This is a genomic window from Dinghuibacter sp. (assembly GCF_035492835.1).
Lineage (GTDB): Bacteria > Bacteroidota > Bacteroidia > Chitinophagales > Chitinophagaceae > Dinghuibacter.
The window spans coordinates 1-57671 of record NZ_DATJIY010000066.1 but is presented as its reverse complement, the minus strand read 5'-3'; the positions used below and the strand labels follow the sequence as shown (position 1 = coordinate 57671).

General features: G+C 57.6%; 46 protein-coding genes (1 of these 46 running past the window's edge). 20 read left to right on the top strand and 26 right to left on the bottom strand.

Annotated elements, in window-relative coordinates:
* The 5 genes from VL547_RS06515 to VL547_RS06495 all read left to right on the top strand — a co-directional run.
* Positions 1-182 carry the 3' end of a gliding motility-associated C-terminal domain-containing protein gene (locus VL547_RS06515; RefSeq protein ID WP_325576471.1) on the top strand. Its footprint begins 2248 nt before the window's first position, so only the last 182 of its 2430 coding nucleotides appear in the window; its start codon lies beyond the left edge, outside the window; the stop codon is at positions 180-182.
* Between the two features lie 54 nt (positions 183-236).
* A complete protein-coding gene (locus tag VL547_RS06510) occupies positions 237-800 on the top strand; it encodes an RNA polymerase sigma factor (protein ID WP_325576470.1) in 564 nt (187 codons plus the stop codon).
* A 68-nt stretch (positions 801-868) separates the two neighbouring features.
* A complete protein-coding gene (locus tag VL547_RS06505) occupies positions 869-2020 on the top strand; it encodes a FecR family protein (RefSeq protein ID WP_325576469.1) in 1152 nt (383 codons plus the stop codon).
* A gap of 32 nt (positions 2021-2052) precedes the next feature.
* Positions 2053-5304 (top strand): TonB-dependent receptor, encoded by a 3252-nt coding sequence (locus VL547_RS06500; RefSeq protein WP_325576467.1) that lies wholly within the window; start codon positions 2053-2055, stop codon positions 5302-5304.
* A gap of 8 nt (positions 5305-5312) precedes the next feature.
* Positions 5313-6878 (top strand): RagB/SusD family nutrient uptake outer membrane protein, encoded by a 1566-nt coding sequence (locus VL547_RS06495; RefSeq protein WP_325576465.1) that lies wholly within the window; start codon positions 5313-5315, stop codon positions 6876-6878.
* On the opposite strand, the gene VL547_RS06490 is transcribed toward VL547_RS06495, so the two are convergent.
* Both VL547_RS06490 and VL547_RS06485 read right to left on the bottom strand, forming a co-directional pair.
* A complete protein-coding gene (locus VL547_RS06490; RefSeq protein WP_325576463.1) occupies positions 6875-8863 on the bottom strand; it encodes an ATP-binding protein in 1989 nt (662 codons plus the stop codon). The genes VL547_RS06495 and VL547_RS06490 overlap by 4 nt on opposite strands.
* Positions 8860-9567 carry a LytTR family DNA-binding domain-containing protein gene (locus VL547_RS06485; RefSeq protein WP_325576461.1) on the bottom strand — a complete coding sequence of 236 codons (708 nt, stop codon included), beginning with the start codon at positions 9565-9567 and terminating at the stop codon, positions 8860-8862. Before VL547_RS06485 ends, VL547_RS06490 begins: the two co-directional genes overlap by 4 nt.
* Positions 9568-9606: 39 nt before the next feature.
* On the opposite strand from VL547_RS06485, the gene VL547_RS06480 reads away from it, so the two are divergent.
* Genes VL547_RS06480 through VL547_RS06470 form a run of 3 tightly spaced genes read left to right on the top strand, consistent with a single transcriptional unit; the run spans position 9607 to position 11890 of the window.
* Positions 9607-10359: a metallophosphoesterase gene (locus VL547_RS06480; RefSeq protein WP_325576459.1), complete on the top strand. Its 753-nt coding sequence runs from the start codon at positions 9607-9609 to the stop codon at positions 10357-10359.
* Complete coding sequence (locus VL547_RS06475; protein ID WP_325576455.1) at positions 10356-11078, top strand: type 1 glutamine amidotransferase; 723 nt, start codon at positions 10356-10358, stop codon at positions 11076-11078. Before VL547_RS06480 ends, VL547_RS06475 begins: the two co-directional genes overlap by 4 nt.
* Positions 11075-11890 carry a glutamate--tRNA ligase family protein gene (locus VL547_RS06470; RefSeq protein WP_325576453.1) on the top strand — a complete coding sequence of 272 codons (816 nt, stop codon included), beginning with the start codon at positions 11075-11077 and terminating at the stop codon, positions 11888-11890. Before VL547_RS06475 ends, VL547_RS06470 begins: the two co-directional genes overlap by 4 nt.
* Here VL547_RS06470 and VL547_RS06465 read toward each other — a convergent pair.
* Genes VL547_RS06465 through VL547_RS06435 form a run of 7 tightly spaced genes read right to left on the bottom strand, consistent with a single transcriptional unit; the run spans position 11874 to position 15809 of the window.
* Positions 11874-12437: a hypothetical protein gene (locus tag VL547_RS06465; protein WP_325576451.1), complete on the bottom strand. Its 564-nt coding sequence runs from the start codon at positions 12435-12437 to the stop codon at positions 11874-11876. The genes VL547_RS06470 and VL547_RS06465 overlap by 17 nt on opposite strands.
* A 33-nt stretch (positions 12438-12470) precedes the next feature.
* Positions 12471-12941, bottom strand: coding sequence for a DUF4252 domain-containing protein (locus VL547_RS06460; protein ID WP_325576449.1), 471 nt, complete (start codon positions 12939-12941; stop codon positions 12471-12473).
* Positions 12938-13453 carry a DUF4252 domain-containing protein gene (locus tag VL547_RS06455; RefSeq protein ID WP_325576447.1) on the bottom strand — a complete coding sequence of 172 codons (516 nt, stop codon included), beginning with the start codon at positions 13451-13453 and terminating at the stop codon, positions 12938-12940. The genes VL547_RS06460 and VL547_RS06455 overlap by 4 nt, the downstream gene beginning before the upstream one ends.
* A 7-nt stretch (positions 13454-13460) precedes the next feature.
* Entirely contained in the window at positions 13461-13919 is a 459-nt protein-coding gene (locus tag VL547_RS06450) for a hypothetical protein (RefSeq protein ID WP_325576445.1), read from the bottom strand.
* A complete protein-coding gene (locus VL547_RS06445) occupies positions 13907-14401 on the bottom strand; it encodes an RNA polymerase sigma factor (protein WP_325576443.1) in 495 nt (164 codons plus the stop codon). The genes VL547_RS06450 and VL547_RS06445 overlap by 13 nt, the downstream gene beginning before the upstream one ends.
* A gap of 32 nt (positions 14402-14433) precedes the next feature.
* Entirely contained in the window at positions 14434-15207 is a 774-nt protein-coding gene (locus VL547_RS06440) for a hypothetical protein (protein WP_325576441.1), read from the bottom strand.
* Between the two features lie 8 nt (positions 15208-15215).
* Complete coding sequence (locus VL547_RS06435) at positions 15216-15809, bottom strand: hypothetical protein (RefSeq protein WP_325576439.1); 594 nt, start codon at positions 15807-15809, stop codon at positions 15216-15218.
* A gap of 124 nt (positions 15810-15933) precedes the next feature.
* Between VL547_RS06435 and VL547_RS06430 the strand changes: the two genes are divergently transcribed.
* Together VL547_RS06430 and VL547_RS06425 are read left to right on the top strand one after the other, a co-directional pair.
* Positions 15934-18726, top strand: a complete 2793-nt coding sequence (locus tag VL547_RS06430) for a CHAT domain-containing tetratricopeptide repeat protein (protein ID WP_325576437.1) — start codon at positions 15934-15936, stop codon at positions 18724-18726.
* 83 nt (positions 18727-18809) lie between these two features.
* On the top strand, positions 18810-19652 hold the full coding sequence (locus VL547_RS06425) for a hypothetical protein (protein ID WP_325576435.1): 843 nt from the start codon (positions 18810-18812) through the stop codon (positions 19650-19652).
* An 8-nt stretch (positions 19653-19660) separates the two neighbouring features.
* On the opposite strand, the gene VL547_RS06420 is transcribed toward VL547_RS06425, so the two are convergent.
* Together VL547_RS06420 and VL547_RS06415 are read right to left on the bottom strand one after the other, a co-directional pair.
* Positions 19661-20278, bottom strand: a complete 618-nt coding sequence (locus VL547_RS06420; protein WP_325576433.1) for a hypothetical protein — start codon at positions 20276-20278, stop codon at positions 19661-19663.
* Positions 20268-21575 (bottom strand): cytochrome P450, encoded by a 1308-nt coding sequence (locus tag VL547_RS06415; protein ID WP_325576431.1) that lies wholly within the window; start codon positions 21573-21575, stop codon positions 20268-20270. Before VL547_RS06415 ends, VL547_RS06420 begins: the two co-directional genes overlap by 11 nt.
* A gap of 29 nt (positions 21576-21604) precedes the next feature.
* Between VL547_RS06415 and VL547_RS06410 the strand changes: the two genes are divergently transcribed.
* Both VL547_RS06410 and VL547_RS06405 read left to right on the top strand, forming a co-directional pair.
* Positions 21605-22012, top strand: a complete 408-nt coding sequence (locus VL547_RS06410) for a helix-turn-helix transcriptional regulator (protein WP_325576429.1) — start codon at positions 21605-21607, stop codon at positions 22010-22012.
* A 66-nt stretch (positions 22013-22078) separates the two neighbouring features.
* On the top strand, positions 22079-22840 hold the full coding sequence (locus VL547_RS06405; RefSeq protein ID WP_325576427.1) for an SDR family NAD(P)-dependent oxidoreductase: 762 nt from the start codon (positions 22079-22081) through the stop codon (positions 22838-22840).
* Here VL547_RS06405 and VL547_RS06400 read toward each other — a convergent pair.
* Complete coding sequence (locus tag VL547_RS06400) at positions 22835-23119, bottom strand: hypothetical protein (RefSeq protein WP_325576425.1); 285 nt, start codon at positions 23117-23119, stop codon at positions 22835-22837. The genes VL547_RS06405 and VL547_RS06400 overlap by 6 nt on opposite strands.
* A gap of 82 nt (positions 23120-23201) precedes the next feature.
* On the opposite strand from VL547_RS06400, the gene VL547_RS06395 reads away from it, so the two are divergent.
* Positions 23202-23351 carry a hypothetical protein gene (locus tag VL547_RS06395; protein WP_325576423.1) on the top strand — a complete coding sequence of 50 codons (150 nt, stop codon included), beginning with the start codon at positions 23202-23204 and terminating at the stop codon, positions 23349-23351.
* A 169-nt stretch (positions 23352-23520) separates the two neighbouring features.
* Positions 23521-23829 (top strand): hypothetical protein, encoded by a 309-nt coding sequence (locus VL547_RS06390; RefSeq protein ID WP_325576421.1) that lies wholly within the window; start codon positions 23521-23523, stop codon positions 23827-23829.
* Here VL547_RS06390 and VL547_RS06385 read toward each other — a convergent pair.
* Both VL547_RS06385 and VL547_RS06380 read right to left on the bottom strand, forming a co-directional pair.
* The gene (locus tag VL547_RS06385) at positions 23780-24517 is read right to left on the bottom strand and encodes a hypothetical protein (protein WP_325576419.1); all 738 of its coding nucleotides are present in this window, start codon (positions 24515-24517) and stop codon (positions 23780-23782) included. The genes VL547_RS06390 and VL547_RS06385 overlap by 50 nt on opposite strands.
* Before the next feature lie 64 nt (positions 24518-24581).
* Positions 24582-25133, bottom strand: coding sequence for a Crp/Fnr family transcriptional regulator (locus tag VL547_RS06380; RefSeq protein ID WP_325576417.1), 552 nt, complete (start codon positions 25131-25133; stop codon positions 24582-24584).
* A 136-nt stretch (positions 25134-25269) separates the two neighbouring features.
* Here VL547_RS06380 and VL547_RS06375 point away from each other — a divergent pair, with 136 nt between their 5' ends.
* Together VL547_RS06375 and VL547_RS06370 are read left to right on the top strand one after the other, a co-directional pair.
* Entirely contained in the window at positions 25270-26373 is a 1104-nt protein-coding gene (locus tag VL547_RS06375) for a serine hydrolase (RefSeq protein WP_325576415.1), read from the top strand.
* A gap of 1 nt (position 26374) precedes the next feature.
* Complete coding sequence (locus VL547_RS06370; protein ID WP_325576413.1) at positions 26375-27586, top strand: site-specific DNA-methyltransferase; 1212 nt, start codon at positions 26375-26377, stop codon at positions 27584-27586.
* Positions 27587-27888: 302 nt separating this feature from the next.
* Here VL547_RS06370 and VL547_RS06365 read toward each other — a convergent pair whose 3' ends face one another.
* Together VL547_RS06365 and VL547_RS06360 are read right to left on the bottom strand one after the other, a co-directional pair.
* The gene (locus tag VL547_RS06365; protein ID WP_325576411.1) at positions 27889-28278 is read right to left on the bottom strand and encodes a hypothetical protein; all 390 of its coding nucleotides are present in this window, start codon (positions 28276-28278) and stop codon (positions 27889-27891) included.
* Positions 28279-28333: 55 nt separating this feature from the next.
* Entirely contained in the window at positions 28334-30556 is a 2223-nt protein-coding gene (locus VL547_RS06360; protein WP_325576409.1) for a hypothetical protein, read from the bottom strand.
* Between the two features lie 143 nt (positions 30557-30699).
* Here VL547_RS06360 and VL547_RS06355 point away from each other — a divergent pair, with 143 nt between their 5' ends.
* Positions 30700-31557, top strand: a complete 858-nt coding sequence (locus VL547_RS06355; RefSeq protein WP_325576407.1) for an AraC family transcriptional regulator — start codon at positions 30700-30702, stop codon at positions 31555-31557.
* Here VL547_RS06355 and VL547_RS06350 read toward each other — a convergent pair.
* From VL547_RS06350 to VL547_RS06325, 6 genes are read right to left on the bottom strand one after another with little or no spacing between them, the layout of a single operon-like run.
* Positions 31514-31969, bottom strand: coding sequence for an L-rhamnose mutarotase (locus VL547_RS06350; RefSeq protein ID WP_325576405.1), 456 nt, complete (start codon positions 31967-31969; stop codon positions 31514-31516). The genes VL547_RS06355 and VL547_RS06350 overlap by 44 nt on opposite strands.
* Positions 31953-33512, bottom strand: coding sequence for a sodium:solute symporter family transporter (locus VL547_RS06345; RefSeq protein WP_325576403.1), 1560 nt, complete (start codon positions 33510-33512; stop codon positions 31953-31955). The genes VL547_RS06350 and VL547_RS06345 overlap by 17 nt, the downstream gene beginning before the upstream one ends.
* 2 nt (positions 33513-33514) lie before the next feature.
* Positions 33515-34708, bottom strand: coding sequence for a mandelate racemase/muconate lactonizing enzyme family protein (locus tag VL547_RS06340; protein ID WP_325576401.1), 1194 nt, complete (start codon positions 34706-34708; stop codon positions 33515-33517).
* Positions 34705-35589 (bottom strand): aldo/keto reductase, encoded by an 885-nt coding sequence (locus tag VL547_RS06335; RefSeq protein WP_325576397.1) that lies wholly within the window; start codon positions 35587-35589, stop codon positions 34705-34707. The genes VL547_RS06340 and VL547_RS06335 overlap by 4 nt, the downstream gene beginning before the upstream one ends.
* A gap of 8 nt (positions 35590-35597) precedes the next feature.
* Positions 35598-37421, bottom strand: coding sequence for a RagB/SusD family nutrient uptake outer membrane protein (locus VL547_RS06330; protein ID WP_325576395.1), 1824 nt, complete (start codon positions 37419-37421; stop codon positions 35598-35600).
* Between the two features lie 11 nt (positions 37422-37432).
* Entirely contained in the window at positions 37433-40543 is a 3111-nt protein-coding gene (locus tag VL547_RS06325) for a SusC/RagA family TonB-linked outer membrane protein (RefSeq protein WP_325576393.1), read from the bottom strand.
* Between the two features lie 352 nt (positions 40544-40895).
* Between VL547_RS06325 and VL547_RS06320 the strand changes: the two genes are divergently transcribed.
* Entirely contained in the window at positions 40896-43178 is a 2283-nt protein-coding gene (locus VL547_RS06320; RefSeq protein ID WP_325576391.1) for a hypothetical protein, read from the top strand.
* On the opposite strand, the gene VL547_RS06315 is transcribed toward VL547_RS06320, so the two are convergent.
* Genes VL547_RS06315 through VL547_RS06300 form a run of 4 tightly spaced genes read right to left on the bottom strand, consistent with a single transcriptional unit; the run spans position 43165 to position 52613 of the window.
* Positions 43165-46503, bottom strand: coding sequence for a family 20 glycosylhydrolase (locus tag VL547_RS06315; RefSeq protein ID WP_325576389.1), 3339 nt, complete (start codon positions 46501-46503; stop codon positions 43165-43167). The genes VL547_RS06320 and VL547_RS06315 overlap by 14 nt on opposite strands.
* 10 nt (positions 46504-46513) lie before the next feature.
* Positions 46514-49513: a glycoside hydrolase domain-containing protein gene (locus tag VL547_RS06310; protein ID WP_325576385.1), complete on the bottom strand. Its 3000-nt coding sequence runs from the start codon at positions 49511-49513 to the stop codon at positions 46514-46516.
* A gap of 6 nt (positions 49514-49519) precedes the next feature.
* Entirely contained in the window at positions 49520-50467 is a 948-nt protein-coding gene (locus tag VL547_RS06305) for a phytanoyl-CoA dioxygenase family protein (protein WP_325576383.1), read from the bottom strand.
* 10 nt (positions 50468-50477) lie between these two features.
* Complete coding sequence (locus tag VL547_RS06300) at positions 50478-52613, bottom strand: hypothetical protein (protein ID WP_325576381.1); 2136 nt, start codon at positions 52611-52613, stop codon at positions 50478-50480.
* Between the two features lie 422 nt (positions 52614-53035).
* On the opposite strand from VL547_RS06300, the gene VL547_RS06295 reads away from it, so the two are divergent.
* Complete coding sequence (locus VL547_RS06295; RefSeq protein WP_325576379.1) at positions 53036-56092, top strand: SusC/RagA family TonB-linked outer membrane protein; 3057 nt, start codon at positions 53036-53038, stop codon at positions 56090-56092.
* 18 nt (positions 56093-56110) lie between these two features.
* Positions 56111-57664, top strand: coding sequence for a RagB/SusD family nutrient uptake outer membrane protein (locus tag VL547_RS06290; RefSeq protein WP_325576377.1), 1554 nt, complete (start codon positions 56111-56113; stop codon positions 57662-57664).
* Positions 57665-57671 lie beyond the last annotated feature (7 nt).

Sequence of the window (57671 nt, the reverse complement as noted above, 5' to 3'; positions counted from 1 at the left end):
TCTTCCGCGTCTATAACCGCTATGGCCAGCTCGTCTACAGCACCTCCTCCACCGAAGAAGGCTGGGACGGCACCGTCAACGGCAAACCCCAGCCCACCGCGGCCTACGTCTGGATGGTGCAGGGCAGGTCCTATATGGGGCAGACCATTTTCAAGAAGGGTACCGTCGTCCTGATGCGCTAAACTTGTATAATTGGCGCATTTTGGATATGTTTGGGCCATCTATTTGATGGCCGGATGAACGATTGCGCGTCATTGAACGATTCGGAACTGCTGCAACGACTACTGCGAGACGATGCTTCTGCCTTCCAGGAGCTATATGATCGCTATTGGCATAAACTGTACTTCATCGCCCACAAACGGCTCAAATCGGCCATGGCGGCGGAGGAAATCGTCCAAAACGTTTTCTTTACCCTTTGGCAGAAGCGCAAGACCCTCCGGATACAAGACCTTCCCCCCTATTTGGCGGCCGCCACCCGGTACGCGGTGTATCGTTACCTGGCCAATGAAAAAAGGAGGGCGGCGGGAGAAGAAGCCGCGGGGACGCGTGCCGTGGGTTTGACGCCCGTAGAGCTGGTGATCGATGACAAACAACTGCTGGAGATGGTAAAACGGCTGACCAACGAGCTCCCCGAGAAGTGCCGCATGGTCTTTATTTACAATAAGATCGAAGACCAGGCCCTGCCTGAAGTGGCGCAACGGCTCAATATTTCACTCAAAACCGCGGAAGCCCATTTGACAAAAGCGCTGCACCTGATCCGCACCAGGATGCGCGATAGCGCGCTGTCGATATTTCTATAGATCAGACTAAGGGTAATTGCACATCCCATGACTCACCCCATAAGGACTCACCCATAAAAAGGACGATTTTGGATAGAGCGCAATTGGTTGAACTGGCCCACCGTTTCCTGTCCGGCGCCGCCACGGAGAAGGAAATAGCCTTGTTGCACGAATGGTACGACACCGCCGACCAGGAGGAGATCGAGCTCGTCTTTACCCGGGAACCGGAAACGGAGGAGGACGTCAGACGGCGCATACTCGCCGGGGTGCAGTCCAGGATAGAACAGGAGCCCGTTGTCCAGGTCCGCCGGATCGGACGCTATGCCCGGTGGGTAGCCGCGGCGTCGGTCGTCGTCGCCCTGGGGCTGGCGGGGGAATACTTCTGGCCCAGGCACGCCGCCCACCAACCGGCTCCGGTCGCCGCGGCTGCCAAACCCCGGAACGACCTCCCGCCCGGAAGCAACAAGGCCCAGCTATTGCTGGGAGACGGTTCCGTGGTGGACCTCGCGGACGCCACGAACGGCGTCATCAAGGACAAGGGCGGCGTCCGGATAAACAAACAGGACGGGAGGCTGATATACGACGCGTCAAAACAAGACGCGGTATCCGAGACGAATACTATCCAAACCCCGCGCGGGGGACAATACCAGGTAGTCCTGCCGGACGGTACGAAAGTCTGGCTGAATGCGGCCTCGTCGCTGAGCTATCCGACCGCCTTTTCGGGCAAAGACCGGCAGGTCCGTCTGAAAGGAGAGGCCTATTTCGAAGTGGCTGGGGACAAAAACAAACCCTTTTCGGTATCTGTCGACGGTCTGCAGGTGGATGTGCTCGGCACGCACTTCGACGTCATGGCCTATGACGACGAACGCGCGATCAATACGACCTTGCTGGAAGGGTCCGTCAAAGTCACGAAAGGATCGTCTTCCCACCTTCTTACCGAAGGGCAGGAAGCATCACTGGACAGGTCTTCGGAGTCTTTCAAGATACGGGATGCAGACGCGGATGCGGCAGTAGCCTGGAAAAACGGCTTTTTCCAGTTCGGGGGCGTTCCCATAGAAACCGTCATGCGGCAGCTGGCGCGCTGGTACGACGTGGACGTGGAATACCAGGGACAGATCCTGTCACACTTCAGGGGCAGCGTTTCCCGGGGCGCGAATGTATCGGAGGTATTCAAGATGCTGGAATTGACGGGGGCGGTCCATTTCAGGATCGAAGGGAAAAAGATCATCGTCATGCCTTAAGGAAGCCGATGCCGATTTAATGCTTGCTGATTATGAAATTAACTGCTATTCTGGTCTTAACGACTTGCCTGCAGGTCAGCGCAAAGGTTTACTCGCAAAAGGTCACACTCTCGCTACGGAACGCATCACTCGGAAAGGTCTTCGGTGAGATCACCAAACAGACAGGATATTCATTCCTGTATACGGACGAAGTACTGGAGGGGGCGCAAAAAGTGGACATAAAAATCACAAACGCCTCCATTGAATCCGTATTGGACCGCTGCTTCAGGGATCAGCCCCTGACCTACTCCATCGTAGAACATACCGTCGTCGTCCAACGAAAACAGGAGAACAATGCCCCGCCCGGAACCGAGGTCCATGGCCAGGTCACGGATACCGCCGGCAGACCGATGGCGGGCGTAACGGTGACGATCGCCGGGACAAGGAAAGGGGTGGCCACGGACGCCGACGGCCGGTTCACCATCAGCGTTCCGGAAAAAGCCGTATTGCACTTCAGCTCGGTGGGGTATGAAGGCGTCGACGTGGCGGTGGCCGACCGGGCGAAGGTCAACGTGATCCTCCGCCCCATCGCCGTGTCGTTGAACGACATGGTGTTTATCGGATACGGCGCCCAACGGCGGAGGGACATCACCTCCGCGATCTCCACGATCAGCGTAACGGACGTAAGCGAACGCCCCGTTGTCAGCGCGGCGGAAATACTGGCGGGCAAATCGCCCGGCACCCAGATTTTACTCCCCTCCGGGAAGCCCGGGTCCGACTTTACGGTCTTTGTACGCGGGATCGCCTCGCTCACGGGCAATACGCAACCGCTGTATGTCATCGACGGCGTCGTATCCTATGATACGCACAGCCTCGACCCGAATACCATCCAATCGATCAGCATCCTTAAAGACGCCTCGGCCGCGGGCATCTACGGCGCCGCCGGCTCGACTAACGGGGTGGTGCTGATCACCACCAAGAAGGGTGTCAAGGGCCGTGCGAAGGTGGAGGTGAACGCGTACACCGGCTCGCAACAGATCACCAAAAAGATCAAGCTCCTCAACAGCCGGCAACTGGCGACCCTGTTGACCGAGGAACAAGTCAACTCGGGCAATACCGGCTTCTCCATACCCGATTCGCTCGTCACCGCCAACAACAACAACTGGCAGGACCTGGTATACCGCAAGGCGCCGATGACGGGTATCAATGCCGGCTTCTCCGGTGGCGGTGACAAAGGCACGTACTATTTCGGTGTCGGATATGTAGACCAGGACGGCATCGCGGAAACCTCCAACTACAAGCGCTATTCGGTCATCCTCAACCTGGAGCAGCAAATGAACGATTGGCTGGGCGTGGGAACCCATATTTCATACAACCGGACGGGCTATAACGACGTGTACGACAACAACCGGGCGCAATACAACGGGTTTGTCCTGAGCGCCTTGAACACGCCTCCCTTTAGCGCCATCTACAACACCAACGGGGATGGGACCTATGGTTTCAGCGCCTTTTCCCAGGCCGTGCCCAACCCGATGGGCGACATCTATGGGACCAACAATTATACGATCGGCAACAATTTGCTGGGTGACGGTCATCTCGTCATAAAGCTACCCTTCGCCCTCAGCTTCCGCTCCCAGTTAGGGGTGACCCTGGAGAACACCTACCAGAGCATTTTCCAGGACCCGCGTCTGACGGAACGCGCCAAACAATTGGCTGGTATCGGCAACTACAACACTGCCGAAGGCTTTCGGTATATCTGGGACAATACGCTGACGTTCGACAAACAGGCGGGCAAGCACGCCATCGACGTCATCGTCGGCTCCAGCGCCTCCAAACAGCACGATCAATCCTCCAACCAGGCTGGCTACGGCTTCCCCAGCCCCGACGTGCAGGTGTTGTCCGCGGCTTCCACGTATACATTGAACCAGTCTTTCGCGGACGCATGGACGCTGGAATCCTATTTCGGCCGCGCGAACTATGCCTACGATGGCAAGTACCTGGCGAGCGCCTCCATCCGCTGGGACGGCTCGTCCAGGCTGGGCATCCGGAACCAATGGGCGAACTTCCCCGCGTTTTCCGCGGGCTGGCGTGTCTCGGATGAGGACTTCTTCAAAAGTGTGCATTTTGTCAGTGACCTGAAGCTAAGGGCCGGATGGGGCGCCACCGGCAACCTGCCCGCGGACCTCTACCCCTCCTTTACCCAGTTGATCGCCGGGAACAACTATGCCTTTAACGACTCTACCATGGTTTCCGGAACGGTGCCCAGCTCCCAGGCGGGCAACCCCGACCTGTTGTGGGAAGAAACCAAGCAATTCAATACCGGTCTGGACATCTCGGTGCTCAACAACCGCCTGAACCTGTCCGCGGACTTTTACGTGAAGCGGACCCACGACCTGATCCTGAGCGTGCCACAGCCACAGTCGACGGGCGTGAGCACCAAGGAGGTCAACATGCCCGGTTATGTGCAGAACAAGGGCTTCGAGTTCATCCTTTCCGCCGACATCTTCCGCGGTCATGGCCTGAGCTGGACAAGCGCCCTGAATATGTCGTTCAACAAGAACATCGTCGAGCTGCCCGCGGGTACCTCCCCCATCCTGACGGGATACATACAGGACATCGGTGGCAACGCGGGCATCGTCAAGAGCGGGCTGCCCCTGGGTTCCTTCTGGGGGTATATCGACGACGGCGTCAATGTCCAGACGGGCAACATCACGTTCAGGGACCTCAACCACGACGGGAAGATCGACCCGGACAACGACCGGGCGTTCATCGGCAGTGCCCTGCCAAAATTTACCTACGGCTTTACCAACCAGCTCAGCTATAAACGCTTTGACCTGAACATCCTGATCGATGGCGTTTATGGCAACAAGATCTTCGATGCCACACGTATGGAGACCGAGGATATGACCGACATGGTCAACCAAACCACCGCGGTCCTTCACCGCTGGAAAAAACCGGGCGACGCCACCGACATGCCCAAGGCCTACTATGGAAGCGCCGCGCCAGCCGGTACCGTACCCAACTACAGCATCTCCACCCGTTGGGTGGAAAGCGGTTCCTTTTTGCGCTTCCGCCAGATAACGCTGGACTACAACCTGGACAGGAAGTGGATCGGGATAGCCGGTATCAGCGGGTTGCGCTTGTTCATAACGCTCCAGAACATGTTTATCATAACGAAGTACAAGGGCTACTCCCCCGAATTGAACGTGACCTCCGGCGCCAACCTGGCCACCCAGGAAGGATTCGATCACGGGACCTATCCGGAGGCGAAGTCGTTCACCTTTGGCCTCAACGTTTCTTTGTAATGATGCGTATGCAACGACGATATTGCCCTTTCCCGACGGCGGACCTCGCGCCCCGGCTCGCGCCCGGCCTCGCGGCCTGCCTTGCACTCGCGCTCGCGCTCGCCGGCCTGAGCGGCTGTAGCAAAAGCTTCTTGAACCAGACGCCCCAGAACACCCTGACCTCCGGCGACTTCAAAAGCGCCGCCGACGCGGAAGCGGCGATCGTGGGTTGTTATTCGCTTATGGCCAACAGCACGTATTGGTATTATAACTGGAATTACCTGATCGACGGCGACGTCCGGTCGGACAACAATTACTCGGGGGGAAGCGCCCCCGACATCGACGGCGTGGATAACTTCACCTCCGTGGCAACCGACAATCAGCCCATATCTGAAGACTGGTACGAGCTGTACATGGATATCGGCGCGACCAACCTGATCCTGGACGACGTGCCGGGCATCACCGATCCCGCGCTGACCGCTACCCGTAAGGCGCAGATCCTCGGCGAGGCAAAATTCCTGCGGGCATACCACTATTCCCATCTTGTCCGGAACTACGGCCCCGTCGTCCTGCAATTGCACACCATCACCGTCGACCCCAATACGCTCAAATCGCGCAGCCCCGTCGACAGCGTGTACGCCCAGATCATACAGGACCTCAAGGACGCCGAGGCCTTCCTGCCGGTCGCCTACAGCGACAACGCCGACAGCCACAGCCGTGCCACGCAAGGCGCCGCCGAAGCCGTCCTGGCAAAAGTCTACGCGCAGACCGGCGACTACCGGGATTGCCTGACCTATTGCGACAAAGTACTGCCCCCGCAGTACGGGGGCGCCGGCGCGGCCGGCTATGCCTTGCTGTCCAACTTCGACTGGCTCTTCGACAGCCAGCATAAAAACAGCGTGGAATCCATCTTTGAATTGCAGCACACCGAGGGTACCCCGGACCATGGGTACGCCCAGGGTCTGATGCTGCCGCCCTCCGTACAGGCACAATACTGGGTCAAGTTTGCGCCGCCGACCCAGGACCTGGTAAGAGCCTTCAAGACCGCCGGCGACATGGTCCGTTACAAGTCCTCCATCACCTGGGAATACAACGGCCCCGGTTCCGCCAACCCCGTCGCCAGTCCGACGCACTACGCGTCCACCGACACCATTCCCTACGTCTGGAAGATCGGCCGTAACTGGCCCGGCGGCTGGAGCGGCGGCAGCGGCGACAACCTCGTCCTCCTCCGCCTGGCGGACATCATCCTCCTGAAAGCCGAGGCGCTCAACGTCCTCGGTCAGACCAGCGACGCCATCCCTTTATTGAACGCCATCCGCGCCCGCGTCGACCTCCCCCCGACGACCGCCGTGTCGCAAACCGACGTCGCCCTGGCCATCCTGAACGAACGCCGTTTGGAGCTGGCCTTCGAAGGCGAACGCTGGTATGACCTCCTCCGTTTCGGCGCCCAATACACGATCGACCTGATGAACGGTCAGGTCGACGGCAAGGGCGTGAGTCTGGGGTACCAGGTCACCGCCAGCAAGCTTTTATATCCCATCCCCCAAAACGACCGGGACAACAACCCGAACCTGAGTCAGAATCCGGGGTATTAAGCAGCGGCAAACCCGAGATGGAATGTCGTCCCCGCGCCGATCTCGGAAGTGACGCTGATGCGACAACCGATCGCCCGCGCGAGGTCCCGGACGATATGCAACCCAAATCCGCGGGAGGATTGGCTGAGCGGCCGGTCCTCCTCGATCGCCCGGAGCTGCTCGTGCGTCATCCCCGGCCCGTTGTCGCGGATTTCAAGGGCGACGCGCCCGCCAGACGCAAATGCCCGGCACTCCACCCGCCCGCCCGGCTGGGCAGCGACGGCGCGGAGCGCATTGGCGGTGAGGTTGTGCAGGATGGTCTTGACATAGTTATCATCTGAATAGAGCGTCAGCTCCCCCTCTTCTACAAACGACAACAAGTTCTCCTGGCCCGCGAAAAATATGGCTAGGTGCCGGAAGAGCGCGCTCACCGGAACGGGGCGCGATTCCGGGGTGAAGCTTTCCATCTGTCCCTTGCTCCAGAGGAGCATCGCCTCCATGCTGCTCAGCAGGCCTTCGGCATAGTCGGCGATCTTTTGCTGGTGGGCGGCGACCTTTGCGGCGTTGAGGAGGTCGGGCTTGGCCCGCTGGAGGTTGATGAAGTTGATAAAACCGGCGATGGGGCTCCGGAGGTCGTGGCTGAGGATAGCGAAGAATTTGGCTTTGACCTTTTCGGCGGCGGCGAGGTCCTTGTTGAGCCGGCGGAGCTGGACGTTGGTGCGCTGCCTGGCGCGGTTCTGGAAGAAAAGCAGCACCCCGATCACGCCCACCAGGCAAAGCCCGACGATCAGGACCAGACGGCGGCGTTTTTCCGCCAGGAGGTTGAGCCGCGTGATCTCGATCTGCTTATCGCGCAGGGCGACCTCGTGTAGCTCCTCCAGCTCTGCCAGCTTGTTCTTGCTTTCCTGGGAGTGAAGGCTGTCCTCTTCGTCCTGGTATTTGTGAAAATTCTCGTAGGCGTCTTTATAATCCCCCATCAGCCCCTGCAACTCCGCGAGCACGCCGGTAAAATAGGCGACTCCGCCGCTGTCCGCCACCTTCCGGCTCATGTCGATGGCTTTGAGCATATAGGTTTCGGCTTTGTGGAGCAATTCCCGGTTGGCGGGCGTATCCGCTGTCGCCAGGGCTTTATAGGACAGCCCGATGTTGCCCGTATTATTGATGGAAATGCTGTGCAGGGGGCTCACCCGGTCCCAGATGGCCTGGGCCCGCAGCTGTTCGGCAAGCGCGTCGGGGACGCGGCTGCGCGTTACCGCTTCGTTGGTATACACCTCGGCGAGGCCGAAGTCATTGCCGACCGCCTTTTCCATGGCGGCCGCCTTGGCATAATAGGTCCTGGCGCCGGCCGTATCGCTGGTTTTCAGGTAGGCGTTGGCAAGCCCGAGATACCCATTGGCGAGACCGGTGGAATCCCTGACCTCGCCATAAAGGCCGATCGCCAGCGTATCGTAACGGATGGCCCTTTGCCAGTCGCTCTGGGCGTAATACAAATCGGAGATGTTGCTGTTGGCCACGGCCGCGAGGCTCTTGTTACCCTTTGCCTCTGCCAGGCTGAGCGCCTGGAAAAAGTATGGCGCCGCCTGGTCGAACCTGGAGCGGTTCATATAGGACACGCCGATGTCGTTGATCGTGGAGATCATCTTGGCGGTGTCCCTGATCGCGATGAATATCGACATCGCCGTGTCGAATTCCTTCAGGGCGGCGTCATACCGGGCCAGGTCGTTGTTCATGCGGCCTGCCAGCGAATGAAAAAAACCGATCCCCTTTTTCCAGTGTATGCTTTCGGTGTAACGGATGGCTTCGCGGGCCCAATAAAGACCCGAGTCCGCCTGGGAGGACGCGTAGAAGTTGCATATGTCGTTATAGACATACCCCCTGGCCGTGTCTTTGGTCACCGGCAGTTTGGCTATCAGCACCGCCGCCTTGTTCTGCGCAACGGCTGCGCCCGCAAAGGCCGTAACCGCAAAGGCCGCGCCCATCAAAAAGACAAGCGGGGGGAACCTCATTCCAGCAGCAATTTTACATTGTCCTTATACTGCCGTCCCACCGGGAGGGGCGTGTTGTACACCGTCACCTGGGAGGGCGTCACCTGCCGGACATAACTTTTTTGCACGGCATAGCTGCGGTGGATGCGGACAAAGGACCGGAAAGCTTCCTCCTTTAGCAGGGCGCCCAGCGGAGAAAGGACGCAGTGTTTTTTCTGGGAGGTGATGATCCCGGTATAATCCTTGAGCGCCTCCAGGTAAAGGATGTCCTGGAGCTTGAGTTTAATATGGTCGTAGCCCTCTTTGATAAAGATCGTGTCCACGTTCAGGGAAAAGTCGTAGAGGTCCGACTTCCGGCGGGCTTCGAGGTACTGCTTCAGCCTCTCCATGGCCGACGCAAAACGGTCAGCCCGGATGGGCTTGACCAGAAAATCGAGGGCCGACCGGTCGAAGGCGTCGACGGCGTATTCGGGATAAGACGTGATAAAGATGCAGGCGGGAATTCCCAGCAGCGACTCCCGGAGCTCGAGCCCATCCATACCGGGCATGTCCACATCCAGGAAAAGCACGTCGGGCTTGCTTTTTCGGGCTTCGCCCAGGGCCTCGTAGGCGGAGGAGCAAATACCCTTTATTTCCAAAAAGGGAAAGCGTTCCACAAAACTGACAGTGGTGAGCCGGTCCACTTCATCGTCGTCGACGATTATGCAGGCGTAGGAAGGTTGCATTATCAGAAAGATACCATTTTATTCCTCATATTTGCCCTGGTGGTCTTACAATACTGCTCCGACCTGCACCTCGAATTCCGCGAGAACAGGGAATTCCTGGAACGTCACCCGCTGATACCCGCGGGGGACATGCTTATACTGGCGGGCGATGTCGTCCCGTTCCGAAGCCAGGGCCGCCACAAGGACTTCTGGGACTTCGTCTCCCGGAATTGGGAGCAGGTCTACTGGCTCCCGGGCAACCACGAGTATTACGATTGGGAAGTAGCCCCCGGACGACTGTCCGACAATAAAAGACCAAATGTACACCTGGTCAACGATACGACCGTTCGCCTCGACGCCGTCCGCCTGGTCTTCACCACCCTCTGGTCCCGGATCGGCCCCGAGAACGCCTGGTCCATCGAGAGGGGGATGAACGACTTCAGCGTCATCCGTTACCAGGGCGGCCGGCTGACCGCCCCGCTCTTTAACGCGCTCCACGATACCTGTCTGGACTTCCTCACGGAAGCCCTCCGGGAACCAAGCGACGTCCCTACCGTCGTCGTCACCCACCACGTACCCACTTTCCGCCATTATCCCCCCAAGTACCTGGGCAGCGCGCTCAGCCAGGCCTTTGCCGTGGAGCTGGGCGGTCTCATCGAGCGGGAGGGCCCCGCCCATTGGATCTACGGACATCATCACTGCAACATAACCGACTTCACCATCGGCGGCACCACCCTGCATACAAACCAGCTGGGTTATGTCGCCTACGGTGAACATCAGGGATTCATCCCTGACAAAGTATTGACGATATGAGAGTGCACTACCTGCAACACGTCTCCTTCGAGAGCCCCGGCTTTATCCTGTCGTGGCTCCAGACCCACGGACACGCCGTAACCGCCACCCCGCTTTTCCAGCCTGACGCCCGGATACCACCCGTAGAAGACATAGACGCCCTGGTCATCATGGGCGGCCCGATGGGCATCTATGACGAGCGGGACCATCCCTGGCTCACCCGCGAAAAGGCCTTTCTCCGCGACTGCCTGGCCGCGGACAAACACATACTCGGGGTCTGTCTCGGCGCGCAGCTCCTGGCAGACGCCCTGGGCGCCCGCGTCCACCGCGCCCCCCACAAAGAGATCGGCTGGTTCCCGGTTCACCCCATGCCCGCCGTCGCCAAGGGTACGACCATGCCCTCTTGGCTCCCCTCCCTTTTCCGGGACCACCCCACCGTTTTCCACTGGCACGGCGACCAGTTCGACATCCCGCCGGGCGCCGCCGACTGTCTCCGCACCGACGCCAACAGCTGCCAGGCCTTCCAATGGAACGCCCGGGTCGTAGGGTTGCAGTTCCACCCCGAAGTCACCCCCGCGTTGCTTGATGACATGCTCACCCACGGCGCCGCCGAGCTCGCGGAGACCGGCCCCTACATCCAAACGCCCGGGGCCATCCGCGCCGGCGCGGAGCACATCGACGAGTGCAACCGGCTGATGGGGACGGTCCTAAAGACATGGCTCGGGGAGGCGGGGTTATGAAAACCCGCCTCGCCCCCACCCCCAGTGGCTTCCTGCACCTCGGCAACGCCCTCTCCTTCGCGCTCACGAAAAGGATCGCGCAGCGCTACGGCGCCGGCGTGCTGCTCCGGATCGACGACATGGACCGCGACCGCGTCAGCGAGGAATACGTACGGGACATTTTCGACACGCTGCAATACCTGGGAATCGATTGGGACGAGGGCCCGGAAAACCTGGAGGACTACAAAGCGGCGTACGCGCAGATACACCGGATGAGCCTGTACGAGCAGGCCCTGCAAAAGCTACGACCGCGTCTCTACGCCTGCGTGTGCTCCCGTGCGCAGCTCCAGCAAAGGGCCTGCGCCTGCAAGGACAAACACATCCCCCTGGAGACGAATGACGTTAACTGGCGGATCGCCACCGACGACAGGGTGCTCACCGTGAAGGAGGCATCGCACGGCGACGGGGTCCGGGCCGCGCTCCCGGAAGACATGCGCGACTTCGTCGTCCGTAAAAAAGACGGCTTCCCCGCCTATCAACTGACGTCGGTCATCGACGACCTGCACTTCAAAACGACCATCATAGTAAGGGGCGAAGACCTGTGGAACTCCACGCTCGCGCAACTTTACCTGGCGCAAACGCTGAACGAGCCCCATTTCGAAAACATAACCTTTTTCCACCACCCTTTACTCACCGACTCCGCCGGTCACAAGCTCTCCAAATCCGCCGGCTCGACGTCCATCCAATCCATGCGGAAAAAAGGCGTACCCGCTGACAAGGTCTATGACCGTATCCATGGAATGCTCGAGGGCATCCTCAGAACTGTCCGCTGAACATCGCCCGCAGACCGCTGGGCGCCGTTTCGAACTTCAGCGTCACCGGGCGGCGGCCCAGATGGGTGGTGAGAAAACGGTGCGCTTCCTCCCTGGACGTCTCGAAAATATTCAGTCCTTCGAAGGGAAGGAGGGCGTCGAAGGCGTATGGGATGGGCCCGCTCCCATGCTCGTCCTGCACCAGACCGCGGCCCCTTATCGGTATGCACTGACCGACGGTGTCCCAATCCCCGAACGTCATGTCGACGGTGTCGAGGAAACGGTCCTCGCCGTTCACGCGGACGGTATGCTCATAGAGATCGAGCTCGATGGCGTCGCCGCTGCAGGAGCGGCCGCTCAGCCCGTTTGGCGAAAATACACCGTCGAAGGTCAGGGCATTGAACATGATGTAGTCGTCTTCCCCCGGGGGGAAAAGCTCGATCCACCAGGTCATGTGGCCATGGGGCTCCAGGATGCCGTACAGGTTTGTCTTCTCGAGGTCGAATGCAACATCGCCGAACTGCAATGTGCCGATGGTTTGTGTCATATCATGGGCAGCGAGGGTCATTTGCGCTACCTATAAGGTACGGATTTCTCCCGATTAGTGCAAGGACCCTTGTATGGTTTCGACGTCGTGCGAAGTGAACTTCCCGTCGATCTCTGCAAAGACGACGCCGTCGTCGTCTCCGCGCATCAGCAGAACCAATTGGCTGTAAATGCCGTCGGATTCCCGGCCCAGCACCTGGAAAAGCTGGTGCCCCTTGCGGACGTTCACCAGGTCGTCGAAGTGACCGTCCCTGAGCTTGCGGGCGAGGTCGGATGCGTCCACGGCCGCGCCGGGTGTCTTTTTCCCGTCGAGGATCAGCAGGCGCAGGTTGGTGACCTTGTCCTTCCACTTCTCATCGGCCGGGGACGAGAAGCTGGTGCTCAACCAGAAGCCCGGGCTGATGGATATCGACCCGGTGAGCGCGTCACTGGACTTGTACTGGTCATAGAACTTGTCCAGGGCGTTTTGCTGTGCGCAGGCGCTGCAGCAGACCATCACGCAGATGGCAGATAATAGTTGTTTCATGGCTTTTTTACTTTTGCGTTTTTGAGTTGGCCCATTCCCTTGATGTCCATGTCGGTACCCAGCCTGGATAACGCATCCAGGTTGATATCCCCGACAAAGCTGATAAACGTGAAGCCCTTTTCGTCCACGGAAATCATCAGCAATTCGTGGATGACCTTCCCGTCTTCTTTTACCATAAACCGGGTGTCGTCGTCCTTGTCACGGACGGTGATCAGGTCTTCGTATTGTGTCCGGTCGATCCGGGAAAGGAATTCCTTATAGAACAGCCGGGGGGTCGTTTCGGTGCTCAGCATCCGGAAGCTCTGGAGCTTCTGCACCGCCTGTCTGACGTCTCCCGAAACCGTATCCCACTTGATGCTGCCCATCAGCTGGAACATCTTCGGGCTCACGGAAACCACGGTAAACCGGCTGTCGTCGAGATATTTTCCAAAAAATTTTCCGATCGCATCGTCCTGGGCAAAGGCGCCATGGCCAATCACCAGCAGCACTACTATTAATAAGCTCGATTTCATAAAAAAATCAGTTTGTAAAAGCCAAATGATAATTGTTGGAAAGACGGGTCATACCGGCCCGGGTCATTTCCTTCCCCTTGTTCATCCGGTTCGACACCACGCGGAGCGCCTGTTGCACGGCGGCAAAAGCCTGGGCGGGGTCCTGGTAGGTGTCAGTGACCGGAGGAGCGGCAGGGCGCGTCAGCTGCATCACCAGGCAGACCCCCACAACCGCCGCCGCCGCGTACATCCATCCGCGATGATACAATCGCCGTACCGGCGCCTGCAACCGCGCCATCATCCGCTCGTCGAAGTCCGGCGGGAGCGTGACCGCCACGGGCTCGCCGAAGTAGCCAAATACCGCCCGGTACTCCCGGAGCGAAGGGTCGACCGACGACCCGCGGAAATACGCCCGCAGCCGTTGCTCTTCCTCCAGGCTTGTCTCCGCCTGCCAGTATTTCTCCAATAATGCTTTTATATCTTCCATAGCGTATTTTTTACGGCCGTCCGCGCGCGGTGCAGGTATACCTTGACCTGCTCCATGCTGAGGTCCAGCGCCCCGGCTATTTCCTGGTAGGTCAGGCCTTCTACTTCGCGGAGCTGCATGACCAGGTATTGTTTTTCGGGGAGGGCTTCCATCGACTTCCGGATTTCAGCGGCGACCTCCCGGTCCAATAAGACCTGTGATGGATCCCGTTCCGCGCCCGGCAGCCCGGCCAGGGCTTCCACCTCCACGTACCGCCCCCTCCTGCTCCGCAACTTCTCCAGGCAGTGGTTCCGCATCGACGTCATGCAGTACCCTTCCAGGTTCTCCCATCTGTCCCACTCCCCCCGTTTGGCCCAAATCTTCACCATCACGTCCTGGACGGCATCCTCCGCCTCAGCCGCGTTCTGTAACAGCCGGCAGGCAAACCGGAACAGTTTGTCCTTTAAAGGCAAAACGCGATGCGTGAAGAGTTCCAAAGACATGTCAGGAGGATGACGGGAAAACGGGAAAAAGGTTACAACAATTCCTGTAAAATTTTCCGGGCCCTGTCCTGGTAGGGGTTGGGCCGGCGGCTGAGGTTGTCTGCCAGGTTATGTACCGCCGCACGGTCGCCCTGCCAGAGCGCGGCAAGGAGGCTGTACCACTGGGCGGTATTGGTGAGGGCGTCCGGGGGGGACGTCCAGGCAGAGTCCAGGTAACGCCGGGCCCGGCCGGGTTGTTTTTCTTCGAGCAGGCACAACCCCTTGTACAATTGCATATACCGCTGCAACCGGGCATTTTTGGAGCCGCCCGCGTCCAGGACCTGGTAATCGACGGGCTTGGCGTCTAGGACGTCGGCATACCGGCCGCGTCGGTATTGGTTATAATAATAACTTACTTCCACCGGGTCTTTGGCCGATTCGTACGGTTGATAATACCGGGCCGCGAGAACGGGATCGGTCGCCCGCAGGGTATCTGGCCGGGCCGGCGCCACGACCCGGGTGGTATCGGACGCGACGGCCGCCACGGACCTGGGGGGCGTGCGATCCACCGTAACGATGTAAACGCCGACCGCCACGGCCACCACGGCGGCGGCCACGGCAGCCACACGATAGGGAAATGTCCGGCGCACGGGCGCGGCGGAAGGGGTTGCCGGCGTGAACAGGGCGGCCATTTCCAGCTCCTGCTCGAACAACGCGCGCAACGCCGCGTCCCCGGATACATCCCGCATGAATTCCTCTTCCCCGGCCGGGCTCATCTTCCCGTCCAGGTAGTCTGCAATCCTTATCAAATACGCCTCTTCGTCCATATCCCCTATTAAAATTGATGCACAATGCTACGCCAAAGCTCCGCAAAACGCCTGCCGCAGCGACTCACCATCTTGATCGAAGACGCCCGGTCGATGCGTTTGCGCACGGCAATGGCGTCGTGGCTCAGACCTTCTATGTATCGCCAGGTCAGTAGCTGGCGGCAGTTCTCACCGATCTTTTCGAGCGCCTGGCGCGTCCTGAGAGAGAACGCCTCGTCCGTGGGCGACTCTGCCCCCATAGGGGAGCGCCCGTATTCATTTTCCACCCGGACACGCCTCAGCTCCTTGCCCAGCTCCCGGAGATAGCCCCTCTTGAACATCACAAAAAACAAACCCGTATACTCCGGGCTCCCGACGATCAGCGAACCATCCGCCAATTTCCGGACAAAGGTTTCCCAGGTCTGGAGGAAAACGTTCTCGGCGAGCTCCTCCAGCAACACAGGCGGGATCGAGGCCTGGGCAAATACGACCCTCCGGAAAAAAGAAGCCTTATGCAACCTGCTGAGGCTGGCCAGCATGTGTTGCATCCCTTCTTTATCCCCTTGCCGGCAAATCCTGACCGCCGTCTCGGTCGTTAAATAGTACTCCGGGTCTTTTTCCATTCCTGGCAAGGCCGCTATGCGACCGGCCAGGGCAATATAATCAAAAACAAGTGCCCAAAATCCGGGAAAAATCTACCGGAGCTTAGGGGATTTTTTGCCGGAATTCTTAATACATTGGATGACGATGTTTCGTTGGTTGATCTTACCTCTGACCATACTGTTTGGCGTCACCGACTGCCGGGGACAGTCCGATACCCTCTGTTTCCGGGAGATGAAAGTCTTTATGGATAGCTGTTTTCACTTCATCAACCAAAACCGGTTCGACCGGGCGATCCCCTATGCACAGCGTATGGAGCCCTTTTATGGCGGCGTCGGGGGCGATAGTATGAAACTCGCGGGCACCTATTACCTGGAAGGGGAGCTATACCGTCTCCTGGAGCGGCATGAATCCGCGCTGGACCGCTTCCGGCGCGCGGTCGACCTCTATAGCCGCCTCGACCCGAAGCCAAACGACCCCGGCAACCGCGGTCAATACGCCCTTTCGGTCTCGCGCATGGGTCACGTCTACCTGTCTTACGGGGACCAAACGGACGGGGAGCTGTACCTGAAAAAAGCCCTGCCGCTCCTGCTGCGGTTCAATATGATGGGCCAGTATGCCCAGGACCTGCTGTCGGTAGGCGGCATAGCCAGCGATCGCGGCAACTACACCGAAGCGCTGGCCTTGAACGAAAAGGCCATGTCCATCCTGGACACGCTCCCGACCTCTCCTTTTGGCCGCTACCTCCAGTTGAGCATTCACAACAATGAGGCGATGATATATGCCGAGGAAGGCAATGGGCAAAAGGCCCTGGCAAACATGCGGGCGTCGCTTCGGTTGTTGAAGACCATCGACCTCCGTGACCCGGACGCCGGATTTTATGTCAAGGACGATTACGTACCGATCCTGATGAACGCGGCCGACACCTACTTCGTCAATGGCATGGACGACAGCGCGATGGTGGAATGCAGGGCAGCGGACAGCCTGATAAGGGTGATGCCAAGGGGCCGCTGGATGACCTACCTCTCCCAGGAAAGGGCCATCTATGCCGAAAAGAAGGGCCGCCTGGACGAGGCCATCGAACTGATGCGACAGGGCATCAGGATTGGCGATACCGCGGGCGTCCGTCCGGACAACCTCGACCAGCTGCATACCTTATTGGGCAGCTTGTATAATGAAGCCGGCCGCTACGGGGAGGCCGATTCCCTTTTCCGTATCGACATGACCGGTCTGAGACGTCGGGGTTTGACGTATTCCTATTTTTTCCGCCAGGATATGTTTGGCTTGTGCACCAGCCTGGTCGCACGCGGGAGCTACCAGGAGGGCACCGACAGCCTTGTCGCGCTCAGCCGGATGACGCTGGACCAATTGCACCGGAACACTGCCGGGCTGTCGGAGTCCGAGCAGGTCAAGTTCAAACAAGGCCTGGAGCAATTGCTCGACCTCTTGTATACCTGCCTCTCGCAGGGACACTACCGGAGCAAGATACTCAGGGATACCTACCTGCTGGAGCTGGAGCAGAAGAACCTGGTCCTGAATGGCGAAGAGTCGGTACTTGCGGCGGCCAGGAGGTCCGGCGATACGGTCTACCACGCCTGGCTGGCGAACCGGCAGGTACTTTCCCAACAGTACGGGTTGCCTTTAAACCACCGCCAGTTCCAGCTCGACAGCCTGGAAGCCGCGGGCGAGGCCTGGGAGAAAAAGCTGAACACGCACCCCGGCGCATTTGATAACCGTTATCGCGGGTTGCCGGTGCTGCCGCCCGGGTCGGCCACCGTGGAATTCCTGGGCTTCCATCCGTGTCACGGTCGCCAAAGCGACAGCGTCGTTTATGCCGCCTTCGTGCTGCGCTCGGGTGACACGCTCCCCACATTCGTGCGTCTTTGCAACGAAGAGACGTTGCATCGCCTCCTGACGAGCGTACCGGACGAGGACCAGCTCACGGAGGTCCTCTACGACGGCCGCCACCGCCAGGGCCGGACCCTCTATGATTTGGTGTGGCGGCCGCTGGACCCCTTGCTGGCGGGAACGCCGGACGTGTCCTATTCACCCGCCGGCCTGCTGAACAATATTTCTTTCCAGGCGATCTTTACCGGTCGCGACTACCTGGTACACCGGTACCGTCTCCACCGCTACCTCGATCTGGCCGACCGGTCCCGCACCTCTCCCGGTCCACCAGAGCGGATCAGCGTCTGGGGCAACATCGACTACGACTCGGCGGCCTATAGCCAGGAGGAGCCCTCCGAGGCTATGGCGCTGGAAGCCGAAGCCGTGCGCAAGGATATGGGTTCCGGCCGTATGTCGCGCCTGGGCGCCGGCGAGGTCACCGGCTTACAAGCCGTTTTTGCCAAAAAAGGCGTCGCCTTCACCAGCGTACAAGGCGCCCGGGCCACCGAAGAGCGCTTCAAACAGGAGGCCGCGGACTGTAGCGGCGTCCTGCATGTCTCGACGCATGGCTTCTATACCCCCTTCCGGAAGGATGCGGAGCATACGAGCCAACCCGGGCTCTTTATCGCCGCCACCGTAAACCCCTTGTTCCGTTGCGGGATCGCCTTTGCGGGCGCCAACTTTTACTGGCTCCGGGGCGTGCCCCGGACCAACCGGGAAGACGGCATCCTGACCGGGTACGAGATAGAACAGATCGACCTGCACCGGGTCCAGCTGGTCACCCTGAGCGCCTGTGAAACCGGTTTGGGGGACGTCACCGAGAACGAAGGCACGCTGGGGCTCCAACGCGCCTTCCGGCTGGCGGGGGTGCGCCTGCTGCTGGTGAGCCTGTGGCAGGTGCCCGCGCGGCAGACGTCGGAGCTTCTCTCCCTCTTCTACGCAGGGTGGCTGGACGGGAAGGATCCGGGGGCCGCGCTGCAGGACGCCGAGAATGCGCTCCGCGCCAAGGGCTACCCACCCTATTATTGGGCGGGCTTTGTCCTGATCGAATAAGCTCCCCACGCAATAATTTAATTTTCCCGGCCGGTAGATTTTCGTCCCCGTGGCGGTACTCTTCTATAAACGTACTGCTCGTGATGCAAAAGATACTAGTCGTCCTCGGCTGCGCCGGCATGTTGCTGACCGCCTGTTCCAAAACCAACAACAATAACAACGGCGGTAACGGCAGCGGCGGCAACCCCGGCGGTCCCAGCGGGTCCACCGACCGGATCAGGCAGATCACCCTTATTACGCCCATCGGCAGCCGGAACGACACGGGCTATCAAAACTTCGTCTATGACGCCCAGGGACGCTGTACGCAGTACACCCAAAACAATGGGACCGGCCCCGTCACTACGTATACCTATGGTACCAACACCGTGACGTCGGATGGGGGCGGCTTCGAGACAAAATACTTCCTGAATGCCTCCGGTAATGCGGACAGCGCCTACCAGGCGCCATTCGGGGCGACGGTGACCCTACCACCCGGTTCAGGCTCTTACATATATAAGTATTTCTATAACGGCTCCGGCTATCTCGTCAAACAGCAGCAATTCCAGGTCAATGACGACGGCTCCACCACGGAACAGGAAGCGGAAACCTTTACGATCTCCGGCGGCAACGTCACCCTCGTCACCGACAGCGCCAGTCAGGCCAGTATATCGCTTACCTATACCAACCAGACGACCACCACGCAGCCGCTGCCCCCGGACCCGCTCGTCGGCGCCGCGCTCTCCTTCCTGAACGCCGGGCCCTCGGTCACCCTTTTTGGCAAGGGGAACGCCAACCTGCTGGCGGTCTTCCCCGAATCCATCGGGAACACGACCACGAACATCAAGCTGACCTACCAGCTGGACAGCCAGGGGCGGATCAGCAAGACCTTGGAAGACACCCCGGCAGGGGCGAGCGGACCGGCAACCGTATATTATACGTACTACTAACGGATCCGCTACGAATCCCCTTCCCACACCCGCCGCCTGGAACCGTCGTACCGGTAGATGCGCCAGTCCTTCCCGGCCGTCCTGAACAAGAGGGCGCGGAGGTCCCTTGGGATAAGGATCTTCCACCAGGTGGCGCCGCCATAGTCCCTGTACAGCCCCGCCCTGGCCAGCACGTCGTAGGTCGCCGAGGCGCACCGCATCCCCATGGTGGCATAGTCGTAGGGTGTTTTTTTAAGGTATTGCCGGGCGAGGCTGTCGATCCGCCGTTTTTGGCCGGGGGTGATGGGGATCGCGAACACCACCCGTTTCAGGTCCGCTATCACATAATGGTGCGGCGGGAAGGTCTGCCACATCCCATAGACCGTTTTGATCTCGAACTTCGAGCTGTACTGCTTGTGCGGGAAAAAGTGACAGGGGTATTCGGTGGACCGGAAGCTGAGCACGCTGTCATCCCCGATCTCCATGGCCACGTGGCCGCCATAGATACCGCCGAACCACCTGGGCTCCGTTTTCTCGTACTTCTTCGCCGGCCGGGAGCCGTAGATAAACATGATACGGAGCGTATCCTGCGCGCGCAGGCCTATACAGGTTATCAGGCATATCACCGTAAGACAGCTAGCGCGCATATAATTTTACGATTACTTCGGATGGCCGCAATGTAATCAATGGCCGCAGCTGCGGCGTCTGGCCCGTCGGTTCGAGTCTGTTTTTTTCAAAAAACAAACGTAGGAAGATGGCCATTTCGGCCATGGCGAACCCGTTCCCGATGCAAAGCCGCGGTCCGCCGCCAAAGGGGAAGAAGGCCTTGTTTTTCTTTTCTCCTAAAAACCGCTCCGGTTCAAAGGCGTCCGGACGGTCCCAAAAGGCCGGGTTCCGGTGTACCCCATAAAAATAGGGAATGATGATCGTGCCTTTGGGATAGGTAAAGGCGCCATAACCGTCGTCGGTGAGCGCCACGCGTTCGGTCATCCAGGCCGGCGGGAACACCCGCATGCCCTCATTGATGACCGCCGCCAGGTATTCATCCCGGGGGCTCTCGTATATATCGCCGGTGAGATTCCCGATCCGGTCTTGTATATCCCGCCGCGGCGCCAGCTGGTAACACAGCCAGGACAGGGCGTTGGCCGTCGTCTCGTGTCCGGCGAAAAACAGGATCATGATCTCGTCAATCAACTGCCCGTCCGCCATGGGTTCGCCGGTGTCCTCGTACCGCGCGGCCAGGAGCATGTCGAGGAGGTCATGGTGGGCCCCGCCGGAATCACGGCGGTCCTTAATGATCGATTCGATGACGAACCTGATGCGCTGCATCCGATCAGACATCCGGCGATCCTTACCCGTCAGGGGATAGAGCGCGCGTTGGAACGGCTGGTTTACCTCTCTCATCAGCAGGCCCTGGACATCGGTGAACGTGCGTCGGAGCTCCTCTTTTTTTTCGTTTTGTATTTCCAGGTCGAACAGGGAATGAATGAGCAGCTCGAAGCTCAACCGGTGCGCCAGCGGGTATATATCGACGGTCGCGTCGCGTGGGAGACTCGTAAGAAAGACGTCGGTCGTACGTACGAGGATATCATACAGGCTCCGTATTTTCTCCCGGTGAAAACCGGGTTGGATAAGCCGCCGTTGCTGCAACCAGTGGTCGCCGTTACTGAACAACAGTCCCCTGCCAAAGAAAAACGCCGCACGGTCCGCGCTCAGTTCGGATTTATAGTAGTTGGTGTGATTATCCTTGAGTATGTATTGTACGAATCCCGGGTCTTCGGTTACGATTACCCGCCTCCTTTGAGGTAGTCGGGCGGAATACGTCCCACCGAATTTCCGTGTGTTCCGGGAAATCGTCCGGATGGGGTCCCGGAGAAAACGGGGCGCCCACAAAATGGTTTGGGCCAGGTTATATCCGGGAGGCAGACGGTAGGCGGAGGGCATCCCTAAATTTATGTATCTTTAGCCAGCCTATGACCCCCTCGACCCAAAAATTGCTTCCCCGGCCGCACGAGATCACCGCGGCCTTTCACCGGGAGCTGGATATACACCTTGCGGACATCGTTTCCGGCAGGGAACGCCGCATGTTCGAGATCCGCGACTTTGCCGCCATACTGCACATCCACCCCACCCACCTGACCAATACGATCAAACACGCCACCGGCCGGACCCCCTGCGATTTCTACGAAAGCCGCATCCTGGAAATCGCCAAACAACTCCTGACCGAAAGCAACGTCCCCATCAACGAGGTCGCTTATACCCTCACCTACGATCCGTCGAACTTCACCAAGTTTTTCAAACGCTTCGCGGGGGTTACGCCCAAGCAGTTCCGCGAGCAGGTCGTTTCCGACCGCCGGAAGTCGGCGACCCTCGCCATTTAAACTGAAACAGTCACCATTTTTCCAGGCGTCCGCCAGGTACCTTTGTGTCCTAAAACCTCTATAGACATGGCACAAAACAACATCGCCCTGGTCACCGGCGGCAGCCGTGGGTTGGGCAGGGATATGGCGCTCGCGCTGGCGCGCAAGGGATTGGATGTGATACTCACTTATCGTACCCAGGCCGGGGAAGCGCAGGAAGTGGTCGGCCTTATCGAACAGCTGGGTTGTAAAGCGGTAGCGCTTCCACTGGACGTTAGTAATTCGTCCACCTTTGCCGCCTTTTTCGCGTCGGTCGCCGCCACTCTCCGCGACACCTGGCAGACGTCCACCTTCCAGTTCCTCGTCAACAACGCCGGTATCGGCATCCACGCGGCCTTCGCCGAGACGACCGAGGAACAGTTCGACAACCTCGTCCGGATTCAGCTCAAGGGTCCCTTCTTTCTAACCCAGCACGCGCTGCCCCTGATGGCGGACGGCGGCGGTATCGTCAACATCTCCACCGGACTGGCCCGGTTTGCCTATCCCGGTTACTCCGCCTATGCCAGCATGAAGGGGGGAATAGAAGTGCTGACGCGCTACCAGGCCGTCGAGCTCGGCTCCCGTAAAATTCGTGTGAACACCGTGGCCCCCGGCGCCATTGCCACCGATTTCGGCGGCGGCGTGGTACGGGACAACGCCCAGGTCAACGCCCGGATCGCTTCCGTCACCGCGCTGGGTCGCGTCGGCCTGCCCGAGGATATAGGCTCCGTGGTCGCCTTCCTGTGCACCGATGACGCCCGCTGGATCAACGCCCAACGCATTGAAGTTTCCGGAGGGCAGCAGTTATAGCAACGACTTGGTAATGTCTTTCCACTCCTGGGAAATGGTTTTTTCCGGGATGCCCTTGCCCGCGCGGTGATACCAATACCCCGCGTTCTTTATATCGCCCTCCTGGCGATGCAGGAACGCATGTATATGATACGCCGTCTTTGTCTCTACGTCCTGGATGATTTCGTGCGCCCGTGTCCATTCGCCCTTGCCGGCGTACCACAGCGCCTTCAGCGGCTCCGTCAGGTCCGTAGGTGGAGTGGCCTCCCTGGTCGATTCTGTAAATTGTTCGATCGTCATTTTTCCGGATTGTAGGTGAACATACAGGAAATTACGAATTCCCGGCATAACATTGGAATTTTACTCCCGAAACGGAGGGACTATGATACGCAAGTTGAAATCCGGGGAGTTCAGGATCTACTCCCGTAAGAAAGACCCGAAAACCAATAAGCGCCGCAACCTCGGTACCTTCGGGTCGCTGGAAGACGCAAAAAAACATGAGCGGGAAATACAATATTTTAAAAAAGGCTGATCCCGGCCGCTGGCTAATCAGCAAGGCGTTTAAGTGACCGGGCTGTGGAAATCCATCCCCACACGCGGCGTTTTAACAAATTGCTATTTTTTAGTTCGCTATACATGACAAAAAAACAGTTTTATTCCTTTGACGCCGCGGTGGTAATTTACTATATCAAGAACTGTGTATGGTGGAAATTATCGGAGCCGGAGTCCTTTTTTTATTGCTGCTTGTCGTTCTCGGATCCGTGTGGGTAGTGCGGAGCAGGAACACCCGTCTCGACCGGGCGTACCATGAAGCGCTCCACGCGGAAAGCGTGGAAGACTATGTCCGGGCCACCGAGCTTTTCCAGGCCATCCTCGACCGCTACAGCGGTGTCCTCGACGAAAAGATCAAGGCGCAGATCAAAGCGCGTATCGACACCATGCGCTACCAGAAAGAATACCTCAAGCGATTTGAGGAGCGGGCGAAGCAGACGATCGTGCGGCCATCCTGATTATTCCTTCACGTCTTCCGATCGCCTGGAACAATCCATGCGGCGTATTTTTAATGACAAGCTGCCGCCGCGACGGTAACCTGTTATAACCGATCGGTATGCCGCACCAGGTCACGGGATACGGCACCGGGTCGATGTTTTCGACGAGTGTAAAAATCCCCACCGCAAAGTCCGCGCAATTGAAGTCAGCCAGGCGATAGTCGCTTTGCGCATTCTCCAGCGCCATTCCCCTTACGTTTTCGAATTCCGTTGCCGACATCGACGTTTTGAGGGACGCGTGCGCCACCGTCCGGCGGTTGTTCCGGATACAGGACGGATACGCCTTGAGAGGGTCCCGTGGGGACAATCGTCCCGCCGGGTAGAATCCGAAAGCCTCGAATACCGAGTCCCGTTCATTCGTCTTTTCGATACGAATAAAACAATGCCCCGCCTTCATGCCCCCCGAAAAATTCATCGACGCGGCGGGATTGCCCTTTACCGGCAGGGTCGCGCACAATTCGATGGTGTAAGACGCGCCGGCGTCGGGGATTTTATCAAAGGACGCGAAGAGGCCCTTGAGGTCGATGCCGCGGCGCTTGCCGCGATTTTTCGCCTTGCGTTGCGCCGTCGTCCCGGCCCCGGCTTCCGTTGCAGCCCACGGCGCCGCCTCCCGGGGCGCCGGCCCCGGCTTCATCGTTGCGATGTCCATATGGAGTGATTTTTCAAAAAAATAAATCACCCACCCCGCAAAAACAATGTGAAAACGCAACTTTTTAGGTATCCTTACGGCTCAACGACCAAGGCGTAAGGTCAAGATAACTTGCGATGTGTTTCTTAGCAACCCGGTTCGATAGCTCCGGCCAGCGCTCCTGCAGAAGACGATACCGCTCCGCCGCCGTCCGCCCTCGGATGATGAACAAACGCTCCTCACTTTTGAGGTAGTTCCGTTTCATCAGCTCGAAGGCGATAAAATTGAATTCCGGGAACCGTTTCCGGCATTCCTCGAGGTCGAGGTAGGACATCCCGTACAATTCACAGTCCTCCACGGCCACGACGTATTCATAGCTTTCCACCTGCTGGAAAAAACTCCAGATCGGCGATACCACGTGGTTTTCCTGCATGAACCGGCTTGAAATCTCCTCCCCGCCGTTGATGTAGTAACAACGCACCAATCCCTTTTGTATGAAATAAATATATCGCGCCACCTCTCCCGCGCGGAGCAACACGTGTTTTTTCCTGATCTTTTCAAAATGGACCTTTCGGGTGATAAAGTCCGACAGATCGTCGGACAGGGGATGGATTTTCCGGAGGACGTCTAGGATCATGCCATAGGGATTTATAGCAATGTACGCACCGCAAAGAGCGTACCCAAGACGTGTAGGCATCCATCGACCGCTGGCATAAAAAATCCGTCTTTATACGGACAAAATCCTTCCTACCTTAGCGGCATAGCCTATGCATATGAAACGTGTTCTTGCTACCGCCGGTATAACCCTCCTGCTTTTCGCGGCTACCGCCCAAACCTCCCTGCCCCGGGCGACGCCCGAGAGCCAGGGTGTCTCCTCCCAGGCCGTCCTTACCTTTTTACAAGCCGCCGGCCACAGCAAAAACGAATTCCACAGCTTCATGCTCCTCCGCCACGGACGGGTCGTGGCCGAAGGCTGGTGGAAACCCAACGGACCCGATGTGCCCCACGCCCTCTATTCCGTCAGTAAGAGTTTTACGTCCACCGCAATCGGTCTTGCGGTAACCGAAGGCAAGCTGCGCGTTTCCGATAAGGTCATTTCCTTTTTTCCCAACGACCTGCCCGAACACGTAAGCGCCGATCTCGCGGCGATGACCGTCAAAGACCTGCTCACCATGCAGGTCGGCCAGGACCCCGACCCTACCGCATCGGTCACCAGGCCCGACTCCGACTGGGCCAAGGCCTTCTTCCGCCTGCCCCTGCCCCATGCCCCCGGCACCACCTTTCTTTACAATTCCCTCGGTGTCTATATCCTCTCCGCGATCGTCCAAAAGGTCACCGGCGAAAAGGTGATCGACTATCTTCGCCCGCGTCTGTTCGACCCGCTCGGTATCACCGGTGAAACCTGGGACGAAAGCCCCCAGCACATCAATACCGGCGGCTGGGGCCTTCTGCTCAAAACCGAAGACATGGCCAAATTCGGCCAGCTCTATCTCCAAAAAGGCCGGTGGAAGGACCGCCAGCTCATCCCCGGCGCCTGGGTCGCCGAAGCTACCGCCTCCTACAGCGACCGCGGTCCCTCCTGGTCCTGGTCTACCCCCCGCGACTCGAGCGACTGGCAGCAGGGATATGGTTACCTCTTCTGGCATTGCCGCCACGGCGCCTTCCGCGCCGATGGCGCCATGGGTCAGTACATCATTGTCATGCCGGAGCAGGACGCCGTGCTTGCCATCACCTGTAAGACACAGGACATGCAGGATGAGCTCAACCTCGTCTGGCGGTTTTTGTTACCGGGCCTCCGTGGGGGTACGCTGCCCGCCGACCCGGCCGGCAATGCCGCCTTGCGGAGCCTCGAGGCGTCGCTCACCATCTCCCATTGACATGACCCTCGTAGAAACCTACGGCGACCCCGCAACAGAGAACATGCTGATCCACGGCGACAATCTGCCGGCCCTGCAGGCCCTCGGCCGTGACTACGCCGGCAACATCAAGTGCATCTACATCGATCCCCCTTACAATACCGGCTCCTCCTTCGAACACTACGAGGACGACATCGAACATAACGTCTGGCTCGACCAGATGGCCACCCGGCTTCCCCTCCTGCGGGGCCTGCTGTCGCCCGACGGCGTCATCTTCGTGCACATCGACGACAAGGAGATGGCCTACCTCCGGGTGATGATGGATGGCGTCTTCGGAAGGGCCAACTTTCTCAATACGATCGTGGTAAAAACGTCCGATCCGTCGGGCCACAAGGTCGTCAACCCCTCTCCCTACGCCCAGACCGAGTATATATTGATGTATGCCAAAGACCGGCGGAGCTATGCCTGGTTTACCCAATACGTCCCCACCGGCAACGACATCATGTACAATAAGATCGTCGCCAACATCGAGGAGGACTATTCCAACTGGCGCGTCGAAAGCCTCGCCGGGCACTACGCCCGGCTCCTGGGCTATAGCGACATCCGCAGCGCCAAAGCCGCCCGGGGTAAACTCGATTTCGAAGCCGACACCTGGGCCTTCGCCGTCCGAAACGCCCACCGCGTCTGCCAGCTGACCGCGATCAGCAACCTCGCCGGCAAAGCCATCGTGGCGCTCCGCGAAGCCTCCAAAAACGCTCCCGGTGTACTGCGCCTGGCGCGCCCCCCGCTGGACGACGTCTATGTTTTAGGCGGCCGCCAGATGTATTTCCTCAACGCAAAGATCAAGACCATCGACAACGCCGAAGTCGTCGCGCGGCCACTCACCAACCTCTGGACCGATATTCCGTTCAACGGCATCTCTTACGAGGGCGACGTCATTTTCAAAAATGGCAAGAAACCCGAAAAGCTCCTCCGTCGCTGTATCGAAATGTCCACCGCCCCCGGAGACCGGGTCCTCGATTGCTACCTCGGCTCCGGCACTACCGCCGCCGTCGCCCATAAACTGGGCCGCCGCTGGATCGGTATCGAGTCCGGCGAGCACCTGCTGACGCACTGCCTGCCGCGCCTGCGACGTGTAGTCGACGGAACAGACGAGAGCGGGGTGACCAAGGTCACGGCTTGGAGGGGCGGTGGGGGGTTCAGGGTTTATAAAACCGACGGATCGCCCGCATAAACGGCATCTCCCGTGATAAGAAAGATTTCTTTCCTCGACAGATCCCAGTGCCGCCTGGCGATTTTCTCTTCCAGTGAACCAGGAGGTGATTCCCAATACCTCGCCTCCGGGGAGGCGCAATGGATAGTTACCTCGAATTCGCCCCGACCTGAAATATACCGCGGGGCTTTACAGACGGGACAATGGGCGCCGGGATCCGCAATGATCCGCCGCAGCATGTCTACATGTTGCTGATCCATGTTACTTATGTTTAAACGCGTTGCCTGCTTATGATTACCACATCCACCACCGGTAACCGGTGGTCAAATCACTACCGGGGGGCCCCGTGAAGCAACGAACAACGAAGTAGGACAAGGTATACCCTGAGCCAAAGAATGGCGCTTGACAAGACAATCTCCGATGTGAAGGCCCCCATAGCCGTCAGCAGCCGCCAGCCCGATGTCCGTCGGGACGTCATACCGCTTGTCCAGTAAAACGCGGCTGCGTCCGCGACGATGGAGGAGGCCCCCCGGCTGTTTTGCCGGCGGCACCCATTCGTCGACCCTGGCCATCCGGCCCTGCTCTTTAACGACCGGGATGCCGTAACATTGGTATAATCCAGGGGAAAGCCGCGCCGAGAAAAGGGCCAGCCCTGCGACCGAAAGAACGCATCCCAGGACCCGGAGATAGTATGTACCCTTTAGTCGCAGCATGATCGATTCCGAAGCTATCGCATTTCAAGTCATCCGAAAAGTTAAAGTATGGATTTTAGCCATCGTGTCCCTTCAGCACGCAACGCAACCGTTTCCCCGACCCGTCCCGATTGACGTTGTACAATAGCCACCTGTTAAGCCCCGAGGCTTCGAGGTGGAAGAACCGTGAGGTATCCGCCAGTTCGGGTTGTAGCCAATGGGGAAAGGCGCCGGCCATCCGTGCGGACTCCCAGGAATGGATGGCGTTGAATATGGGGTACTTTTGTTGGCAGGCCTCGACCGTCTCCTCCGATAGCGGCATGACATAGGTTACTCCGAGGCCAACTGACACTGCCTCGACGTTTTCATATTCCTGGACCGTCGACGACGGCCTCAATCCAAAGTTCCCCCCGAACGTGGCAGCGCCGTAGTTGCCGCAGCTCACGTTTCGGAGGTCCTTGCCTTCGATACCCCAGGACCTTTTGTCGATATCGTACATGTTTGCGCCGCCGCCCACGTTCCACACCGTGTGATAAAACCAGCTTCCGCCGGACAACGTGGCGCCGGTCACCTCGAGAAGACCGATCCCGGCTTTTCTCGTGTCGGTCAAAAGACGACGGTAGAACCGTTTGGCGGAGTACTCTCCGAAACCTTGGTAGAAAAGACCCTCCTCGCCATCGAAATCGATATACCGCATGCCGTTGCGTGCGAAGACCCGGGCATAATAGTCGGCGTACCGATCCTGCAGGAAGATATCCGGGGCCAGACCGTGATAGCAGTTAGTCTCCAGTTTGTACACGGTGTCACCCGCGGTATGGGCCGTCGCGGCGGTACCCCAATAGCCTCTTTGGACATGCAATAATGTATTGTTGCCGACGCCCGAGTAGCGGATCAGCTCCTTCCCGATCCGGACCATGTTTGCATCCGCGGGATGTCCTTCCCAGCCTGCTGTTTCGTCAAGATAACGGGGATCATCCACACGAATACCGGTGTCAGAAGGTCCGAAGCCGCTGGCCAAAACCCTTTTTTGCAAATAGCACAGGCTGTCATTGGGAACGGGGCTTACGTCGCTGCTGACCCGGTGCTGCAGGAAGTTCTGCAGCGTATGTAACCCAAAGGCGATCCCGGCGGCATTGGCTTCCCGGGTGAATTCACCGATGGAACGGGGACCGGAAGAGAACGGGATGCGCACCGGGATGAGTCCTCCATCGGCCCGGTTTGGGTAATATTCGCCCAGGCTCCAACCTTCGATGGTCTTGAATCCCAGTTGGCGGGTATAGCTTACCGCGCTGTCATAGGTCCTTCCCTCCCACGTCACCCCCATGGCAGAACGGGCAGGGTCCTTGACCCATTTCCCATCCCTTTGCAGGAAAGGAAGCCCTTCGGTGACCGCGACGTCCCGGATGACGGTCATGAGGGCGACGGAATCCGGACAGGCCCACAGGGCCACCGAAGAGCCGACAATGTCCAAACCGGGGATGGCCTCCAGCTCCTGGTGAACCGGTTTGTTAGCTTCCATTTTGGGCATCAGCGAGAAAAGTATCTGGCTGGATTTGCGCCGGTCCCGGGCGTGCTGCACGACCGATATGCGTCCTTTGTCGTCGACGCCTGCCGCATTACCATACATGATCCGGTAGTATTCTTCGGGATGGGAATAAAAGGCGACGTCGCTGATCCCATTCCCACCGATGGAATAGTACTGGCCCTCTTTCAGGTCCGCCGGCAATGGAAAACGCATCGTGTCCGGGGAATGGATCAGGTATTCGAAGGGCGCGATATCGCCGGCCGTCGTGGCGGGGCCGCCGGTGGTGTTGTCATCCAGGGACAACAGTCCCACCGCGTAGTTACCGGTGGCGCTCGTATCCCGTGCGACACCGAGCATTTCCCCGAGGAGGTTGGTGATACTGGTATGGATAGGGCCCCACTGGATAGCGTTAATCCCATTCCGCGGCGTGAGCGACAGCAGCGTAAATTTCAAATACCGCCGGTGCTTTTGTTCGACAAATACCCTGGCGACGGCTCCGTTGTCGAAGTGTAGTGACAACAGGTGGTCCTGCGCTTCATACTGCGCGCTCTCCGGATATAAGTAATCCCCTGAGTCACTGTTATACAAACACAGCAAAGGCGATGGCTCCCCCTGCACGATCACCTCCCTCGCAGGATGAACGGTTGTGTTCCTGAGGCTGGTGATCCACCCCTTTTTGTCGATATGTATCGAACAAAATCTCGTGGCGAGGTTTATCTGTGCCCCGGCGCGAAACCCGATCGCCAGGAGCAGCAACGCGAACAATCCTTTCATAGTGTAAAAATCCTGGCTCATAACGGGATGAACTACAGCGGAATTGACAAATGCCCCCGTTATTTTGACCCGGCCGCAAATTAACCCGCAAGCCTCTGGTTATGACGGAAAAAAAATAAATTTGTAGAGTAACCGGAATTGACATGCAGTATATATACGAAAATTTCACATTCCAGCCTGATCAATCGTTTACGATCCGGTCGGAGCTGCTTGAAATCAAGAAGTGGACCTCCTTGAAGTCGCACGTCAATTACGAGATCGCACTCATCGAGAACTGCTGCGGCAAACGCTTCATCGGGGATCACATCGAGGATTTCGAGGGCACCGAACTGGTGCTTATGGGCAGTTATCTCCCCCATTGCTGGCAATACTCCAAAACGGCGGACCCGAATATCCAGCCCCACGCCGCCATTATCCATTTTTTCCCGGATTTCATGGGAAAGGAACTGCTGGCCAAACCGGAAGCCAAAGGATTGAATACGCTGTTCGACCAGGCCGCCAAGGGCCTCCTGTTTACGGGGGACACGTTACAGAGCGCAAAAATGATCATCCAGCAAATGCTATTCGAATCCGGCATGGCCAGGGTGTCACTGATGCTCAGGCTATTAGACATCCTCGCTCGCTCGACGTCCTGCCGGGTCCTTTCATCGCCCTATTACAATTCGATAGAAACATCCGCCGAGTCCAAGAGGATCAACGTCGTGTTCGATTATATATTCACCCACTTCCGGGAAGAGATCAGTTTGCAGGAAGTCGCGGACCTTTTGCCGATGTCGACGGCGGCGTTCTGCCGTGTTTTTAAACGAAAAACGAACCGCACGCTCACCGACTTCCTCAAGGAACTCCGCATCGGCCATGCCGCCAAACTCCTTCTCGAAGGGAAACATAATGTAACTGAAGCCTGCTACGAAAGCGGCTACAACAACATCTCCAATTTCAACAAGCACTTCAGGGAAATCAAGGGGCTTTCCCCGCGGGATTTCGTGAAACAGTACCAGTAGTATCCGCCTTGAACTGATAGAAAAGGTCCGCCTGCACCCACTTCTGCCCGGGTTGCGTGCCGGGCACGCCCACCTGGTAGGCATCCATCATCCGGTTCCATGCACCACACCTGGGATCGTAAGCCTCCGCCGTCCGACCCATGGCGGCGAGGTCGGCATCCGCCGGCACGGTGACGATCATCACCACCGTCCGTTCACACCGGTACAACCGGATATTCTTGTATCCCGCCTTCCGGAAGCCGGCTTCCACTTCCGGCCAGACATTCTGGTGATACGCCAGATACTGCCGGACTTTTACGGAATCGTCGACAAGGTTGACAACCATGACGACGTCGCGGGCTTTCGTAGAAACCGGTTGCCGGCACGCGGCCAGCAACATAAAGGCGAACAGGTATTTATTCAAGAATCGCATATATAAAGATCATAATAATCCCCAATAAACCCCACGTCAGCCAGACCCCTCGGGAACGGCCGGCATACCGGGCGTGTATCTCGTGCAGGGAGGGAAGCGCCGAACCCCGCCGGGCTGTCGTCGTGAGCGAGATGAGGACCATGGCCACCAGTAGCGCCACGAAAAGGTAAAAGGAAAGCATCAGGAAGCCGGGCCAGAAATGTGCATTGGGGTAGTTAAGGACATAACAGCACCCGATGACCAGGCACAACAGACCACCGCCATACAAAATCCATTCCGCGGCGATATGGTTGGCCTTTTTCCACAACGCCCCTGCCAGGAAAACGACGGACAAGGGGGGCGCCAGGATGGATACGAGCCCCTGTGACAATTCGAAGAATCCTTTCCCGGAGTAGGAAAACAGGACCGCGATCAACAACGCCACGATCGCCGCGCCCACCGTTACCAACCGGCCCGCCAGGCGGCTTTGCCGTTCGTCCATCGGCCGAAGGCGCTCGATGACATCCAACGTGAATACGGTGCTGAATGAATTGAGACCCGAAGAAACCATGTCGATTAGCGCGGCGATCAACGCCGCCATGCTAAGACCCAACAAGCCGGTCGGCATCAGGTGCTTGACCAGCACCATATACGCGGTATCGGGTGTCGCCTGGTCCCTGTACAATACGTAACACAGGATACCGGGGAAGACGAACAAACAGGGCATCAATATTTTCAAACCCGCCAGGAATAACGCTCCGTATTGCCCTTCCCGCACATTTTTACCCGCGAGCACCTTTTGAACGATGGTTTGGTCCGCGCACCAATAGCAGATGGCGACCACGGGGTAGCCTACCAGGACGGATATCCAGGAATACGTCGGCGCCGAGGCCGGCCGCAGCAGTTGCAGGTAGCGGCGTGGAATGGCCGAAGCCGCCTCGTGTATCCCGCCGGCCTTCCGGAGTGCGAAGAACAACAGGAGCCCGGAGGACAATAGGATGATGGACGACTGGAATATACCGGTTCTCATGACCGCCCGCAGCCCCCCCAGGGTCGTAAAGCTCGCCGCCACCACGGCGACGCTCACCATCGACCGCATTAGCGACCAGCCGAACATCTGGGAGATCAGAAGGCCTCCGGCATACAACGCGCTGCCGAGCCAAACGACGAGGATCGATACCAGGCTGTAAAAGGTGAGAAAACGATATGCTTTGTCTCCATAGCGGATACGCAGGAACTGGGGCATGGTGGAGATGTCGGTCGCCCGATAAAGCGGAATGAAGACCGCGGCCAATAACAGGATGAATATCCAGGCCAGCCATTCGAAATTGCTCCCGACGACCCCTTCGGAAAAACCGATCCCTGCAAAACCGATCAACATAGTGGGGCCGGCATTGGCGCTGAACATGGAAAAACCGATCTGCCACCAGCGCAGCGACCTTCCACCGAGGAAAAGGTCGCTGTCCTTTCCCATCCGCCTGTCCAGGAAGAATCCGACAAAAAGCAAACCGGCCAGGTATGCGAACAAAATGATATAGTCTCCTATGGCAAGCGATACATTCATGACTATGAAGTGACCATGGGTGTATAGTTACCGACCTCGTTTACGGTCCAGGTCTTACGTCCCACGATTTTGTTTTTCCGCTGGAGGCGGTCCCAGTCGATCCGGATCGGTATGCCCGATACATCCGGTAAGACGAAAGAACCGTTCTCTACGAAGGGATGCTCGGCGAAGTATTCACGCAGGCCATCCATGAGGGGATAGAGAAACTCCACCATCGCCCCATCGGACGCGGTCGACACCAGCGCCGCCGCATAGTGCGAATAACCGCCGGAGCTAAACGCCAATCCGGATTTTTCGGCGAGGTCGCGGACATCCATCCATTCCCGGACGCTCGCCAGGTGTGTGGGCGCGGGCTGTAAATGGGCCACTCCTGCCTTTTTTAATTCGGGAAATACCTTGGCCGACTTTTCGGATTCGCCAAAGGACAGACCCACCGGGGATAACGCGGACAATTGGGCGATTTCCGACAGCGCCGCGGAATGAACGGGCTCTTCGAGCCAGGCAATATCCTGGTCTTCAACACCCCTCATGAACGCCATCGCCTCCATGACCGTCCATATCTGGTTGGCGTCGACCGCAAGGCGAATATCCTTGCCGATAAGTTTCCGGACGAACCTGACGCGCTCGATATCCTCGCGGATGTTCTTCCCAAAATGCATACCAACCTTCATCTTTACGCAGGAGAAGCCCAAATCGAGAAAGTGGCTCATTTCCTTCTCCAGCTGCGCCAGGGAATAATTCGTACCTCCGCCGCTGCCATAGGCCCTGGCGTGGTTTCGCACCCCATGTAGGTATTGCTGGATCGATACGCCCTTTCTGCGGCAAGCCAGATCATGAAGCGCCAGGTCGACCTGGCCCAACAGCGATGAGGCGGGGCCCCTGAAGCCCTCGTTCCTGATGGCCCAATACAGGCGGGGGTAAAGGATTTCGTACCGAAGACCGCCGCTATGGAGCAATTGAGGAAAGATACAGTTTTGCAATATGTGTATATATCCTGCCGTGACCGGTCCTTCGCCGATGTTTCCGTCTTCGTCCTCGAATGTCAGCAGGGACATATTGTAGGAACGGAACGGGCCCATGGACGAGTCCTGGAACGGGGTGACCGCGGGTACATCCGCCAGGGTCCGGACGGATATTTTTTTGATGTTAAATACTTCGTCTCCTATCGGGTTAAGAGTAAAGGTAATTTGGCTCATGAAACATTCTTTTGCTGAATTAACCGTATCTCGTCGACGACGTCCTCGGGCAACGGCCCGGACAGGATGTCTTTCCAGGTTTCTTCCAGCTCGCGGAGGTTGGAAGGTCCGGTCACGACTTTTATATCCACCGGGGCGAAGAACACGAACCGGTGTGCGAGCGTGGAAAGGGAAATACCATGCAATGATGCAATGGTCCGCAATGCCGCGGCTTTTTGCATACATGCCGGGTCCAACCAGGAGGGCGCGGACTCCAGGAACTCCTCGAACCGCCTGCCCAGCAACCCCATATGAAGCGGGCTGGCCATGTATGGCTGAACACCCAGGGAATGGTATTTCGGTATGCTGTCCGTCAATGCATCCGCGTTGATGGCGGTAAACCGGAAAAACTCCATGACGACGTCGAAAACTCCGTTATCTATATGTGCCGCGAATGAGGGGGGCGGGTTTCCACCCAGTCCGATCCGACCGGCATATCCCTTCCGCTTGAAGAGCCGCAATTGATCGATAACCGCATCCACCTGTTCCGGCGGAACCGCCCAGGGGTCGTGCAGGAACAGGACATCGACGTTCGGAAGGCCCAGGAGCGCGAGGCTTTCGCTCACGCTCCTTTCCATCACTTCAGGGTGATAGTCGTAACGGCCATCATCACTGGCGTACGACCTGAGCCTTCCTACTTTTGTGCTTATGACAGGTTTTGCGCCGCGCCATTCTCTCAGCGCCTTGCCTACAAATAATTCCGCGTCTCCATACGCCGGGGCCGTGTCGATCGCGGTAAAGCCATATTCCAGGGCCCGCAGGACCGTCCCTACCGACACCGCCGGATCAACCGGTCCAAATACACCGCCCAAAGCCGCCGTACCTAATATGTACCGGTCCATGTTCATCACTATTGCAAGGGGTCGAACGTGCCGCCCCATTCATTGTTTTGCTGTAAAACCGAGGACTCCAGGGATATCTGCGCCGGGTTCAATGGGTAGAACCAATGGCTCAGGTCCAGGTTGAACCTAAAGTTAGCGTCGCCGTCCAGGTTATCCACATAAACCATCGAAAAATTTGCCCGGACGGAAGCGGTCATGATGTTGTCCGTGGTCGAAGGAAGCGGCGCCCCATAGATCAGCATCGGCAGAAGTCCGTGCCTGGCGCCTTCGCTGTTCAGTATATCGTAGCGCTTCCAACGCCGGAGGTCGTTGAACCGGAAGCCCTCGAAGGCGAACTCGACCATTCGTTCATTCATGATCGCCGCCCGGATGTCGGCTTGTGATGCGGCGGTAATCCCGTAGGTCCCGGAGGCGCCGGGGGTGATGTTCGCCCTGGCTCTGATCTTGTATAGTACGTTCAGGGCTTCGCTCGGGCTACCTGTCTCATTGGCGCACTCGGCGTAATTCATGAGCAACTCCGCGTATCGCATCGGCGACCACCAGCTTTTGGCTCCGGCCGCCACACTGACGATCTGCTGCCCGGTGAGCGTGGTATCCAGGCCCTTCCTTTCGTAGAACCCAACCAGTCCGTTGTCGTCGCCGTTCTCCACGGGAACGTCGATATTGCTGTACCCTCCCGGCACCGGGAGCGTAAAGTTTATTCCCGACGCGGAAGTCCATTGAAACGCGGCCCAATACACGCATTTAGCGGGTTGTCCGGGTAGCACGTCGGGCGTGGGATAGGGTGTGCCGCCACAAAATATGGTCGCATAGAAACGGTCGTCCCGGTTCGTATAGAAATCGTTCGTGAACTGGGCGTTATAGGCCGGGTTTGACAGCTGGGTCAAATCGAGCTGCATGGGGGAGCCGTCCCTTTTGGGATAGGCCATCAGCAGGGGCTCTAGCGGCTGATCGTTGTTAGCGGCGCCATTCGTATAAGGCAACGGGCGTATCGGGGCAAAATTCATGTAGTGATCCGGGTAGTAGTATTGGTTGACCATGATCTCTTCCATGTTCCCTGAATACCATATGGCCCGGTAGTTGGGTAAGAGGCCGTAACCATTGGCGTTGGCCGCGTCTACCGCCGCCTTGGTGGCGTTAAAGGCGGTCTGCCAGCGAGAGGGGTCGTTCGACGGATTGAACAGCGGGCTCGCATACCACAAAAGTATCCTTCCTTTCAGGCCGAGGGCCGCCACGCTGGTGATCCTTCCGTAGCTCGTGCCGGTATAGGAACCGGGTAGCAACAGCGCGGCACTGTCCAGGTCCTGCACGATCTGGGTTATACATTCGGAAGTTTTGTTCCTGGGCACCTTCAGACTCGCCACGTCGGTAGCGTTCTGCGTGTGAAGGATGAGGGGTACGCCGCCGAGCTGGCTCACCATCGACCAGTAGGTCCATGCCCGCCAGAATTTGGCTTCGCCCGTGAACTGCGCCTTGGTCGCAGGGCTCAGTACATTGGCGGACACGGCTGCCAGCTGGTCCAGGAAAAAATTGCATTTATCGATATAGGTATAGCTCAGGTTCACATAATTCCCCGCCGCCGAGATGATCCCCAGCTGGTAGTTGCCCATGCTCTTTTGGGAGTTGATGCCTTCATCCGAATTGTTGCCCTGACCCAGCGGCCAGCCCGGCATCAACCCTCCGTAAATATCCGACAGGAACGCCTGAATCGTCGAGGAATCCGTCCACACGTTGGCCGGGTTGATCGCATTCGTATTCGTGAAATCGAGGCCCTTTTTACAGGCCGGCAGAACGGCCATCGCGATGGCTATATATGAAATTATTTTCTTCATAGTTGTCGATTTTACAGGGACACCAAAACGCCCATGTTGTAAGATTTGATGATGGGGAACGCGGTTCCGCCGGACATTTCCGGGTCGTAAAACTGCTGGTTGTATTTACTCAGGATGAACAGGTTGCTACCGGAAGCAAATACCTTTATGGCGCTCAGGTAATTCTTGTAAAAGCGCGGGGGGATCGTATATCCTATGTTCAGGAACTTCAAACGGATAAAGTTGGAGGGGGCATACCAAAAGTTGCTGCCAGCCATGTTGACGGAATTGCCGACCTCGGCGCCGTAATACCTCGGGTATTTGGCGTTGGTATTGGTGGTGTTCCAGCTGTCGGTGTACCAAGTCCGCCACATCCTGTTCCATTCCACGCCGCTGCCGCTGATATTGACCGCGTTCCATCGGTGAAAATTACCGTTGAAGGTGGCGGAAAGGCTAAATCCTTTCCATTCGCCGGTCAGGTTCCAGCCGACGACGATCGGGTCGTTGTTCTTCCTCAGTACCGCTATGTCGTAAGGATCGATCTTACCGTCCTTTTGGTGGACGCCGCCCTGGCTTCCGAGGTCCTGGTATACGAATTGTCCCAGGTCGGCCTTATTTCCGTTGAAGTTGTAATTGGGATTGGCGGCGTTCCAGCTGGACAGGTCGGTCTGGTTGCGGATCATATGGTCGACCACATAGCCGGTGAGCATGGTCGTGGTCCTCCCACCGCCTACCTGGTTTTGATAGTCGTAGGTTACGTTCTGGTCGCGCAGTACATACCGTGCATGTCCGTACGAGGCCACGACGCCGGTGCTGAAGTCCACTTTCCCGAAGCGTCGCGTATATCCGAGCGAGAAATCGATCCCGCTGGCCTTCTCCTTGCCGTAATTGACCGAGGGAAGGGTCAGGCTGAAAGTGGGAGGCGTCGTCTGGACGCGCTGCCCCAGGATGTCATAGGTGTACGTATGCCAATACTCGACCGTCGCGCTGAAGTGTTTCATGAAATTGACGTCCACCGCGAAATTCTGGTTCAACGATTTTTCCCAGGTTAGATTCGGGTTTACCACGGGACCGTATGTTAGACCGGCATTGAGGGAGGGGGAGGTACCGAAAAAGGCGTTGTTCCCGGTCACATAGCTTTGTTGCCATTGCCACCCGCCTACGTTATCGTTACCCGTAAGACCCATGGAAGCGCGGACCTTGAGGAGGTCGATCGACCTCACTTTCTCCATGAAATGTTCCTTGGAGAGGATCCAGCCCAGGGAGCCGGACGGGAAAAAGCCCCAACGCTCGTTGGGCGCGAAATTCATGGAGCCGTCATAACGGTAGGTAAAGCCGGCCAGGTATTTGTCCGCATAGTCATAAAAGAATTGCCCGACCCAGGACTTGCGACCGGTCGTAATATCCGAATAGGCGGTGCTGTTGGACACATTTTTGTTGGGTATGACGCCCCCGCTCGGCGTGGTGGAATTCTGGTTGGGGGACGTCGCCCACCACTGGTCCGTCGTATACAACGGGAAGCCGTTGACCGATGCGTTAAGACCCGTGCCCTGGGTCTGATAGCCTTCATAGACGAGCGTGCCCATCACGTGGTGCAACCCGAAGCTGCGCTCATAGTTCAGCTGGAGGTCCAATTGCTTGTCGCCACCCCAGGTCGCCGTCTCCGCGAGGCCGGGCGTACCCGTGCTCTGACGCGTACCCACGACGCTCGTATCCGACAGGCCCCATATGTAAGGCGTATATTGTTTTACGGTGTACATCGCGTAGGTGGTGGTGAATACTTTGTTGGCATCGTACGTATAGGACTTTATATACGTGGCCTTTGCGCTCAGCCCCTTGAGGAAGGGCGCCTTGTAGGTGCCGCTCAGGGTGAAGACCGGCTTTAGGTAGTTATCGCGCTGATACCCTCCCTGCCCCTGTGTCACCGCGCCCATGTTGGCGATCCACCCGTAATCCACCGGCATTCCCGAGTTCGTGAAGACCGGCATATAGGGCTGCCATACCAGTAGTTTCTGGTAGAGGTCGTATACCTGTCCCGATAAACCGCCGCCGTTCCAATTGGGTGAATTCGTCAGGTTATTGTTCAGGGCGCCCCCGAAAAAGAGCTGGAAGTCCTTGGTAACGTCCGCGGTAATATTCGCGCGTAAGTTGTATTTGTTGTAGGTAAGGCCGTTCATAAAACCCTGCTGATTGACATAGGAGCCGCCGACATAATATCGGATCCGGTCATTCCCGCCTTCCACGCCGAGGTTTTGGGTGGCGGTGAAGGGGTTCCTGTAAATGATCTTCAGTTGGTTGAACCCATAGCCGGCGCCCGCATTGTTGAAGTTATGCGTCGCGAAGTAATCGAAGTCCTGTTGTGTATAGGCGGGCCCCGCGGGGTTCGCCCCGCCGTTGTTAACCTGGTTGGCGAGCTTACCGGTCTCTATCGCATCCGTCAGCGCCATATTCTTTCCACGGACGTCATAGCCACTGTTGAAACTATAAGTGACCCGCGCCTTACCGGTCTTACCCATTCGTGTCGTGACGACTACGACGCCACCGGCAGCCCGGGAGCCGTAAGCCGCTGTCGTGGCCGCGTCCTTCAGCACGGACACGCTGGCAATTTCATTGGGGCTCAGGTTATTGAAGTCCGCGGCGGCGCTGATCTTCCCGTCGATGACGTACAGGACCGGCTGACCGTTCCATGAGGTGGCGGTCCGGATCGTAATGGCGGGCGTTACCTCGCCCGGGGGACCCGAAGGCGTAACCACGTTGACTCCCGAGAGTCTGCCGGCCAGCAGGTTTCCCGCGCTGGCGGTAGGGACTTCCCGGTCGCTTTCGTTCACCTTCATATCGACCACCGATCCGGTGAGCAGCGATTTCTTCTGGGTGACATATCCCACCACCACGACATCCTGCTCCTGCGCCACGGCAGTTTTCAGAACGATGGTCACTTCGCTCCGACCTTTGGCGTCCACTTCCTGGGTTTCCATCCCCACGTAGGAAATGACCAGTGTTTTGGCATTGTCCGGCACATTCATCGCAAAAGAACCGTCCTTATCGGTCTTCGCACCCAGGCTGGTACCTTTTACCTGGATGGTGGCTCCTTCCAAAGGCCGGCCATCCGCGTCGAGCACGCGGCCCCTGACGGGTCGTGGCATGGCAACGGCGCTTGTACAGAGGAAGAGGAGGAGGAAGGAAACTCCCTGCAACATGGTTAAGCAAGCCTTACCCAAGCGAATCGGGTGGCGGTAAAATACCTTTCTCATAAGCATTTTGAGATTAAAAGGTTTACTAAGCGTTTTTAGCAATCGTCCAATCATGGCCTGGAGGGCTAGACAGCAAGCAAGCACGTCAGACACTTTCTCATCGGGATCAAATATCCGCAGGACTGTGCAGGTTAGCCACCAGCGGGTTGATAAATACCGATGCTTTTTTGCCTAAGTCAAAATAGCATCGGTATTTGCCAAAATCGTGCCTCTGGACTTCGGCAAGCCCGTTTACATTCGTGGCATGAGCGCCCATCCATTCGATCGCCGCCGGTTTATCGGTCAATCATTTATTCTCGGAACCGGGATGCTGATCCCCTGGGACAAGGCATCCGCCGGGCCTTGCAAGGATGCCGAAATCTTTTTGGAAGGATTTGCGGCCACCCTGCGTCCTTATGTACTTGCTTACGAGGGTCCCAGGAGGACATCGGCTACAGCCTTCAAAGGCAAAGCGCTCGATACCGCAGGGGGGCGGTGGGAAAGCCGTATAGACCAGCGGAGGGAGAAGGACGCCATGGATTTTCATTTGCGGTTCACCCTGGAGCGAGGCGATGCAACATCCGCAGGTGTCGCGGCCGTTTTCGACTTCGGGGATTGGAACGCGGAGATGTACGTCATGATACCGGCTTCCGTCTACAATGGTAATCGGAACCGCACGGTCGACAGACCCTATGCGGCCGGGTTGGACCGCACGGATCTCTACCGCAAAGACCTTCCCCTGACCACGGGTGTCCTCCCGCAGCTATCACCCCATGAAGGAACCCCTTCGGAATTACAGGTAAATGTGTGCAATACGACCACGCCCGCCGTGGTAATCTACAACAGACGAACCAAAAAAGCCTTTATAGTCCTGACCGAGCAAGGATCGGTTTTCGGAGATCATGGCTTTACTATCACCGAAAGCCAGGACCGGAAAACCGCCTCGCTGGCCATCTGCGCCCCCGGCGTCCGGCATAAGAAACCCCTTTTCGTGGGTTTTGAAAACAGCCCGGACCGCGGGGGCCACTGGCCAGAAGGGAGCTCACTGACGCTCCGGCTGAAAGTATACATCTTTGCCGCCGAAGACATTCCGGCGGTGCTCGATCGTTTCATGACAGTCCGCAAAGCGGTCACCGGTCCCAATCATCCGCGTAACCTTATCCCCTTCAGCCATGTCATCGCGCTCATGACGGGGCTGATCGACCAGCGCTTTTACCGGGGACGATACGCCTTTTATTGTCCCGAGAACGCGACGTGGATTTCCTATGGATGGATTGGCGGATTGATGGACACCTATCCGATGCTCGTCCTGGGAGATCAAGCCCACCTGGATCGGGTGACCCAGACTTTTGACTTTGCCATTCCCAGGGGGCAGGGCGCCTCCGGTTATTTCTATGGCGCCACGGATCAGGATGGGCGGAATTTCGGGAGGGAGGGATATGATGAGTTCCCCGAGATCGTGCTGACGCGAAAGAACGGGGACCTCTTGTTCTGGCTGCTCAAGCAGTTTATGATATTAAAAGCCCAGGGGCGTGCCGATGCCATAAAGCCAGGCTGGGAGCATGCCGTCCGGCGCCTGGCCGACGCCTTTGTCGCCACCTGGGAAAAAGACGGTCAGTGGGGTAATTTCCTAAACAATGCCACCGGCGCGGTCGCCGTTTACAATACAACGGGCGGCGCCATGGTCGTCGGTGGCCTCGCACTGGCGTCCGCGTATTTTCAAAATCCCGGTTATTTACAGGTAGCATCTGAAGCAGCTCTTTTGTATTACGAGAGAGACTTCGAGGCGCTGGGCATGACGACCGGCGGCTGCGCGGACATTTTACAAAACGCCGATTCAGAAACGGCCTCCGGCCTGATGACGTCTCTCATGGCGCTCTATGAGATCACATCGGACGATAAATGGCTGGAGAAATCGGCGCGCCTGGCCCATTTGCTGGCCACATGGACGGTTTCATTCGACTATGTGCTGCCGGCCGACACGGAGCTGGCCCGGTTGGGAGCCAGGCTAACTGGCGCCGTGTGGGCCAGCACCCAAAACAAACACGCCGCCCCCGGCATCTGCACGTCCTCGGGCGATCCGCTTTTCCGGCTCTACAGGTCAACGGGGGATGCCCGCTACGCGGAATTATTGCACGACATCATCCACGCCCACGCCGAGGGCATGCGTCCCGACGGCACCGTTACCGAACGCCTGAATTATTGTGACGCCGACGGCACGCGGGGTTATCGGGGCGGTAAAGGCTCGACCGGCTGGAATCTGCTAAATGGCATACTGATGGCGATAGAGATCCCGGGCATCTATGTGCGCGTGGATACGGCAACCATATACGTCTTCGATCACGTAGAGGCCAAGGTCGGCAAACGTGACGGGGACAAGATGGACCTGGTCATAACCAATCTCACGCCCTTCCCCGCCGATATAACCGTGCTGGTTGAAAATGCCGGACGAGCCAAAAGCCCCCTTGGTTATACGGCCTTTCTGTCCTGGCCGAAGGTGACGGTCAACGCGGGTGAAACGCGAACCGTGCCGGTCACCATATCCTGATCCGCTGCCGGCCGCTGCGTTCGATTTCGAACGGACCGGGGGAAGGGTTTGCCACATTCCTTTTTTGTCCGCTATAGTCGGTATCGATCCGCACGGGCGAGCCGTCCGGGTTGTCGAACGGCAGATCGGGAACGATAGCTTTTCCCAACAGGGTCGTCGTCACCAGCGACCTCTTATGCTTCGTGAGCCAGCCTTTGTCAAGGGAAATATCCAGGTACACGGCGGCGCCGCTTTTTTCCAACAGGGCACGCCCGTCATCGTTGCCGGCGTTCAGCTCATTTACCGCCGTTTTGTCTTTGAGCTCCGGCCGCCTGGACGACGGCATGTACCGGTCCAGGTCGTCCGCCTGCGGCATATTGGCGCCTTTTGCATATACATTTCCTGCAAATGAGGCGCCCAGCAATGTTTTGTCATATTTACGCGCGCTGCCCTGGCCTATAAATACATTATTGACAAATCGGACGTCCCCGCCGGGGTTGTCATGCAGGGCGACGATATCCGTGGAGTGCGGCTTGAAAAAAGGCGTCAGGCGGCTGTCATATGGTATCACCCGGATGGCTCCCGCAAACAGGTTGTGGGCAAAAGCCGTACCGCTGGAATTCATCACGACGCTGACCCGCGAGAGACAAATGTTATTGTCGACCAAAATGGGGCCATGGTCGACCTCCAAAAAGATATCCTCGTTGGTATTGTCATGAAAGAGGTTACCGGAAATCTGCGCTCCCTGCGCCATCCAATCCAGCCATACGCCCCTGTCGGACCGGTAGATCTGGTTATGCCCGATCCGCACATCCACCGCGCCGTGGAATTTGATACCGGCCATTTCGGCGCCGGTGAACAACCGGCGTATGTGGATGTCATGGATCACGTTACCCTTCACGACGCTAAAGGCGCAACCCATGCTACCGACGATACCGGTTTGTTCGCAATACGCGATCCTGTTGTTTTGGACGAGGTGACCACCTACCGTCCCCTTGTTCCAACCAAAAGCAAGGGCGCGCCTGATCGTACCCACATAGCCTTCGGCGGACTCGGTATTATGGTTGTCCCAGCTGTCACCGTATTTTCCCAGGGCGATCCCCGAGCATTTGGAGTATTGAACGGTATTGTCCTCGATAATCCACCCCCGGCTCCAATGCGTACCGATCACGCCCATTTGCTCCGCCGTGGGTGGCGCCCAGTTGGTGGCCGCGTCTTCCATGATGAAGCCCTTGACGGTGATATAGTTGATAAATGGCTTGTCCGGATAAAAAACCGTCTGTCGCACGTTTATCTCCACGGTGTCCTTGTTGGGGTCAGCATTCCTGAACTGGGCCCATATGGTCGTAGTGGCCGAGTCGACGTCCGCCCACCACAGAGGGTTTCTTTCATTTTCCGGCTGAATGACCTCTTCCCTCGACGCTGCCTCCATCAGCCAGTCTCCGCGGAGGTATACGGCGCCGGTATGATAGATCCTTTCTTTTGGAGTGGGTGAGAACCAGTCGCCCCTGATCCTGTCGCTGTACGGGTTGAATTTTCCGAAGAAGGAATTGGGGAGTCGCACCATCCACGTATCGCCGCCCGCTCTTTCCCAACCCGTTACAATTTCCGACCCCTTTATCACGACGCGTTCCCCTTTCGCCGCCTGGTAGACGATCCGCTCCCTGTCCGAGCTACCGCCACGCGGCGGCGTAATTTGCTCGCGGTAGGTACCCGCGTGGACGGTGATCACGTCGCCCGGCATGGCCGCGTTCGCGGCGGCCATGATGGTCCTGAAGGGATGTTTCAGGGACCCGTCGCCCGCATCGCTCCCTTTTACGGATACATGATATTCGTTCCGTTGGGGTTCTGTTCCAATTTGTCCGGCTTCCCGGCAAAAATCCGCGAACGACATCGTCGTATCGGTCCCCATCCACATTTTTTGCGACAATACCTGCATGGCGGGAAAAATCCGGTCGTCGATTTCCCTGTCCGTGATCCCATTACCGATCTTGTCGTTCCATACCGCGAACGATCCGCCCTTGATGTGGGGATCGCCTTCGGGAAAACGGACGTCACCCACCTGCAGGGGCTCCCAGTCGTTAAAGAGCTTGGCGATGTCGAGGAAGTCGTGATAGTACTTCGCGGTTGGTACGATGTAAACCCAGTCATCCGGGGTGGATATGATATCATATCCCAGTCTCTCCATTTCCCTTGGGTCGGCATACCCGTTATACCAGACGTTCATGGTTACGCCTTTCGACGTAACCGGCGTCGTCCCCGCTGCGTGTGTGAGGGAACCCCAAAGCCGCACCTTCTTCCCATACCCCTGAACCAGGCGGATATAGTGATCGGTAAAGGCCCGGAAAGATTCCGCCGCTTTCTTATTGTACTCGTCGGTGCCGATGTGCACGTCGGGGCCTGAGAACACTGGAGTGGGACCAGACAGGTACTCGCCGAATATACTGTCGATGACTTTATAGGTGAGAGGGTTATCGAGGTCGAGGTGGTCCATGTCGTATAGTCCGCTCCCGATCTCCGGGCGCATCCTGGTAAAGGCCAGTGAATGGGCGGGGACGTCGATTTCAGGTACGATATTGACCCCGTAGGAACGCGCAAACGATTCGAACGCCTTGAAGTCCGCCTTGGTATAAGAACCATCCGTGGCGGTAAGGCCGGGATAGGTATCGCACTGTAGCCGGAAGGCGGCATACGTGCTGTCCCAGGAGGTTCCTTTTCCATGAAACCCGTTGTCATTCAGGTGCAGGTGAAAGTCGTTCATCTTGTAGTACGCCATGAGCCTTACACAACGCTTCAGGTAGTCCATGCTGAAGAACCTTCGTCCCGCATCCAATACGAACCCCCTGATGACGTATTTCGGGAAGTCGCGTACCATCCCGCAAGGGAATTGAAGGCTGTCTTGTTCGAGCACCTGCAGCAATGTCCTCGTTCCCCAAAAAACACCGCGCATGGTGCGCGCTGATATACGCAATTCCTTGGGGGTCGCCTCCAGCAAATATCCTTCGGGACCCAAAGTAGCATCCGTGGCGCCAAGGCTCAGTGATATATCCCCCGGCCGCGGCCTGCCTATCCTTACCGGGTATTCCACACCGCCGGACAACGCTTCCAGGTCTCCCCGCAGGATTTCCGCGACGCTTTTCAAGCTATCCGAGCTTCCGGAAGCCAGCACGATGGCCGCCTGCGTCCCGATCCGGTACCATCCCGAGCCGCCTTGCCACACCTGAATACCGGGGATGACGAACGGCTTGGCATTCAACGGGGTCAACCTTCCATCCGCCTGCTGCGCCAATAGGGCGCCCGTCATTGAAGTGGCCAGCAACAAGCCGGCGCCATATTTCCATGCCATGTTCAATCGGTTATTGAATGATGATCCACCCTCCTTTACCGACTCCGATGGGTATGTCGTTCAGGTTGTCATATACACATTCTTGTTGCAACCCGGATACGGCAGGCGCCACGATCGTAGCGTGGGCGCCATCGATACCCAACGCTTTCCAATCCACATCCAGGCGTACATGGACATCCTTCTTCGCCCAACTGGCGTAAGCGACAAGCACCTTCCCAGGCCGTTGGTAGACCGTCACCTTTACGTCGTCCCGGTTGCACCGGACGGGGCACAAAGAATCCCAATAGCCCAACATACGGGATGGCCGGATACCAAACACGTCCCACAGACGCCAGAGGGCGCTGGGATCGCTTCCCGTCCATCCAAGACGGTTGGTCATCCCATACAACATTCCCCGGTAGGCATTCCCGCCGTTGTTGAGCATTTCTCCAAACAGACCAAACGGGATACCGGAAACTTCGATCAGCCAGTAGTCAGGCGATTCGTCGTAGTTATATCCTTCGCCCAGCCAAAGGCTATTGAGGAACGGGAAGAGCTCCATATACTGGTTGGCCGGGCTGTTCAACCCATACGTCGGGGAGAAGTTATTCCCCGAATGCATATCGATGAGACAACTATCCGCGGCCCTGTCCATTACCTTCCGCACGCGTTTCATAATCTCCCGGTCGTATCCCACCCCGTCGAGGTAGATGCCACGGATGCCGGTGTTCCGAACTAGCCAGTTCAACCCCTCGATGTAATAATTATGCAAGCGGGAAAGACCCTGGGTGCGGACAGCCATGTCGTAGTCACCGTCCGGGAGCGGCGTATGCCAGGCGGCGTCGTACCTGGTCCGCAAATGCTCTACCAGCCAGGAGCCGCCGGTACAGTAAAGGTTGCCCCCCGTACCATCGTCGGCGAACTGATCGGCGACCTGGGATCCCAGACCGGGTGTAAATATCTCGTCACCCAGGCTTCGGAAGGGCCATATCTCCGGAGCCCTGTTGCTCAGCTCCCGGACTGTATAGTAGACCTTTGTTCTTATACCGAGCGCGCGGTTGACCGCGACATACCGCTTTAGTGTGTCGACGGCGACGAATGGGTAGTTGATATACGGGTTCAGGACATTGCCCTGGTGGACATTCATGACATTCGCACCCTTGGCGAGCGCCTCCCGCCGCCAGCTATCGACGGGGGGGTCGGCCTGGAAATACCTCTCGTCCCAATGCGCGGGGTCAAGCAGCTTCAAGGGCGTGATCAACAGCCCGAAATTGAAATGGAGTACCTGTCCTTTTGCGAGACGTCTTTTTCCCGTGTAGGCGATGAATAACGCGTCCGGAGTCAAGGTCACGCCACCCGATCCGCCATTGCTCCAATCTTTATAAATCCCCGTTTTCTCCAAATTGGTAATCGCCCAGTCCGGTGTTTCGTTTTTGAGCTTGCACTGCAAACCCGCGTTCACATCGCCCATCCAGACCATGTTGTTGGCTTTGCTCGTTTCCCACTTCCAGTCCCAACGGTCCGGCCGCCTGCCGCCTTTACACCCCAGTCCCATCATATAGGTCGCCACGGAGGGGGCGTATGGGATTTGCAGCCGGAAGTCATCCAGGTCCATATCCTTCCTGGCGGTCAATGTCAGCTCGTAGCTGACGTACCCGTCACACTCCATCCGGGCGGAGACGGCCAAGCCGGCGTCTTCGCTCTCCAGTCGTGCAGACCACCTCGCAACTCCGCCGGCGCCTTCTTTCGTCACCGGCCCGTCGCCCTTCCAGCTCATGGTCTTGCCACGGGAAATCGCCTTTACCTCTATGGCGCCGGCGAGTATATCCTTTGCCGACCCTTCAGCCGACGCGTTACAACCCTGAAAGGAGCTGGTGATCCGTTCTGGCAGGCCAAAACGGTCAAACCATAGGGTCCTCCCGAGTATATGAACGGAATTCCCCCGGAGCCTTACCGGGGTATAGGGTTTGAAGACGCTGTCATCGATCCCCCTATCGGAATCGAGCCAGTCCAAACGGGCCAATCGGTAAAGGTCGCCATAGCCCCTGTCCTCCGACACCCCGTCCTGTACCCGCAAACGAATACCTATGGACCGGGGCGCTACGCCCTCCGCGTCGATAGCCGCGATCCCGCTGTACACGCCGGGTCTTAGGCTTTTCGCGAGGTCCACTCCTATCCACAAAGGCTGTACCTTTCCTTTTGCCACGCCGACCGTTTTTGTCAGCCGCTTCCCCTCCCAGTCTTTTCCGCCGGTATTGAAACACCTTATCGAGGCGGCTGGTATTCTGGCTCCGTTATCACCGGTCAAATCGGAAAACGTCAGTCGCAGGTTGTGCAAGTTTTTATAGGCTGCGAAGACGGCCAGTTGAAAGACATAGAATTCGTTCCGCAGGGCGGTTCCATCAAAAGGCCCACCCTCCGTCCGCCCGATCCAGCACGAAGGGATCGCGTCTTCCATTCTCACCGGTTGTTTCCTGTCCCCGGGGAAGACCAGGAAGTCCTTGCCTTTGTTTACCGCAACGACACTGTCTGTCTCCCTTGCGGTGGCGATGACCTCCATGGGCTCGAATCTATCGAAGGCATCGACGGACTCGAAACGGAGGATCCTGGCGCCGGGAAAGGCCGCCGACCGGGACAGCCCTGCCGCCCAGACCGAGTCATAGGCAAGCCGCGCGTTTCGATAAACCGTATTCGGGAAATACCAGCTGCCCGTCATCCGATAGGGCATATAATAGAAAAAATATTCGCCTTTCCCGGTGGCCGGCTCGAATATAAAATCCCCCGCCTCCCTGTCGACCGCCAGCGCGTATACATGGGTCATCCGCCGGCCGGAGCTGGCATCCACGACAAACACGGCTTTACCCACCGGATCGTCCTCCCTCCTCCAGGGCAGGTGTACGCGGACCACCGGCGCGTCATCGTCTACTTCGACGACCGCGCGATGATTCCCCCATTGCTGCCTGTCCCAGGCGCTCTGCGCACGGAGCCCCGTGGCTCCCATCAGTAGTAGTGTCAATAAAACTCTTTGCATGATCTCCTATGAATTATACAATTCGACCGGGTCGATCTTGGGTATATCCAGGGCCGCCAGTTCACTGTCCCCGACAAACAGCAGTGGGAAGAACCGGCTGTCGAGCACGCAATCCTGGTCCATGTTCGGGAAGTATTTCAATGCTTCCGCTCTTTCGTAGTCCCGCGTATTTCCCCTCGTGCCATGCGCCATGGCGTTGAGCACCACGGCCCTCCTTGGCCAACCGGAGTGGTTGGCGTAAGAGCCATGCATGGTCAGCGGGTGGTGAAAGCTGCAGTATCCCCGTGGCAATTCGTTGGCCACTTTACGGTCGAAGGCACTGGCTTGTTCACCGGTCAGTACACTCCTTACCGCATCCATATCACCCGTAAGGCCGGTGACCGGGAGTAAACCCCACCGGTGGCTGCCGGGCACATAATACAAACAACCGTTCCCGGTGGTCGCTTCGTCCAGCCCGATCCAGCACGTCAGGTGATGCATCGGTTTTGTAAAGGTCCAATAGGAGAAATCCTGGTGCCAGGCCACCACCGCACCATGCCTCGCCGGTTTGCAAAACAGCTGATCGTGGAAGAACCGCACGGAATGCCCCAGCAACTGATACGCCGCCATCCGGTAGGCGGGCGACCATATCAGGTCGTGGAAACCAGGTGTTATCCTCCAGCCGCCGATGGCGTGGAACAACACATTATCCGGCTCCATGGACTCGTTATGCTCATAGTGATAAAATAGTTTTCGTTCGGCCTTCGAGGGGGATTGCAGTATGGCTACCTCCTTGTTCAATAAGTCGACCTGCCCGTCTGTAAGGATACGGATGCCTCTCACAAAACCATCGCGCCTGTAGGATTCGACTTGTTCATCGGTCAAGACATACCGTTTCCAGTCCTTCGCGCTCCGCGGTTGTTCGAACATCGCGCCGATGGGGTTCTGATGAACCGAAAGATCCAGGTTGTGCATGTTGTCTTTTTTAGTATCCCGTCGCTCGTGAGAGCTTCTTGAATAACACCGGGTTATTCCCATCGGCGTCCACGTGGTAAAGCTCCCACGTGTCCGCATCGATTTGCCGAAGGTGGAAGTACTGCGTGGGGTCCGCCAGGTCATTTTTTACCCACCCCGGAAAAGCGCCCGCGGCCCGTGCATTTTCCCACGCCCGGATGGCGGAGAAGATGGCGTATTTTTCCGGACACGCTTCCACGCTGGTTTGCCGGAGGTCCAACATATACGTTACGCCAACGCCCACCGAGACCGCCTCCAGGTTTTCAAATTGCCGGACCGTCGAGGAGCGGCCGGGGCCGCCGGTGATACCAAAGGTGGCCGGGAAATAATTCGCATAGGCCACATTGCGGATGTCCTTCCCCTCGATACCCCAGCTCCGGTGTACCTGGTCGTACATATTTTTCCCACCGCCCACGTTCCAGACGCTCTGGTAATGCCAGGAGCCCTCGCTGACGCCGGCGCCCATGATACGCAGATAGCCGATCCCGCCCTTGGCGGCCCTCTCGAACAACACGCGATGGAACCGTTTCACGGAATAAGTACCCATACCCTGGTCGAACAGGAATTCTTCGCCATCCCAATCAATATAGTGGATGCCGTTCTTTATACTGACGTCGGCGTAGTAGGCGGCGATAGAGTCCTGTAGGTTTATGTCGGGGATCAGACCGGCGTATCCGCCGCCACAGGATGCCTGCATCTTGTCTACGGGCGCGCCTTTTTCATGCACCGTGGCCTTGGTGCCCCAATATCCCCTGGTCACGTGTTGCAGGGCATACGGCGGCGTGTTGCTGACACCTTCATAGTGAATGAGCTCTTTCCCGATTTTAACGATGTTCAGCGACTTGTCGTGACCCTCTGCCGGGCCCGTCTCGTCCAGCCACCGGGGATCGGTTACGGTTATGTCCAGGTCCGCCGCTCCGACGTCCTTGGCCAGCGTTTTTTTCAGTAGCACGCACAAGCTGTCGCTGGGCGGATTCAAATCGCCCGTTCCCCGGCCCAGCGCGGTGGTCACCGTATGCCGCCCGATGTCGATGCCCAATGCATTTGCCATATCGGCGAATTGTTTATGGGTCTTATTACCCGCCGTAAAATGAAACGCCTCTCCGTCAATGTATCCTTTATCCGCCCTGTCCGGCCAGTAGAAGCCGATGTCTTCTGCCTGGATCGCCTTGAATCCCAGCTGGCTCACATAGGACACCGTGCTGTCGAAAAGCCGGCCGGATGTGGACACGTCCGGCGTATACCGCGCCGGGTCTTTTACCCATACCCGGCTCGCACTGCCGTTGACGGCATAAGCCGGGTACGGCAATCCCTCGCGCAACACGATGTTCTTGATGAGACCCAGCAACGCCACGCTGTCCGGGCAGCCATACAACGCAATGGAGGACCCCTTTATATCCACGGTGGGGACAGGTTGCACCTCCTGGTGGTTGGCGGCATTAGCCGCCAGTTGTGTTTTGGAGCTATCGAATACCATCCTCCCCTTCCGGCGGTCCCTGGCGTGATAACAGATCGATATCCGGCCCAGGTTGTCTATCGACGCGGCGTCGCCGTACAACATCCTGTAGTATTCCTCGGGATGGGAATAAAAGGCCACGTCATTTATCCCATCTCCCCCGATGGAAAAGCGTTGTCCCTCGTGCAACCCCGGCGGAAGCGGAAATCGTTTCGGATCGGGCGTATGAATGATGTATTCGAACTGGCCGAGGTCGGCGGGATCGGAAGCGGGGCCACCCATGGTGGTGTCGTTCAGCGCCAGGACGCCAATGGCGAAATTCCCTGTTTCGGTGGTGTCTCGGGCGACCCCGATGATCTCCCCGAACAAACCCGTTATGCTCGTATGGAAAGGTCCCCACTGGACGACGTCTATACCGTTCCGGGGCACGACATCCTGTAGGGTAAACTTGAAGTATTGTTTTTTTTCGATTGAAACCGTTACGGTCGCAACGGAACCGTTGGAATAGCGGAGTCTTGCGGTATTCCCCTTGTAGCTGGCGCCGACTGGGTAATAGTATTCATTTCTCCTGGAATCGTATAGGCACAACAGCGGGGAAGGCTTGTCCGCCGGGCTGAATTGCCGGTGGGGGACCACCGATGTATTCTCCATACCGTTGATGAAACCTTTGCTATTCAGGGTTATGGAAAAATACTGTGCAGTCAGTGTCCATTGGGCATCGACACGATGCCGGAGCGCTATAAAAATCAGCAGAAAGATTAGTTTTCCCCTTGGCGGCAATCGACGATTCATATGATCCTTTGCACAAGGATAATACATCGTACCGATCAGTTACTATACGAATCAAAATAGCGGTGGAATTAGACTGCGCAAACGGTTGCCTATGGGCCTATCGCACCAGCGCCAGCGCCCGCTGCTCCCTGATCGCCATCCCGCCCGCTGCTAAACACGCGCAAAAAAAAATTCTTTGGGGACTAAGGGTAAATCCATAGCCCCGTACTCCATGTACTAAATAGGCTTGTTATAATCATCTAAAAACCAAATTAGCTGCCATGTTGAAAAAGCGATTTGCAATGCTATTGCAGAGAAGGAGGATCCTATTCCTCATCCTTTCCTTCCTATGCGCCTCCCATCTTTCATTTGCCCAGGGAAAAATAACGGTAAGCGGTACTGTTGCCTCCGACAGCAGCAACGCGCCGCTGTCAAACGTATCCATAAAGATCAAGGGCAAAGCCGGCGGCACCACCTCGGACGCCAACGGCGTATTTACTATCAAAGTCGACAAAGGCTCGACACTGGTATTTTCCATCGTGGGGTATGAAGACAAAGAAGTCAGGATCGAAAGCGAAGCAACCGGGTTGTCCGTCCGGCTTACCGCTAAAATCTCCAACCTGAGTGACGTGGTCGTCATCGGTTATGGTACGCAGAAGCTGAAAGACGTCACCTCCTCGATTTCTACGGTGAGCCTGAGCGATGAAAGACAGCGCCCCGTAGTGAACATCATGCAGGAGCTGGCGGGCAAGGCCGCGGGCGTACAGGTACAACAATTCAATGGCGCTCCGGGACAGGATTTCCAGGTCCTCGTCCGGGGTTTCACCTCATTAAGCGGCAATGCCAACCCGGTATACGTAGTGGATGGTATCGTGGGCTATAACATCGCCAGCCTGGACGTAAACAACATCGCCAGCATCACTATTTTAAAGGACGCCTCCGCAACCGGCATCTACGGTGTGGCAGGGTCTGCCAACGGGGTCGTTCAGATTACCACCAAAAAAGGCGTCAGCGGCGCCCCCCGCATCGACGTCGATTTTTCCAACAGTTACCAAACGGTCGCCAAAAAACTGAAGGTGCTCAACGGGGAGCAGCTGCACGCCTTGCAGATCGACGAATACGTCAACGCCGGGCGCGCCAGCGATACGGCCAGCATCCGCCTCCCGGCGGGCTGGCAGAACATCAACAACAACTGGCAGGACAAGCTCTTCCGGACAGCGCCCATCACCAAAGTAAGCGCGCGGGTATCCGGCGGGGGTCAAGGCGGCAACTATGCGCTTAACCTCGGGTATCTGAACCAGGATGGTATCATGCCCACGATCAGCTCCAAAAAGTTCTTTGTGGGACTGACCGCCGAACAAACCCTGAACAAATGGCTGACCATTGGCGGCAGGGCGGACTATGCCCGGCAAACCACCCATAACATGCCGGGCGGCACCCAAGGGACCACCGGTCATGGCGGCGGCGGATCGGGCGCCGTTACCGGGGCAGCCGTCGCCTATTCCCCCTATGTATCCGAAAAGGACCCCACGACCGGCTTCTTCGCGGTGGATAACAGTAACGGTCAAGCGATACCCAACCCGCTCGCGCAATTGTACGGTACTTCCGATATTACGACCTACAACATCATCAACGCGGAAGGGCACGCCGTCATCCATCTACCCTTTGGGATATCCTATACCAACCGGATCTCGGCCAATATCTCGGACAATTTCGAAAACATCACCCAGGACCCTACGGTTACGTCCGGCGCCAATGCCGTTGGCGGGACGGCCGATTACCAGACCTTCCAGAACTTCACCTGGCTTTGGGACAATATCCTGGAATTCAGCAGGTCGTTTGGTAAACATAATATAGACGTTATCGGAGGTCTTACCGCCCAGAAATATTCCACCCAGTATTCCGAAAACGGCGGAAGCGGTTTCCCCATCGCGGGTATTTATTCCATATCCAGCGCGGGGAGCAGGCCGACCACCCAGGACAATGGCGGTTATGATTACTGGTCGAAGTATTCGCAATATGCCCGGTTGATGTATAACTACGATTCCAGGTACCTTTTGACGGCGACCATTCGCAGGGACGGCGCCTCGCAATTGGGTATCAACAATGAATTCGCCGTCTTCCCGGCCGCTTCCGTGGGTTGGAGGATATCCAACGAGCAGTTCATGAAACACCAGACCATCTTCAGCGATCTGAAAGTGCGGGCCGGTTATGGGGAAACGGGGAACCTGCCCGCTTCCTTGTATCCTTCCTATAACGTGCTGAACGTAGCGGGCGGTCAATACACCTACGATGCGGGCGGGGCTTCTTATCCCGGTCTGGGGCTGAATGGAACGGCTGCCAACCCCAATATCAAGTGGGAGCAGACCAACCAGCTGAACATCGGTACGGATATGGCCTTCCTGAACAACAGGCTGCGCTTCACCGCGGACTATTACAACAAACACACCACCAATCTGATCTATACGAGCAACCTGCCGCCTTCGTCTGGCCAAAGCAACGTGGTAATCAACCTCCCGGGCAAGGTAGTGAACAACGGTCTCGAGCTCGCGGTGTCCGCCGATATCCTGGCCAGCGGGCCGATCCGGTGGACGAGCAACTTCAACGTTTCCTTTAATAAGAACGTCATCAGGGCGAACATCACCCCGATCTCCGGCGGGGGCATCCCCTCAGGCGCCGCTTCGTGGTTGAAGAACGGGTACTCCATCGGCTCGTTCTTCGGGTATATCTCCCAAGGCGTGGATCCGCAAACCGGCTATATCAAATATGCCGATCCCGACAAGACCGGCGCCGCCGAGAACGGCTTGTACCTCGGCAACGCGCTGCCCAAGGCGTTCGGCGGCTTCAGCAACGATTTCACGTATAAGAACTTCACGCTGGATGTATTGATCACGTACGCATTTGGCAACAAGGTGTTCAACGCCAACCGGTATGAAGAGGACGGCATGTACGACCTGACCAATCAGCTGGCCACCACGCTTGGCCGCTGGAGGAAGCCGGGCGACGTCACCAGCCTGCCACTCGCCATACTGGGTGAAAATGCCTCCAACCAGGCCAACAACCCCTATGAGAACGGTAACGACAACGTGTCGAGCCGGTACGTGGAAAACGGCTCCTTCGTGAGGTTCCAGAATATCGCCCTCTCCTACGATTTTACGTCTTTCAACTTTATAAAATCGATCGGGCTAAGAAACCTCCGCGCCTTTGTTTCGCTGGAAAACATGATCACGATCACCAAGTATTCGGGCTATTCTCCCGACCTGAACAATGGCGGTACTTCCCCAAACACGCAAGGCCTCGATTTCGGTACCTATCCGCTGGCCAAGTCCGTAAACCTCGGTTTGAATGTTGGTTTTTAATTTAAAAAGTTGAATACAATGAAAAGCAAGAATATAGTACTTGTCTCTTTGTCCGTTCTGTCGATGACGGCGTGTAAGAGAAGTTTTTTGACGCAAACGCCGCCGAACCAGGTCTCCAGCTCGTCCGTGAATACGCTGGCCGGTCTGCAGGAGATATCGAATAACTCCTTTGAGCAAATGGTTGACGCCGGTGGGCACTTTTACCAATGGTTCGACCTGGTGAATGAAGACGTCCGGTCGGATAACAGCTTTGACGGGCAGACCGACAACAACAGCAACGAGGCCGTGACGCAGTGCGACAACTTCACCGACAACGCCACCACCACCGACGGCCGCGGCTGGACGGAGCTGTATGGCATGATAGGCACTTGCAACCTGTTGATCGACGTCGCCGCCAAACCCAGCTCGGACCCCAAATTGACCGACTCGGCGCGGAATCAAATGGTGGGATCGGCGAAGTTTTTACGCGCCCTGCATTTTTTCAACCTGGTCAAGGCGTACGGCCCCGTCGTTCTGACGCTCCATACCTATTCGACGGATACCGCGGTTAGACAAGCCCGCGCCAGCCTGGCCGATTGTTATAAGCAGATCGTTTCCGATTTGACGGACGCGATCGGCGCCTTGCCGAATACCTACCCCGGCGTGGTAAATCAACATACCCGCGCCACGAAGCCCGCGGCGCAGGCGTTGCTGGCGAAGGTATACGCGCAGGAGGGCGACTATACCGATTGCCTGGCCGCGTGTAACGCGGTTTTGCCGCCGGCCTATGGGGGCACCGGTCTTGGCAGCTTCAGCCTGGTCGCCAATTTTGCCGACCTGTTCGATGACAACGCGTCAACCAATACCACGGAGTCGTTTTTCGAAATCCAGCACGTAGGGGGTACCAATGCGCCCACCCGCAACTTTGCGACCTGGCTGATCGCGCCCTCGGATTATAACCTGACCATCCCCGATCCGTTTACCAAGTTTGTTTGCCCCACCCAGGACCTGGTGAACGACTACAAGAACTCAGGGGACCTCGTGCGGATGAACGGCGTAATGGTATTCGAGAACGATTCGACGGTGTTCACGCCCGGGCGCATCTTCTTCGACAATCCCAACCACTATCCGACCAACGCCACGGCGCAGATTCCCTATCTAATCACACGCGGTCAGCACGTACAAGGCGGCTCGTACGCCGCCGGCGGCAGCCAAAGCGTCATCATCCTCCGGCTCGCGGATATCATCCTGCTGAAAGCGGAGGCCTTGAACAATACCAGCCAAACCGCCGAAGCCATTCCCTTAGTGAATGCGATCCGCGCACGGGCCCACCTGGCGCCGACAACGGCGACCACCCAATCCGATGTCGCGCTGGCGATATTGCACGAGCGTCGTTTGGAATTTGCGGGACAGGGGCACCGCTGGAGCGACCTGCGTCGCTTCGGCGCGCAGTATACCGTCGACCTCATGAATAACTTCACGGACTACCTGGGTAACAAGCTGTATAACATTAACGCGAATATGCTGCTCTATGCGATCCCCATCGGGGAATTGAACAGCAACCCCGCCTGCACGCAGAACCCGGGGTATTAAGAGGCAG

What these genes read in the sequence shown, in the direction of transcription:
- VL547_RS06400 (WP_325576425.1), bottom strand. Translation starts at nt 23,119, where the DNA reads ATGACGATCGAACAATTTACAGAATCGACCAGGGAGGCCACTCCACCT.
- VL547_RS06385 (WP_325576419.1), bottom strand. Translation starts at nt 24,517, where the DNA reads ATGGACATCGCAACGATGAAGCCGGGGCCGGCGCCCCGGGAGGCGGCG.
- VL547_RS06295 (WP_325576379.1), top strand. Translation starts at nt 53,036, where the DNA reads ATGCTATTGCAGAGAAGGAGGATCCTATTCCTCATCCTTTCCTTCCTA.
- VL547_RS06360 (WP_325576409.1), bottom strand. Translation starts at nt 30,556, where the DNA reads ATGAAAGGATTGTTCGCGTTGCTGCTCCTGGCGATCGGGTTTCGCGCC.
- VL547_RS06470 (WP_325576453.1), top strand. Translation starts at nt 11,075, where the DNA reads ATGAAAACCCGCCTCGCCCCCACCCCCAGTGGCTTCCTGCACCTCGGC.
- VL547_RS06380 (WP_325576417.1), bottom strand. Translation starts at nt 25,133, where the DNA reads ATGATCCTAGACGTCCTCCGGAAAATCCATCCCCTGTCCGACGATCTG.
- VL547_RS06345 (WP_325576403.1), bottom strand. Translation starts at nt 33,512, where the DNA reads ATGAATGTATCGCTTGCCATAGGAGACTATATCATTTTGTTCGCATAC.
- VL547_RS06420 (WP_325576433.1), bottom strand. Translation starts at nt 20,278, where the DNA reads ATGCGCGCTAGCTGTCTTACGGTGATATGCCTGATAACCTGTATAGGC.
- VL547_RS06370 (WP_325576413.1), top strand. Translation starts at nt 26,375, where the DNA reads ATGACCCTCGTAGAAACCTACGGCGACCCCGCAACAGAGAACATGCTG.
- VL547_RS06500 (WP_325576467.1), top strand. Translation starts at nt 2,053, where the DNA reads ATGAAATTAACTGCTATTCTGGTCTTAACGACTTGCCTGCAGGTCAGC.
- VL547_RS06475 (WP_325576455.1), top strand. Translation starts at nt 10,356, where the DNA reads ATGAGAGTGCACTACCTGCAACACGTCTCCTTCGAGAGCCCCGGCTTT.
- VL547_RS06395 (WP_325576423.1), top strand. Translation starts at nt 23,202, where the DNA reads ATGATACGCAAGTTGAAATCCGGGGAGTTCAGGATCTACTCCCGTAAG.
- VL547_RS06340 (WP_325576401.1), bottom strand. Translation starts at nt 34,708, where the DNA reads ATGAGCCAAATTACCTTTACTCTTAACCCGATAGGAGACGAAGTATTT.
- VL547_RS06415 (WP_325576431.1), bottom strand. Translation starts at nt 21,575, where the DNA reads ATGCCCTCCGCCTACCGTCTGCCTCCCGGATATAACCTGGCCCAAACC.
- VL547_RS06390 (WP_325576421.1), top strand. Translation starts at nt 23,521, where the DNA reads ATGGTGGAAATTATCGGAGCCGGAGTCCTTTTTTTATTGCTGCTTGTC.
- VL547_RS06455 (WP_325576447.1), bottom strand. Translation starts at nt 13,453, where the DNA reads ATGAAATCGAGCTTATTAATAGTAGTGCTGCTGGTGATTGGCCATGGC.
- VL547_RS06290 (WP_325576377.1), top strand. Translation starts at nt 56,111, where the DNA reads ATGAAAAGCAAGAATATAGTACTTGTCTCTTTGTCCGTTCTGTCGATG.
- VL547_RS06490 (WP_325576463.1), bottom strand. Translation starts at nt 8,863, where the DNA reads ATGAGGTTCCCCCCGCTTGTCTTTTTGATGGGCGCGGCCTTTGCGGTT.
- VL547_RS06335 (WP_325576397.1), bottom strand. Translation starts at nt 35,589, where the DNA reads ATGGACCGGTACATATTAGGTACGGCGGCTTTGGGCGGTGTATTTGGA.
- VL547_RS06300 (WP_325576381.1), bottom strand. Translation starts at nt 52,613, where the DNA reads ATGGAGAATACATCGGTGGTCCCCCACCGGCAATTCAGCCCGGCGGAC.
- VL547_RS06495 (WP_325576465.1), top strand. Translation starts at nt 5,313, where the DNA reads ATGCAACGACGATATTGCCCTTTCCCGACGGCGGACCTCGCGCCCCGG.
- VL547_RS06365 (WP_325576411.1), bottom strand. Translation starts at nt 28,278, where the DNA reads ATGCTGCGACTAAAGGGTACATACTATCTCCGGGTCCTGGGATGCGTT.
- VL547_RS06410 (WP_325576429.1), top strand. Translation starts at nt 21,605, where the DNA reads ATGACCCCCTCGACCCAAAAATTGCTTCCCCGGCCGCACGAGATCACC.
- VL547_RS06430 (WP_325576437.1), top strand. Translation starts at nt 15,934, where the DNA reads ATGTTTCGTTGGTTGATCTTACCTCTGACCATACTGTTTGGCGTCACC.
- VL547_RS06460 (WP_325576449.1), bottom strand. Translation starts at nt 12,941, where the DNA reads ATGAAACAACTATTATCTGCCATCTGCGTGATGGTCTGCTGCAGCGCC.
- VL547_RS06375 (WP_325576415.1), top strand. Translation starts at nt 25,270, where the DNA reads ATGAAACGTGTTCTTGCTACCGCCGGTATAACCCTCCTGCTTTTCGCG.
- VL547_RS06330 (WP_325576395.1), bottom strand. Translation starts at nt 37,421, where the DNA reads ATGAAGAAAATAATTTCATATATAGCCATCGCGATGGCCGTTCTGCCG.
- VL547_RS06465 (WP_325576451.1), bottom strand. Translation starts at nt 12,437, where the DNA reads ATGACCCTCGCTGCCCATGATATGACACAAACCATCGGCACATTGCAG.
- VL547_RS06485 (WP_325576461.1), bottom strand. Translation starts at nt 9,567, where the DNA reads ATGCAACCTTCCTACGCCTGCATAATCGTCGACGACGATGAAGTGGAC.
- VL547_RS06325 (WP_325576393.1), bottom strand. Translation starts at nt 40,543, where the DNA reads ATGCCACGACCCGTCAGGGGCCGCGTGCTCGACGCGGATGGCCGGCCT.
- VL547_RS06435 (WP_325576439.1), bottom strand. Translation starts at nt 15,809, where the DNA reads ATGGAAAAAGACCCGGAGTACTATTTAACGACCGAGACGGCGGTCAGG.
- VL547_RS06305 (WP_325576383.1), bottom strand. Translation starts at nt 50,467, where the DNA reads ATGCACAACCTGGATCTTTCGGTTCATCAGAACCCCATCGGCGCGATG.
- VL547_RS06450 (WP_325576445.1), bottom strand. Translation starts at nt 13,919, where the DNA reads ATGGAAGATATAAAAGCATTATTGGAGAAATACTGGCAGGCGGAGACA.
- VL547_RS06320 (WP_325576391.1), top strand. Translation starts at nt 40,896, where the DNA reads ATGAGCGCCCATCCATTCGATCGCCGCCGGTTTATCGGTCAATCATTT.
- VL547_RS06445 (WP_325576443.1), bottom strand. Translation starts at nt 14,401, where the DNA reads ATGTCTTTGGAACTCTTCACGCATCGCGTTTTGCCTTTAAAGGACAAA.
- VL547_RS06510 (WP_325576470.1), top strand. Translation starts at nt 237, where the DNA reads ATGAACGATTGCGCGTCATTGAACGATTCGGAACTGCTGCAACGACTA.
- VL547_RS06310 (WP_325576385.1), bottom strand. Translation starts at nt 49,513, where the DNA reads ATGCAAAGAGTTTTATTGACACTACTACTGATGGGAGCCACGGGGCTC.
- VL547_RS06315 (WP_325576389.1), bottom strand. Translation starts at nt 46,503, where the DNA reads ATGGCATGGAAATATGGCGCCGGCTTGTTGCTGGCCACTTCAATGACG.
- VL547_RS06405 (WP_325576427.1), top strand. Translation starts at nt 22,079, where the DNA reads ATGGCACAAAACAACATCGCCCTGGTCACCGGCGGCAGCCGTGGGTTG.
- VL547_RS06355 (WP_325576407.1), top strand. Translation starts at nt 30,700, where the DNA reads ATGCAGTATATATACGAAAATTTCACATTCCAGCCTGATCAATCGTTT.
- VL547_RS06350 (WP_325576405.1), bottom strand. Translation starts at nt 31,969, where the DNA reads ATGCGATTCTTGAATAAATACCTGTTCGCCTTTATGTTGCTGGCCGCG.
- VL547_RS06440 (WP_325576441.1), bottom strand. Translation starts at nt 15,207, where the DNA reads ATGGACGAAGAGGCGTATTTGATAAGGATTGCAGACTACCTGGACGGG.
- VL547_RS06425 (WP_325576435.1), top strand. Translation starts at nt 18,810, where the DNA reads ATGCAAAAGATACTAGTCGTCCTCGGCTGCGCCGGCATGTTGCTGACC.